This window comes from Pseudoduganella sp. jia 9, assembly GCF_055502615.1.
This window is the reverse complement of record NZ_JBUPWE010000012.1, coordinates 228,075-285,745: the sequence shown is the minus strand read 5'-3', so window position 1 is coordinate 285,745 and position 57,671 is coordinate 228,075. Positions and strand designations below refer to the sequence as shown.

Here is a 57,671-nt window from a genome sequence, read left to right as displayed (position 1 = left end):
GTACCTGGCGCACCCGCCGCAGAAACGGCACGTTCTCCGGGCGGCACTTGTCGTACACGTGCGCCTGCATGCCGTACGGGTTCACGTCCGTCACGGTGGCGGTATCGCGCACGGTGGCGGGCGGGTTGCTGCGCAGTTCCCGGTCGTGGAAGTGGAAGGTGACGGCATCGAGCCGCACGCCGTCGACGCCGCGCTGCAGCCAGAAGCGCAGGCTGTCCAGCATCGCCTGCTGCACTTCCGGGTTGTGGAAGTTCAGGTCAGGCTGGCTGGTGAGGAAGTTGTGCATGTAGTACTGCTTGCGGCGCGAATCCCATTGCCACGCCGAGCCGCCGAATACCGACAGCCAGTTGTTCGGCGGATTCCCGTCCGGCAGCGGATCGGCCCACACGAACCAGTCGGCCTTCGGGTTGTCGCGGCTGCTGCGGCTTTCCACGAACCACGGGTGCTGTTCCGAGCAGTGGCTCATCACCTGGTCGATCATGATCTTCACGCCCACCGAATGGGCCTTCGCGATCAGCCGGTCGAAATCGGCCAGCGTGCCGAACAGCGGGTCGACGTCGCAGTAGTCGGCGATGTCGTAGCCAAAATCCTTCATCGGCGACTTGAAGAACGGCGAGATCCAGACGATGTCCACGCCCAGTTCCGCGATGTAGTCGAGGCGATCGGTAATGCCGTCCAGGTCGCCCACGCCGTCGCCGTTCGTGTCGAGGTAGCTGCGTGGATACACCTGATAGATGATGGCTTCCTGCCACCAGGTCGGAGACGTCGATTTGGTCATGGGGTTCCGATGAAGTTGATGGGTATTGTAGAGAATATACATCAACGGTATGAATGTTTCAACGGATCGCCGTCGTAACGTAGTCAGGCACCATCCATATAAAACAATGACTTAACAACATAACCGCAAAAAAATTACTGGCAGCACCGTAGTCAAACTACATCAGCCTACCCACCAAACGGCCAAAAGACGCCGATCCCGGCCATTGCCAGCACAGCCGTATTCGGCATAGCATCGCGTCCATCCACAATTCGAGAGGGCTATCGATGGCAAACGCCACCCACGAAGCAGGCTACGGCCCGCTGCCGCGCCAGATACCGTACATCATCGCCAACGAAGGGGCCGAACGCTTTTCCTTCTATGGCATGCGTAACATCCTGACGCCGTTCCTGATCAGTACCCTGCTGCTGTTCATCCCCCTGGAAGACCGCGCCGGCGAAGCGAAACACGTATTCCATACCTTCGTCATCGGCGTCTATTTCTTCCCGCTGCTGGGCGGCTTCCTGGCCGACCGCTTCTTCGGCAAGTACAACACCATCTTCTGGCTCAGCCTCGTCTATGTGATAGGCCATGCCTGCCTGGCGATCTTCGAGGACAATCTCACGGGCTTCTATGCCGGCCTGTTCCTGATCGCACTGGGCGCGGGCGGCATCAAGCCGCTGGTGGCGGCCTTCGTCGGCGACCAGTTCGACCACACCAACAAGAAGCGGGCGAAGCTCGTCTATGACGCGTTCTACTGGATCATCAACTTCGGCTCGTTCTTCGCGTCGCTGCTGATGCCGCTGTTCCTGAAGAATTACGGCCCGTCCGTCGCGTTCGGCATTCCCGGCCTGCTGATGGCGCTGGCGCTCCTCATATTCTGGATGGGGAACCGGAAATACGTGCATGTGCCGCCGGCACCGCCCAGCCCCGATTCGCTGACGCGCGTTTCGCGCACCGCCCTGCTGGCGAAAAAGCCCGGCCAGGGCCGGCCCGGACTCGTCGTGGCGGCGCTCGGCGCGGCAGGCGCCGTGGCCTCGCTGCTGATGTCGTTCTCGTGGGGCTTCGTGATCGCCGCCTGCACGGCACTGGTGCTGCTGCTGGCCGGCTGGGGCATCGGCACCGCCATGCAGCTGGAGCGGGCGCGCGGCCATCATCCGGACGAAGCGGTGGAAGGCGTGCGCGCCGTGCTGCGTATCCTCATCGTCTTCGCGCTCGTTACCCCGTTCTGGTCGCTGTTCGACCAGAAGGCATCGACCTGGATCGTGCAGGCCAATGCGATGACCAGCCCGGTCCTGAGCCTGTTCGGCTGGGAATTCCAGCTGCTGCCGGCGCAGATGCAGGCCGTCAACCCGGCGCTGGTGATGCTGCTCATCCCGTTCAACAACCTGGTCATCTTCCCGCTGCTGAGCAAGCTGGGCCTGGAGCCGACCGCGCTGCGCCGGATGACGGCCGGCATCGCCTTCTCGGCCTTCTCGTGGCTGGTGATCGGCTGGATCCAGGTATCGATGGATGCGGGCACGCCGATGTCGATCCTGTGGCAGCTGGCGCCCTATGCGCTGCTGACGATGGGCGAGGTACTGGTTTCCGCCACCGGCCTGGAATTCGCTTACAGCCAGGCACCGGCATCGATGAAAGGCTCGATCATGAGCTTCTGGACCCTGGCCGTCACCGTCGGCAACCTGTGGGTGCTGATCGTCAACGCCAGCGTGAAGAATGACGCCGTGCTGGGCCACATCGGCGATACGGGGCTGTCGGTGATCGCGTTCCAGATGTTCTTCTTTGCCGGCTTCGCCATGCTGACGGCGCTGCTGTTCGGGCTTTACGCGCGGCGCTACAAGATGGTCGACAACTACCGGGCGCAAACCGCCGTGGCCTGATGGTCACCCAACCCGGCCGACGTGTCATTCACGCAATGACATGCCGGCCGCGGTGATGAAATATGCGCTTTCCTGCGGCGCATATACAACAAATCGGCACACTCCGGACCGGATATCCATATAATTGCCGTACGGCACCATACTGCGTGCCAACGAGCCTGCGCCCAACCCTCGCGCTACCGGACATAGACCGCCCTCCTCTGCGCGGTCGCCGATACCCAACGGATAACCATGAACCTGAAGAATATGAAAGTCGGCACGCGGCTGGCCCTTGGCTATGCAATCGTGCTGGTCCTGCTGCTGATCATCGTCGGCGCGGGCGTCTTGAAAATGCGCGACATGCAGCAGCGCATCCAGAACATCACCGAATTCAACAATACGCAGATCCGGCAGCTCAACACGGCGCAGGACAGCGTCGCGGACAGCATGATCGCCCTGCGTAATCTTGCGCTGCTGACCGACGACAACGCCATGCGGCCGGAAGTGGAGCGCCTGCGCAAGCAGGAGGCGATCTACGCGGCGGAGATGGCAAAGATCAGCAAGAGCCTGGAAGACCCCAGCACGGAAGCAAAGGAAAAATCGCTGGTAGCGACGATCGTGGAGCAGGAACGGATCGCCAAGCCACTGATGGCGGAAACGGAAAAGCTGGGCCTGGCGAACCAGGCCGCGGAAACCACCAGCATGCTGCTGGACAAGGTGCGCCCGGTCCAGCAAGTCTGGATGAATGCGATCGATGAGCTGATCACGCTGGAAGAAGCATTGAACGAGAAAGAGGCGAACGACGCCAGGGACGCCTACAACACGGCCGTCCGGCTGATGGTGATCCTGGCCGTGGTTGCCATGGCGGTCGGCATCGCTGCCGCGGTGACGGTCACGCGCACGCTGCTCAAGCAGCTTGGCGGCGAGCCGGACGAAGCGGCGGCGTTCCTCGCCCGCATCGCCGACGGCGACCTGACCGTGGATGTGCCCGTCAAGGCCGGCGATACCGCCAGCATGATGTTCGCGATGCGCACCATGCGCGAGAAGCTGGCCGCCATCGTCGCCGAGGTACGCAGCGGCACCGATACAATCGCCACCGCCGCGGCCGAAGTCTCGGCCGGCAACCAGGATCTGTCGTCGCGCACCGAAGAGCAGGCCAGCTCGCTGGAGGAAACCGCGTCGTCGATGGAAGAACTGACGTCGACCGTGCGCCAGAATGCCGAGAATGCCCAGCAGGCCAGCGCCATGGCGGCCTCGGCTTCCAGCGTGGCGGCGCAGGGCGGCACCGTCGTCGCCCAGGTGGTCGATACGATGGGTGCGATCGATGCGTCGGCGAAGAAGATCGTCGACATCATCTCCGTCATCGACAGCATTGCCTTCCAGACCAATATCCTGGCGCTGAACGCCGCCGTCGAGGCGGCCCGTGCCGGCGAGCAGGGGCGCGGCTTTGCCGTGGTGGCCAGCGAGGTGCGCAACCTGGCACACCGTTCGGCCACCGCCGCCAAGGAAATCAAGGCGCTGATCGACGACTCGGTGGAAAAAGTCGGCGTCGGCACCCAGCTGGTGGGCCAGGCGGGCGCCACCATGACCGAGGTGGTGGGCAGCGTGCAGCGCGTGACCGACATCATGGCGGAAATCTCTTCCGCCAGCCGCGAACAGAGCAGCGGCATCGACCAGGTCAACGTGGCCATCACGCAGATGGATGAAGTGACGCAGCAGAACGCCGCGCTGGTCGAAGAAGCCAGCGCCGCTTCCGAAGCCATGCAGGAACAGGCCCGCAGGCTGGCCGAACTGGTGGGCACGTTCACGCTGGCGCAGGGTGCCGCGCCGGTGGCCGGCACCGCTTCCGCCAGGACCGTCGCAAGCCCGGCCGCGAAGCCGATGGCGAAGCCTGCCGTCCGCGCTGCGCTGCCGGCAGCGCCGGCCCGGCCCGCCGCGACCAGGGCGGCACCGGTGAGCCGCAAGGCGCCCGCCAGCGCCGGTTCCGAGTCGGACTGGGAAGAGTTCTAAACCCCGTATCTCAACCCGCTTCTGATCCCCGTGCGACTACAGCATGGCTGTAGTCGCAAGCTTCCTTTACCATACGTCCCCATTGAAACAGGGGGACGCATGGACCATCCACACCGCAGCCGCGCGCTGCGTCTCGCCGTCGCCGCGGCACTTGCCGCGCTGGCTGCATCGGCGGGCACCGCGCACGCCGCTTCTTCTTCCGCCGCCCTGTGCGATGGCGACGGCTTCCAGGCCATCCTTTCCCCCGCCGCGGCCGCATTCGACGCGCGCGCCGCATGGATCGACCGGCGTACCCTGGCCTGGCCGGGTGCCCGTGCCGATGCCCGCACGCGCCTGTATCACGCGAAGAACGCGGCGCTGACAGCGCCCGCCGGCGGCAAGGTCGGCGGCGCGGACGGCTTCCTGCCGCTCGACGTCACGACTGCCACGGTGCCGGACCACCTGCGCTACCTTGGCGAAGGCCCCGTGTTCGCGCTGCGCGAGGCCGACGTGGCACGCATCGCCGGCCTGCACCGCGGCGCGCTTCTGCTGGTCAGCGAGGCCGCGGACGGCACCGTGATCGATGCCACCCGCGTGCAGGTGGCCGGCGCACTGGACGACCTGTATGCGGCCGCCGAAGCGGTGCCGGACCTGGGCGCGACTCTGCGCGCCGGCGCCACCACATTCAAGCTGTGGGCGCCGACCGCGCGGAAGGTTGCCGTCTGCACGTACGACAAGGGCACCGGCCCTTCGCGCGCCGCCACGCCGCTGCGCTTCGATCCGCAGACCGGCATCTGGTCGGCCACGCTGGCCGGCAACCTGGACGGCAAGTACTACCGCTATGCCGTCGACGTGCATGTACCGGGCGCCGGCATCGTGCGCAACCTCGTCACCGATCCTTACTCGGTCAGCCTCACCACCGATTCGCGGCGCAGCTACATCGCCGACCTGGCGTCGCCGCGCCTGAAGCCGGCCGGCTGGGACAGCGACGCGCCACCCGCCAAGGTGACCGCGCAGCCGGACATGTCGATCTACGAACTGCACGTGCGCGATTTCTCGATCGGCGACGCGACCGTGAGCGCGGCGAACCGCGGCAAGTACACGGCCTTCCTGGAATCGGGCTCGGACGGCATGCGCCACCTGCGCGCGCTGTCGCAGGCCGGGCTGACCGACGTGCACCTGCTGCCCGTCTACGACATCGGCAGCATTCCCGAAAAAGGCTGCGTGACGCCGGCGCCGGCCGGCGCGGCGGACAGCGACGCCCAGCAAAAACTGATCGGCGCCAGCAAGCTGGCGGACTGCTACAACTGGGGCTACGACCCGTATCACTACAGCGCGCCGGAAGGCAGCTACAGCACCGATCCGGCGGACGGCGGCAAGCGCGTGCTCGAGTTCCGGCAGATGGTGCAGGCGCTGCACCGCGCCGGCCTGCGCGTCGGCATGGACGTCGTCTACAACCACACGTACACCGCCGGCCAGGACGAAAAGTCGGTGCTGGACCGGGTGGTGCCCGGCTACTACCATCGCCTCGATACCAAGGGTGCGATCGAGCGTTCGACCTGCTGCGAGAACACGGCCACCGAGCACCGGATGATGGGCAAGCTGATGGTCGACTCGAGCGTGCTGTGGACGCAGGCCTACCATATCGATTCGTTCCGCTTCGACCTGATGGGCCACCAGCCGCGCAGCGTGATGGAAACGCTGCAGCGGCGCGTGAACGCGGCGGCTGGCCGGCACGTCAACCTGATCGGCGAAGGCTGGAACTTCGGCGAAGTGGCGGATGGGAAGCGCTTCGTGCAGGCATCGCAGCTGGCGCTGAACGGCAGCGGCATCGGCACCTTCAGCGACCGCGGCCGCGATGCGGTGCGCGGCGGCGGTGCCGGCGACGCGGGGCGCGACATGATGACGCGCCAGGGCTATGTCAATGGACTCGTCTACGACCCGAACGGCAGCATGACGCATCCGTCCGCCGACCTGCTGAAAGCCGCCGACCTGGTCAAGGTGGGCCTGGCGGGCACGCTGCGCAGCTATCCGCTGCAGGTGCATACGGGCGAAGTGCGCGAGCTGCAGCGCATCGACTACGGCGGCCAGCCGGCCGGCTACGCGAGCGAACCGGGCGAAGTGGTGAACTACGTGGAAAACCACGACAACCAGACGCTGTACGACCTGAACGTGCTGCGCCTGCCGGCGTCGACCTCCACCGCCGACCGCGCCCGCGTGCAGGTGCTGGCCGCCGCCATCAATGCCTTCAGCCAGGGCGTGGCCTACTTCCATGCCGGCTTCGACATCCTGCGCTCCAAGTCGCTGGACCGCAACAGCTTCGAATCGGGCGACTGGTTCAACCGGCTGGACTGGACCTACCGCGACAACTACTTCGGCACCGGCCTGCCGCCGGCGGCCGACAACGGCAAGGACTACGCGCTGTTCCGGCCGCTGCTGGCCAACCCGGCATTCAGGCCCGCCCCTGCCGACATCGCCTTCGCGCGCGACGCCTTCCGCGACCTGCTGGCGATCCGCGCCAGCAGCACGCTGTTCCGGCTGCGCACCGCGAATGACGTGACACAGCGGCTGCGCTTCTACAATACTGGCCCCGCGCAGGTGCCGACCGTGATCGCCGGCCGGCTCGACGGCACCGGTTACGACGGCGCCGGCTTGAAGGCAGTGCTGTACCTGCTCAACGTCGACAAGGCCGCCCGATCGATCGTCGTGCCGCAGGAGACCGGGCGCACCTGGAAGCTGCACCCCGTCCACGCCTCGCCAGCCGCCGCCGACCGGCGCGCCAGCGAAGCCCGCTACGACCCATCCACCGGCCGCTTCACCATCCCGCCCCGCACCGCCGTCGTCTTCGTGGAATAAAAGCCACAAAAGCTGTTGCCAAAAATTCGGGGACAGTCCCCCTGGGAGGGACAGTCCCCAGATTTTTTACAACAAAAGTGTGGCGCTCCTGCCAGTAATTGCTCGAAAAATGGGGACGTACCCCATTTTTCGAGCAACTTTCAGCGGACGGCTTCGAGCAGCACGGTGTTGAACTTGCCGCCGGTGCGCACGGCGCCGTTGGCAACGGTGTAGGTGGTGCCGGCGTAGGCGTCGCGCACCTTGGTGCCGTTGGCGAAGATGCCGCCGACCTTGATCGCGACCGGCTTGCCGACCGGGACGTCCAGCGCCACCACGACCTTGTCGTTCAGGCCATTGCCGGCATAGGAACGGGAGAACGTGTACGGCGCATCGGCCACTTTGGCATGCACGCCGGCGCCGATCGATACGTGGGCGCGCCGGAACTGCCCCAGCTTCGCCCAGTGGGCACGCACGTCGGCGACACGGTAGCCGTCGCGCTGCGCGTTGTTTGCCAGCTCGTCCCAGTTCATCAGGGAACGCAGCTTGGCGTCGCCGACCGCTTCGGCGATGTCGACCCGCCGCGCGGTCTCGTCGCCGTAATAGACCTGCGCGGCACCCGGTGCCAGCAGCAGCTTGTTGGCCGATTCGAACGGCTTTGCCCGCGCGGCATCGAACGGATTGCCGTCGTCGTGCGAGTCGACGTAATTGAGCACCGACTTGCCCTGCAGCGGGCCATGCAGCTGTGCCGAATACCTGGCAAAGATGCTCTCGTAGCCGCCCTTGGCGTCGGCGGGCAGGCTGAAGTTGATCAGGCTGTCGAAGCCATTGGCGAAGAAGTCGGTCGTGACGCCGCCGCCCATGTCGAAGGCACGGCCGTTGCCGATCGCATAGCCATACACTTCGGCCACCGTGAAGAATTTGCCGTCGCCCAGCACCTTGCCGGGATTGGCCTTTTTCCATTCATCGTGCGCGGCTTCGGTGACCGTGCGCAGTTCTTTCCACACGCCCGCCTCGGTATGCTTGACGGTGTCGGCCCGGTAGCCGTCGATGCCGTACTTGCGGATCCAGTCCGCATGCCACTTCATCAGGTAGAAGCGCGGCGCGCGCGGGTAGCCGGTGCGGGCGAAGAAATCGTCCAGCTCCTTTACCTCGCGCTCGTAGCGCCCTTCCTTCTTCCATTTCTCGGCGAGTGCCGGCGGCAGGGCCACCGGCGCATCGCTTTCGGTGCGCACGTCCGGCAGGTTCGCCACCAGCGTGCACGAGATCGTCGTCGGCGCGTCCTTGTGCGCGCAGGTGGGCGACGTGCGCACCCAGTCGGCCGGCCATACGGGGTCCGCTTCCGTCACCGGGCCGGTGTGGTTCATCACCACGTCCAGCAGCACGCGGATGCCGCGCGCATGGGCCGCGTCGACGAAGTCGCGGAAGTCCTGTTCGGTGCCCAGGTTGGCATCGATGGCCGTGAAGTCGCGCGCCCAGTAGCCGTGGAAGCCATACGACATGCCGGTGCCTTCGTCGGTACCGGCATGGATCTGCTCAACGGGTGGCGTCAGCCAGATCGCATTCACGCCCAGGCTGTCGAAATAGCCTTCCTTCACCTTAGCCGTGAGCCCCTTCAGGTCACCGCCCAGGAAGCCGCGCAGCGGCGCGGCATCCGCCTTGCGGCCGTATTGCAGGTCGTTCGCCTTGTCGCCATTGGCGAAGCGGTCGGTGAGCAGGAAATAAACGGTCGCGTTCTCCCACATGAACGGCATCGGTTTTGGCGGCGCCGCCAGCGCGGAAGTGCCGGTTACCGCCAATAAAGTGGACAATGCAATGGATGTGAGCTTCATGCGACCTTTCCAAGGGTGGGTTAAGTGATCACGGTGGGATTGCTGCGCCCCGTGTTGTAGGCGATGTTGGCCACGCTGTCGGCAATGGCGATCAGCGCCGCCAGCGCCTGCTGGGTGGGAATGTGGTGCTGCTCGGGATCGGCCTCGTAGCGTTCCAGGTAGACGCGCAGCGTGGCTCCTTCGGTGCCCGTGCCGGACAGCCGGTAGACGATGCGCGAACCGTCCGTCATCACGATGCGCACGCCCTGCTGCGACGCCCGCGAGCCGTCGACCGGATCGGTATATTCGAAATCGTCGGCGAAATCGACCGTATAGTGGTTCATCTCCACGCCCTGCAGGGCGGCCAGCTTGACGCGCAGGTCGTCCATCAGCACCTTGGCGGCGTGGGCATCGATGCCTTCATAGTCGTGGCGCGAATAGTAGTTGCGGCCGAAGCGCTGCCAGTGTTCTTCCACGATCTGCTGCACGGACCGGCCCTTCACGGCCAGCAGGTTCAGCCAGAACAGCACGGCCCACACGCCATCCTTCTCGCGCACATGGTTCGAGCCGGTGCCATAGCTTTCCTCGCCGCACAGCGTGGCCAGCCCGGCATCGAGCAGCGTGCCGAAATACTTCCAGCCGGTCGGCGTTTCGTAGCAGGGAATGCCGAGCGCCTCGGCCACGCGGTCCGCCGCGCGCGACGTCGGCATCGAACGGGCGATGCCGGCAATGCCGCCGCGATAGCCCGGCGCCACCTGCGCATTGGCGGCCAGGATCGCCAGCGAATCGGATGGCGTGACGTCGAACTTGCGGCCGACGATCATGTTGCGGTCCGCGTCGCCGTCCGAAGCGGCGCCGAAATCGGGCGCATCGTCGCGCGCCATCAGCTCGATCAGTTCGGCCGCGTTGACGGGATTCGGATCAGGATGGCCGCCGCCGAAATCCTCGCGCGGGACGCAGTTGATCACGGTGCCTTCCGGCGCGCCCAGCCGGCCTTCGATGATCGCCTTCGCATACGGGCCGCCCACCGCGTGCATCGCGTCGAAGCGCATCGTGAAGCCGCTGGCGAACAGCTTGCGGATCGCCTCGAAGTCGAACAGCTGTTCCATCAGCTGCGCGTAGTCGTCCACCGGATCGATCACTTCGACCTGCATCTGCTCCACATAGGAACGGCCGCCATGGTCGATGTCGAGGTCCGGCGCATCGCTGATACGGTAGGAGGTGATGGTCGTGGTGCGCTGGTAGATTGCTTCGGTTACCGCTTCCGGTGCCGGGCCGCCGTTGCCGATGTTGTACTTGATGCCGAAGTCGCCGTCCGGCCCGCCGGGGTTATGGCTGGCCGACAGGATGATGCCGCCCATCGCCTCGTGCTTGCGGATCACGCACGACACGGCCGGCGTGGACAGGATGCCGCCCCGTCCCACCAGCACGCGCGCCACCCCGTTGGCCGCGGCCATCTTGAGGATCGTGCGGATCGCGGCACGGTTGTGGAAGCGGCCATCGCCGCCGAGCACCAGCGTCTTGCCGGACAGGTCGCCGAGCGTATCGAACACGCTCTGCACGAAATTCTCGAGGTAATGCGCTTGCTGGAAAACGCCGACCTTCTTGCGCAGGCCGGAAGTTCCCGGCCGCTGGCCGGCGATGGGCGTGGTTTGAATCGTCTGAATTGCCATGTTTGCTCCGCTGTGGTGTTACCTGAAGATTAACATCCCAGCCTACCGCGATCCAGTGGGCGATGGCGCGCGGATCATGGAGAAATCGACCCAGCCAGGAGCACGCTCCTCGCGATGTTCCCGGCTTCTTGCCGGCTTCTTGCCGGCTCATTGCCGACCCGTTTCCCGCCATTCGCTCTCATTGCCGGCACATCATCGGCTGTCTTCCAGGCTCACCAGCGTTATTCGGCGCGCCGCGCGGTGTCCTTCACGAACAGCGTCAACGCGGCGGCAACCAGCATCGAGGCACCACCCAGCGCCAGCGTGCTGGCGGTATGGCCGCCGAAGAAATGGGTGGTGACGAAGCCCAGCAGCAGGCCGGAGACGATCTGCGGGATCACGACGAAGAAATTGAACACGCCCATGTAGTAGCCCATCCGTTTGGCGGGCAATGCGCCGGCCAGGATCGCGTACGGCATCGTCAGGATGCTGGCCCAGGCAATGCCCACGCCGATCATCGGCAGCATCAGCGCCTGCTTGTCATGGATCTGGAAAACGCTGGCCAGCGACAGGCCGCCGATGGCGAGGCAGACCATGTGCACCGTCTTGCGGCTGGTGGCGCGGGCAAACACCGGCAGGATGAACGCGGCCAGCGCCGACACGCCCGAGTACACGGCGAACATGATGCCGGCATAATTGCCGGCATCCTGGTAGGCGGCCGATGTTGCATCGACCGTACCGAACACGTTCTCGGCCACGGCGGACGTGGTGTAGATCCACATCGCGAACAGGCCGACCCAGGTGAAGAACTGCACGAAGGCCAGTTGCACCATCGTCTTCGGCATGCGGCCGAAGCCGCCGAAGATCTCGGCCAGCGCATGGCCCAGGCCCTTGCCCGCACTGCGCTCGCGATGGAATTCTTCCAGGTTCTCGGGTGGCAGTTCGTCGGCCGTGAACACGGTCCACAGCACCGACAGCAGGTACACCGCACCGCCCGCGTAGAACGCATAGCGCACCGAGTCCGGAATCGCACCGGCCACCGCCACGTTGCTCACGCCGAGGTAGTCGGAGAAGATGGTCGGCAGCAGCGACGCGATGACCGCGCCGCAGCCGATGAAGAAGGTCTGCATCGCGAAGCCGGCCGTCTGCTGCGAAGGATCGAGCTTGTCGCCGACGAAGGCGCGGAACGGTTCCATCGACACGTTGATCGCCGCATCCATCATCCACAGCACGGCGGCCGCCATCCACAGCGCCTGCGAGTTCGGCATCAGGAACAGGGCCAGCGACGCGAACACGGCGCCGAAGAAGAAGAACGGCCGGCGGCGGCCCCATTTCGGGTGCCAGGTATTGTCGGACAGGTAGCCGATGATGGGCTGCACCAGCAGGCCGGTGACCGGCGCGGCAAGCCACAGCAGCGGCAGCTCATCGGGATTGGCCCCCAGCGTGGAAAAGATGCGGCTCGTGTTGGCATTCTGCAGCGCGAAGCCGAACTGGATGCCGAAAAAGCCGAAGCTCATGTTCCACAGCTGCCAGAACGACAGCCGGGGCTTGGTGGAAGAAGAATGCATCCGCGGTCTCCGATGTGTGCGCTATTCTATTTGTAACAAAATAACATGCACTGGAAAGCCAGTCAATGCGGAATCCGCCTTCAAAACGCCGAATTCCGGCGGCTTTGTAGTCAAACAACAGAAAAATAGGGACGGACCCTGTTTTTAAGGAAATTTCTCAGAAAACAGGGTCCGTCCCCATTTTTTAGAGCTGCACGGAGACCTTTGCCGCCAGCGTCGCGCGGGCCGGCAGCACGGCCTTCGCCACGCGCGTTTTCGCATCCCACGTGAATGCCAGCGCACGCCCGTCGAGCAGTACGCGCTTCGGTTTCGCGATGCCGTGCACGTGCAGCGTGTAAGCGCGCACTACCGGCACGGCGGCGCTGCCCGCTTCGGTGGCGATGCCGATGTCGAGCGTGCCGGGCTGCGCGGCGGCGGTGAAGCGGGCGATCTCGTACTTGCCTTTGCGGTAGGCATCGGCGGTCGCGCCGTCGTCGTCGTACAGCATGCCCGACGATGCCGTCACGCCGGCGTCGTGCCAGTAATGCAGGTCGATGCTGCGGCCCGTGTAGTCCCGGGTCGACTGCACCACCGGCGCCATCGGCACGAACGCGCCGGCACGCACGTAGACGGGAATGCGTTCGGCCGTCACGTCCACCGTTTCCAGGATGCCGCCGCCATGGCGCTCGCCCGTATGGAAATCGAACCATGCACTGCCCTTGGTCGGGAAGTACACCTCCTTGCGCTTCGCTCCCGGTTCGGTCACCGGCGCGACCAGGAAGCTGCCGCCCCACAGGTAGGTCGACGCGAGCGCACCCGCGTCGTTCTGGGTATCCTCGAACAGCACGGGGCGCATCAGCGGCATGCCGGTGGTGCTGTTCTCGAACGCCATCGTGTAGTGGTAAGGCAGCAGCGCATAGCGCAGCCGGATCGCTTCGGCCGCCAGCTGCTTCGCACGTGGCGCGCGGTACACCGGTTCGGCCGGCACCTCTTCCTGCGCGTGCGGCCGGAACACCGGCTGGAACACGCCATACTGCAGCCAGCGCACGTACAGCTCGTCGTCCAGCACCGGGCCGGCAAAGCCGCCCAGGTCGGAGTGCATGTATCCCAGGCCCTGCATGCCCATCTGCAGCGCGATTTCCATCTGCGACTGCAATCCGCCCCAGCTGCGCGATACGTCGCCCGACCACGGGATCATGCCGAAGCGCTGCGAACCCGAGTAGCCGGCCCGCATCAGGATGAACGGGCGCTCGTCCGGAAAGTCCTTTGCATAGCCTTCGGCGATCAGCCGCGCCCAGTCGTGGCCATAGATGTTGTGCACCTGGTCCGCCGATCCGCTGGCATGCTGCAGGGCCGCCGGGTGCAGTTCCGGCTCGCCCAGGTCGCCCCACCAGCCGGCCACGCCCTGTTCCTTCAGGCGCTTGTAGATGCTCCAGAACCAGTTCCTGCCCTGCGGGCTGAAGATATCGACCAGGCCAGTGTTCCCGAAGAAGAAGTCATAGGTATAAGGCTGGCCTTCCTTCGTGGTGGCCAGCGCCTTCGCGTCCACCGCCTCCTGCCAGCGGCTCGACGTCGTCAGCACGAACGGCTCGGTGATCACCACCGTGTTCACGCCCCTGCGTTGAAGGTCGCGCAGCATGCGCTGCGGGTTCGGGAACTTGTCCTTGTCCCACGCCAGGTTGCCCATCGTCCCCTTGACCTCCTTGCCGAACCAGTACAGGTCCAGCACCACCGCATCGAGGGGAATCTTTTCGTCGATGAAGCGGTCGACGACGGCGCGCACTTCCTTCTCGTCGTGGTAGCCGAAGCGGCTGGCGAAATTGCCGAACGCCCAGCGCGGCGGCAGCGGCTGCCGGCCCGTCAGGCTCGTGTAGCCCGCCATCACGTCGCTCCAGGCATCGCCGGCGACCACCTGGTAGGTCTTGCGGCCGCCGATCGTCTCATAGGACAGCGTGCCATCCTTGCGGCTGTCGAAATCGAGCCAGCCGGCCTGCGGATTGTCGAAGTGCAGTGCGTACTTCTTCGACGACAGCGCAACGGGAATCGTGAAGTTCAGCAGTTCCGAGCGGTTGCCGTAGCCGTAGTGCGCCTTGTTGTACAGCTGGAAGCGGTGGCCGCGGCGGTTCATGCCCACGGCGCGCGCGCCGGCACCGTACAGCGCCTCGTCGGCATCGAGGGCGAACTCCAGTGCTTCCATGCCGTTCTTCTTCGTGTAGCCCAGCTTTTCCGCCACCAGCGGCTGGCCCTTGTACGTGTAGGCGATGCGCAGGGGACGGCGCTCGATCGTTACCGCGATGCCCGGCGTGGCGAACTCGATGCGGCCGTCCGTCTCCTTCACAACGGGCTGCGTACCGGCCGGCGCCAGCACCACGGCGTGGGAACGCGCATCGAAGCGTTCGCCGTTCGGGATGAACGTGGTCTCGACGATCGACGCCGAATACGCCCTGATCTGGTAGCGCCCGTCATTGGTGACGATATGGAGCACGCCATCTTTCTCGCTCCATTCCTGCACATGGCGCGCGGCGTTCTGCGCAACGGCGAGTGGACTGGCAATGGTGAGCGCGAAGGTGAGAGCGAACGCGGCGGTCGTGATGATTTTCATGGATGCCGATGGGAGTTGGAGAAATGCCGAGAGCATGACAAAACAGCGACATGAAAACAAGTCCGCTTGCGCTATATTGGGCGCTTCATTCACGCGATCGGAGGAACGATGGACACGAAGCCGCTGGTGCTGGCGCTGATGCCGATGGTCATGCTGCTCGCGCCTGGCGCCGGCATGGCGTACGCGCAGCCGGACAGGAAAGCGCAATCGAGGCCTGACGCCAAGGCTAAGCCTGCGGCCAAGTCTGCGGCCAAGTCTGCGGCGAAGGCGAAGGCCGCGGCAAAGGCGCCTGCCGGCCCTGCGCTGGCCGAAGCCAAGCGCTTCCTGGCGCAGACCGAGGCGCGGCTCGACAAGCTCAATGCCGAACAGGCCCGCGCCGACTGGGTGGGCGCGAATTTCATCACCGACGATACCGAAGCCATCGCCGCGTACTTCGGCGAACTGCAGCTCGATGCCGCTGGCCAGGCAGCGCTGGCGGCACGCCGCTACAACAAACTGAACCTGAGCAATACCGACGCACGCAAGCTGAAACTGCTGCAGCTGACACTGATGCTGTCCGATCCGCAGGAACGCGCTGCCTACGCGGCCGCGCGGGCCGCGCTGACCGGCGCCTACGGCAAGGCGAAATACTGCCCCACCGACGGCCGCCCCTGCATGCCGCTGGGCGAACTGGAAAAGATTCTGGCCACCAGCCGCGATCCCGCGAAGCTGCTCGATGCCTGGTCCGGCTGGCATGCGCAGGCGCCCGCATACAGGGGCCGCTATGCCGACTTCGTGCAGCTGTCGAACAAGGGCGCCCGCGAGATGGGCTACGCCGACACCGGCGCGCTGTGGCGCTCCGGCTACGACATGCCGCCCGACGAATTCGCGTTCGAGATGGAACGCCTGTGGCTGCAGGTGAAGCCGCTTTACGACGCGCTGCACGAATACACCCGCTACAAGCTGCGCACCGCCTACGGGCCGGACGTGGTGCCGCTGACCGGCCCGGTCCCCGCCCATCTGTTCGGCAATATGTGGAGCCAGACCTGGGACAACATCTACCCGCTGCTCCAGCCGAAGCCGGGCGCCGCCGGCGTCGACCTGACGAAGGTGCTGGAACAGCGCAAGACCACGCCGAAGCAGATGACCGAATATGCCGAGCGCTTCTACACGTCGCTGGGCATGCCGAAGCTGCCGGCCACGTTCTGGGAACGCTCTTTGCTGGCGAAGCCGCGCGACCGCGACGTGGTATGCCACGCCTCGGCATGGACCATCGACGGGCAGGATGACGTGCGCATCAAGATGTGCATCAATCCCACGGCCGAGGACTTCGCGGTGATCCACCATGAACTGGGCCACGTCTACTACTTCCTCGCCTACCGGGACCAGCCGGTACTGTTCCGCAACGGCGCCAACGACGGCTTCCACGAGGCGATCGGCGACACCGTCGCGCTGTCGATCACGCCGGCCTACCTGAAGCGGATCGGGCTCGCGAACGAAGACCCGGACCCGCAGGCGGAAATGAACGATCTGCTGCGCCGCGCGCTGTCGAAGGTGGCCGTGCTGCCATGGGCCTACATGGTGGACCGCTGGCGCTGGGACGTCTACGCCGGCAAGACGCAGCCGGCCGACTACGATCGCAGCTGGTGGCGGCTGCGCGAGGAATACATGGGGATCCGGCGCCCCGTGCCCGCGCTGCCGGGCGGCTTCGACGCCGGCGCCAAGTACCATGTACCGGCCGACGTGCCGTACGCGCGCTACTTCCTGGCCCACCTGCTGCAGTTCCAGTTCCACCGCGCGCTGTGCCGCGAAGCCGGCCACGAAGGCCCGCTGCACGCCTGCTCGATCTACGGCAACGAGAAGGCCGGCAGGAAGCTGCAGGCAATGCTGGAACTGGGCACCAGCAAACCGTGGCCGGAAGCACTGAAGGCCATCAGCGGCGAAGACAGCATCGACGGCAGCGCCCTGCTCGAATACTTCGCGCCGCTGAAGGCCTGGCTCGACGAACAGAACCGGCTGCTGGCGGCGCAGCAGAAGGGGTGATCCCGGTGCGCGGGAGGATGGCTGGTTCTTCGACGCCGTACGGATGGAGCCCTGACCAGATGCCACGATGCGAAGACAGGCCCGGCTCGCCGGGCCTTGTCGTTCTGACACGTACCAGTTATACTTGACTGTTCCACTCAACAATTAAAGCAGCCAGCCGCCGCCAGCCCGCTACCTCAGCCACCATCAGGAAGGGTTTCATGGCGCAGTTCTCCCAGCCGGCACGGGCCGGCCTTCTCACCAGTTTCAGAGCTCATCCGCTGACATTCGCGCTGCTGTGCGCCTGGGCACCCGCCCACGCAGCCGCGCCGGCCGACGCCCCGGCCGAAGCCGATGCCGCCCCGGTCGCCGTCGTGAAGATCGAAGGCAGCAAGACCGAAGACGAGTTCGTGGCCCGGCGCAGCGGCTCGGCAACGAAGACCGATACGCCGCTGATCGAGACGCCGCAATCGGTTTCCGTGATCCCGGCCGAACGGCTGCAGCTGCAGGGTGCGCAAACGCTGCGCCAGACGCTGAACTACACGGCCGGCCTGGTCTCGGCATCGTTCGACAGCCGCGGCGACAGCATCACCTCGCGCGGCGGTTCGCCCACCTCGCTGGTGGATGGCTTGCAGTACAACTTCGGCTTCTATAACACCACCCGCCCGGACCCCTTCATGCTGGAACGCGTGGAAGTGCTGCGCGGCCCGTCGTCGGTGCTGTACGGCCAGGGCAGCGTCGGTGGCGTGGTCAACTACGTGACCAAGAAGCCGCTGGCCGAACGCCGCCGCGAGGTGCAGGTGCAGATCGGCAGCCATGACCGCAAGCAGGCCAGCGTGGACCTGAACGAAGTGCTGGACGATGCCGGCCACTGGCGCCTGCGCGTGGTGGCGATCGGCCGCGACAGCGGGTCCCAGGTCAACCACGTGGCTGACGACCGCAAGGTCCTGATGCCGTCGCTGACCTGGGCGCCGAATGCCGACACCTCGCTGACGCTGCACGCCCTCCGCCAGCAGGACGAAAGCGGCTCGCTGATCGGCTTCTTCCCGTGGCAGGGCACGCTGCTGCCGTCGCAATACGGCCAGATCCCGACCGACACCTTCACCGGCGAACCGGGCTGGGATGCCTACAAGACGGACCAGACGTCGTTCGGCTGGCAGTTCAACCACCATTTCAGCGACACCGTGGTGCTGCGCCAGAACGCCCGCAAGAGCAATTCCGAGGTCGACTACCGCAGTGCCTACACCAGCTTCACGGCCATCCCGTCGCGCAACCGCCCGGGCCGCCCCGTGTTCAACGCCGACAACCGCACCATCGAGCGCGACCTGATCCAGCAGGCCAACGCCCTCGACACGCTGCTGTTCGACACGCAGCTGGAGGCGAAATTCGCCACCGGCCGCTGGCAGCACACCTTCCTGGCCGGCTTCGACGTGCAGCGCGCCGAGACGCGCCAGGCCACCGGGCGCGGCACCGCCGCCGCGCTCGACGTCTACAACCCCGTGTACGGCAACTTCACGGCGCCCGCGTCGCTGGCGCACCAGCCCACCGCGGTGCTGCACCAGAAAGGGTTCTACGTGCAGGAGCAGGCCAAGTTCGACGAACGCTGGGTCGGCGTGCTGGGCTGGCGCCGCGACCATGCCGAGAACGACATCGAAGGCCGCCCCGCGTCCCGCACCGACGACAAGGCCAACACGAAACGCGTCGGCCTGCTGTACCTGGCCGATGGCGGCCTTTCTCCCTACATCAGCTATGCCGAGTCGTTCCTGCCGCTGGGCGGCGTCGATGCATACAGCAACCCGTTCAAGCCGCAGCGCGGCAAGCAGTGGGAAGCGGGCGTGAAATGGCAGCCCGCCGCCGCGGTCACGGCATCGCTGGCGCTGTACCAGTTGCGCGACCAGAACCGCAAGACCACCGATCCGGCCAATCCGCAGAACAGCCTGCAGCTGGGTGAAGTGAAGGTGCGCGGCGCCGAGCTGGAAACGGCCGGCGGCGTGCGCGGCTGGGACTGGACCGCGGCATACACGTACACCGACGCGCGCATCTCGCGCAGCAATGGCGCCGACCTGGGCAAGCGCGTGTCCGGCATCCCGAAGCACAACGTGTCGGCCTGGCTGTCGCGCGGCTTCTCGGTCGGCGGCGTGGACGGCTTCACGGCCGGCGCCGGCGTGCGCTATCTCGGCACGTCATGGGATGGCACGGACGCGCTGGAAACGCCGTCCGCCACGCTGGTCGACGCCCTGCTCGCGTACCAGACCGGCCCATGGCGCTTCGCGCTGAACGCCGTCAACCTGGCCGACAAGGTACAGATCACCACCTGCATCGCCCGCGGCGACTGCTTCTACGGCCAGCGGCGCACGGTGATGCTGACGGCGCGCTATCTCTGGTAGAGGGATTCGCTGGCGGATGCGCCGCCTGGTGTCGGACACCATGAGCAAAAAAAGCCCCGCCGCTTGCGCGACGGGGCTTTCTGCATGCAGAAAGGCGGATCAGAACTTGTAGTTCACGCCCAGCAGCACGGTGCGGCCGTACTTCTGGTATTCCAGCTGCTGGTTCTTCGAACCGTTGTAGGTTTCGTAGGCGGCGTTGCGCAGGTTGTTCGCCTGCAGCACGATGCCCATGTCCTTCAGCGGGCCGTTCTGGAACGTGTAGCCGATCTGGAAGTCGAGGATGCTCTCGCCCACCACGTAGCGCAGCGAACGTTCGGCGGCGAAGTTGCCGATCTCGCCGACGAAGTCGGAACGCTTGCGCTGGCTCAGGCGGGTTTCGAAGCCGTTCTTCTCGTAGTACACGGTCAGGTTCGTCACGCGCTTGGACAGGCCCGGCAGCGGGATGTTCTGGCCGATCGAGCCATCCGGTTCCTGGATCGCGATATTGCTGTCGGTGTAGGTGCCGGAAGCCACGATGCCGAAGCCGTCCAGTACCGGCGTCAGCATGTTCAGCGGCAGGGAGCCGGACAGTTCGATGCCGCGCATCGTGCCGCCGTTGCCGTTGTACGGTGCCTTGTAGTCGCCGAATACCGTATTTGCCTTGGTGCCTGGTACGAACGCCGAGAAGTCGTAGGTCTTCGTCTGCGTGAAGATGTACGTGTCGAGCTTCTTGAAGAAGAAGGCCGCGGCCACGTAAGCCTTCTTGCCGAAGTATTTTTCATACGACAGGTCGAACGCCTTGGCGCGCCATGGATCGAGCTGCGCATTGCCGCCCGAAGCACCCGGCTTGAAGGTGGTGTCCGACACGCCGAAGTCCAGCGCGGCGCGCAGCTGGTCCACGCGCGGGCGGGCGATCTGCTTGGCCATTGCCACGCGCACGGTCTGGTCGTTCGGCAGGCCGAAGTTCAGGTTCATGCTCGGCAGCCAGTCGTTGTACGACTTGCCGTCGTGGATAGGCTGTACCTGCTGGTCGCTGGCCAGCGCGCCGTTGAAGTACTTCGAGTCGGAGAACTGCTTGGTGTGCTGGACCTGCACGCCGACGTTACCGCGCAGCGAGATGTCGCCGAATTCGTGCTCGATGTTTGCCTTGGCGTAGGCGGTCGAGATCTTCTCGCGCACCGACCAGTTCTTGATCAGGATGGCGCCGCTGCCCGCGGTCGGATTGAACGTCATGTAGCGCGCGACGACGGCCGGCACGTTCCACGCCGGTACGTTGCCGACACCGGCGAAGCCCAGGTCGACGGAACCGTACAGCAGCGACGGATCGATCGTGGTCGGGTTGCCGGCCAGGTTGATGTTGCCTTCCGGCTGGTCCTTGTCCTTCGAGCGGTCGCTGTGGTTGACGCCGATGTCGAAGCCGGAGAACCAGTTCTCCAGCGTTTCCGGCGCACGGAAGTTGGCCGCCAGCTTCACGCTCTTCAGCTCATCTTCCACATAAGGCACCTTGCCGTAGCCGGAGCCGTAGATCGTGTTCTTCACATACAGGTTCGAGGCGTCGCTGTAGTCGGCGCGGCCTGGTGCCATGGTCGGGAACGTGCCGCCGTTGAAGGCCAGGTTCACGGTATCGAGATACTGCGCGTTGTTGACCGCGCCCAGCTGCAGGTTGTTTTCCAGGCCCAGTTCATCGCGCTTGGCTTTCGACCAGGAGAGGTCGGCCACCAGCTTCACGCCGTCGAGGCGCCATTCGTTGTTCCAGCCCAGCGCGCGGATGTCGTCGCGGCGGTTGGTGTACATGCCGCGCACCAGCGGGTAGACATTGTTGGCGATGGCGGTGCTGATGGCATTGCCGTTCTTCGTCAGGTTCGAGTAGAACGGCGAAGGCTGCAGGTCGCCGTTCCAGCCGGACAGGTTGACTTCGAACTGGTTGGCCGTGTCCTCGTGCTTGAACACCGACGCGTAGAAGTCCAGCGTCGAGGTGAACTGCTTGCTCGGGCGGTACTCGACCACGCCCATCAGGCCGTCGCGGCGGTTGTAGCCGGTGCGCGACAGCGCCTTGATGCCGTCGGTCGCGGTGGTGCCTGCCGGCAGGCCGGCGCGCGCATCGGTCTTCCACGGTTCATAGATGCCGGTCTCATTGGCCAGCACCGGCGATTCCAGGTGCGCGAAGCCGATCGCCACGCCCAGCTTGCGGTTCAGGAACTGGTCGATGTAGCTGATGGAGAAGCGGTTGCCCAGCGACTTGGTATTGGCCATGCTGCCCAGCGAGTTATGCTCGGCGCGGGCGTTCATTGCCACGGTGCGCTTGCCGAAGTTCAGCGGTCGCACGGTCTGCAGGTCGATCGTGCCGGACAGGCCCTGGCCGATCAGGCCCGCGTCCGGGGTCTTGTAGATCGTCACGCCGGACAGCAGCTCGGACGGGTACTGGTCGAATTCGACGGAGCGGTTGTCGCCCGTGGAAACCTGTTCGCGGCCGTTCAGCAGCGTGGTGGAAAAGTCCGGCGACAGGCCGCGCACCGAGATCACCTGGGCGCGGCCGGCCACGCGCTGGGCGGCCAGGCCCGGCAGGCGGGCAATCGATTCGGCGATGGACACGTCCGGCAGCTTGCCGATGTCTTCCGCGGAGATGGCTTCGACGATCGACGACGACTCCTTCTTCACGGAGATGGCATCCTCGATGCCGCGGCGGATGCCGGTCACGGTCACGGTGGCGATCGGCGCCTCGGCAGCCGGTGTGGTCTGTTCCTGCGCGACCGCCGGTGCGGCCAGCGCGGCGATGAAGATTGCGCAGCCGGTAGCTACCGGGCTCAGTTGCAGGGCCGTGCGCGTGCTGCGCTGAGGCGCGAAGAATTTCATGGAAGTCCCCTCACTAAATTACGATTTTTTCCCACGATCAATAACTAGCTCGACTACATGGGAATCCAAGGATTGCGGCCGCTCTATCAGACGTCCTGTAGGAATTTTGTATTAAAACTAGATCGAGTGTCAATTGGAGTTCAGCCCGATTACGGCCAATTTGGCCGTTTCAAGCCGTGTGCATGGCCGTTTTCGTGTTTTCGTTGTATCGCGGCTACAGAAGTCTCGGCAGCGTGCTGTAGTGGAACTACACAAAATGAAGGAAAGTTAGCGTTTCCACTGTAAAGATGTAACAAAACCGCCATTTCGGTCAGCCGCGTGTATTAAAACTAGGGATGCACAGCATGCCGAGCGTTGTGCCTGCCCGGCGATCATAGTATTCTGCTCACGTTTCATTGCCAACCAGACCGCCCAAGAGTCTGTAGTCCCACTACTTCAACAGGGAAGTTCCTGTGCCGAGGAGACCCATGCGCCATACCCTGCTGCTGGCGGCCTGCGCCGTGCCGCTGCTGTTCGCCGCCGCGTCGCAGTCCTGTGCCGCGCCGCCGCCCACGGTGGCCGGCGGCCCCACCGCTTACCGCATCGATCACCTGGAACCCGCATCCTGGTGGGCCGGCATGCGGCACCGCACGCTGCAGCTGATGGTGCATGGCGAACGTATCGCCGAACTGCAGCCGGCTGTCGACTATCCGGGCGTCAGCGTTGCCACGACGACCCGCGTGGCCAATCCGAACTACCTGTTCATCGACCTGGCGCTCGCCGCCGACGTGCGGCCGGGCAGTTTCGACATCGCCTTTCATCCGGCCGGCGCGGCGCGGCCGGAACCGAAGCGGCCCGTTTTGACGTACCGCTACCGCCTGCTGCCCCGCGCGCCGGGCTCGCGCGAGCGCGAGGGATTCGGCGGCCGCGATGCCATCTACCAGGTGATGCCGGACCGCTTCGCCAACGGCGATCCGGCAAACGACAGCGTTGCGGCGCTGGCCGACAAGGCCGACCGCGCGGCCGGCGGCGGCCGCCACGGCGGCGACCTGGCCGGCATGGCCAGGCATCTCGGCTACGTGGCGGGCATGGGCTTCACGCAGGTCTGGCCCACGCCGCTGCTCGAGAACGACATGCCGGCGTATTCGTACCATGGCTATGCGGCCACCGACTTCTACCGCATCGACCGGCGCTACGGCAGCAACGAGGACTATCGCGCCTTTGTCGCCAGCGCGCGCGAACGCGGCATCGGCGTGATCCAGGACGTGGTGCTGAATCATATCGGCGCCAACCACTGGTGGATGAAGGATCTGCCGATGGCGGACTGGATCGGCTACGGGGGCAAGCCGGTGCCGACGCAGCATCACCGCGTGGCCAGCGGCGATCCGTACGGCAGCCGCGCCGATGCCCGCAACTTCACCGAAGGCTGGTTCTCGCGCGGCATGCCGGACCTGAACCAGGCCAATCCTTTCCTGGCGAACTACCTGATCCAGAACACCGTCTGGTGGATCGAATACGCCGGCCTCTCGGGGCTGCGGGTCGACACGTACGGCTATTCGAACAATGCCTTTCTCACCGAATGGTCGCGCCGCGTGCTGGACGAGTACCCGAACCTGAACCTGGTCGGCGAGGAATGGAGCACGCGCGTGCCGGTCGTCGCGCGCTGGCAGCAGGGCAAGCGGAACCATGATGGCTATGTGTCGCACATGCCGTCGCTGATGGATTTCCCGCTCAACGATGCGCTGCGCCGCGGACTCGCCAGCGGGGCTGCCGACAGCCACCATGGCACCTTCAGCCTGAACGACCTGTATGAAACGCTGGCCCAGGACCACCTGTACCCGGCGCCGCACCGCCTGGTGCTGTTCGAGGGGAACCACGACCTGCCCCGCACGTGGAGCGTGCTGAACGAGGACATGGGCCTGTGGAAGATGGCGATGGCCTACGTGCTGACGGCGCCGCGCATCCCGCAGTTCTACTACGGCACCGAGATCCTGATGGGCAGCACCACGCAGGGCCGCGACGATGCATCGTACCGCCACGATTTTCCCGGCGGCTGGCCGGGCGACAAGGTCGATGCCTTCACCGGCACGGGACTTACCGCGCAGCAGCGCGAGGCGCAGGCCTTCCTGAAAAAGCTGCTGAACTGGCGCAAGGGCGCCAGCGTCGTCCACCACGGCCGCACCATGCACTTCGGGCCCGAGCAGGATACCTACGTGTTCTTCCGCTACCGGGGCAATGAAAAAGTGATGGTCGCGCTGAACAAGAACGCACGGCCCGTCACGCTCGACACGGCCCGCTTCGGCGAAATGCTCGACGGCACCGCCGCCGGCACCGACGTCATCACCGGACACATCTTCAACCTCGAACGCAGTGTCACGCTGCCGGCCCGCACGGCCATCATCCTGGAGCTCAAATGAAGCGCACCCTCATCGCCACCGCCGCCACACTGACCATGCTGGCCGCCGGCTCCCTGCACGCCACCGAGCTGGCCATCCCCTTCGGCTCCTGGGGCAAGCAGGAAACCGCCCGCTTCGGCACGCCGGATGCCGATGCCTCGCTGCGCACCTACACGCACGGCACCACGATGAAGCTGCGCGACGGCGATCCGGCGCAGGTCACGTATGCCGAAAGCGCCGACCTGCCGCGCGTACGCAGCGGCAACCTGGCGTTCGATGCGCTGTTCGCGATGGCGATGGCCGAGATGCGCCAGGATGCCGTATCCCACATCCGCGACGACAGCTACAACGTGGACGACAAGCGCGCCGGCCAGCCGATCCCCTGCGAATGCTTTGAAACCGGCGAGAAATGGCACTACGTGTGGACGCGCGACCTGTCCTACGCGGCCGGCCTGGGCCTGGGGATGCTGGATCCGCAACGGGTACGCAACTCGCTGCAGTTCAAGCTGTCGGGCTACCGCGACGGCTTCGCCAAGCCGGCCGACGTACCGGGCAGCGCCGACGGCCTGCAGATCGTGCAGGATACCGGCAGCGGCGGCAGCTGGCCCGTCAGCACCGACCGCGTGACCTGGGCCTTCGGCGCCGACGAGGCGCTGAAGGCGCTGCCGCCCGCCGAGCGCGCGGCGTTCGTGCCCGTCGCCCTGAAGGCACTCGCCAACACGATCGAGATCGACCGGGTGGCCGTGTTCGATCCGGCCGCCGGCCTGTACAACGGCGAGGAATCGTTCCTCGACTGGCGCGAGCAGACCTATGCGAGCTGGATCCCCGGCCAGCTGGCGCACATGGCGACCGCCAAGGCGCTGTCGACCAACGTGGCCCACTACAAGGCGCTGACCCTGGCCGCGCAACTGGCGCAGGAACAGGGCGATGCCGCCGCCGCGCAGCGCTACGGCGGCTGGGCGGTGCAGCTGAAGGACGCCATCAACGACCGGCTGTGGCTGAAGGATGCGGGCATGTACAGCAGCCTGACCGCCGGCCACTTCGACGGTGTGCCCCAGTACAAGTTCGACTGGCTGGGCCAGGCGCTGGCCATCGTTGCCGGCGTGGCCGATGCGGAACAGGCGGGCAGCATCGTCGCACGCTATCCGCACGGGCCGATGGGCGCCCCGGTGATCTGGCCGCAGCAGCCGGACCGCGCGGTGTACCACAACCGCGCGATCTGGCCGTTCGTCACCGCCTATGGCCTGAAGGCGGCGATCCAGGTGCGCAACGTCGAAGCGGCCGATGCCGGCTACGACACGCTGCTGCGCGCGGCGGCCGTCAACGCCTCCAATATGGAAAACTTCGAATGGCTGACGGGGCTGCCGATGTTCGATCCGAGCGGCGGCGGCAAGCCCGACCTGGCCGGCCCGGTGGTCAATTCGCGCCGCCAGCTGTGGTCCGTCGGCGGCTTCGCCGGCGCGATGGTGGGCGGCGTGTTCGGCGTGTCGACCACGAACGACGGCATCGAGGTGAAGCCGTTCATCACGTCGAAACTGCGCAACGAGGCATTCCAGGCCGCCGGCAGCGCCACGCTCGCCGGCCTGAAGCTGCGCGGGCATGCGATCGACGTGCAGGTGGTGCTGCCGCAGCAGCAGCAGCAGCAGCAGCAGGCCAGCGGCTACTTCCCGGTGCAGCAGGTGCTGTTGAACGGCAAGCCGGTCGATTCCCGCATCAGGTGGGCCGACCTGGCCGAACGCAACACGATCGTGGTGCAGCTTGGCCCCCTGCAGCCGGGGCGGCAGGCGCTGACGCGCGTGGCCGCCGATCCGCTGGCCGTCGATCCCGCGGTGTTCTCGCCGCCCGAACCGGCGATCGTCTCGGCCGCGAAAGGCAGGCTGGCGTTCGCCGCGAAGCCGGCGTCAGGCGCTGTCTACAACGTGTACCGCGATGGCCGGCTGGTGGCGGCCGGCATCGAGGCCGCGGCGTGGACCGATCCGAAGCCCGGCGCGGCGTCCTGCTATGCGGTGGAAGCGGTGTTCCCTGTGTCGGGCAACCGCAGCCACCACAGCGCGCCCGCCTGCATCGGCACGGCGCTCGACATTCCCGCCGGCGATGCGCGCATCGTCTCCAGCGTTCCCGCTGAAAACGGCGTGATCCGCAACTGGGGCGCGCCGGCCGATACGTTCGCCGCCACCCTCGCCGTCCGGCAGGCCGGCACGTACGCCGTGCAGGTCCGCTACCGCAACAACGCGCACCAGGTCAACCTGGGCATCACCGGCGGCGTCAAGTGGATGAAGGTGCGCGACGCCGGCGGCGCCGTCATTGCGCAAGGCGTCGTGCAATTGCCGCACTCCCCTGCCGGCGAGACGGTGTATTCGACACCGCTGGCCGCGCAGCTGAAGGCCGGCAGCCACACCGTCGAACTGGCCGACTTCCTCAACATGAGCAGCCTGCAGTCGAATGCCACGTATGCCGATGCCGGCGGCAAGGCGGGCGCGATGAACCGGGCCGACATCCATGGCATCCGGCTGCTGGCCACCAGCGCCCCGGCACTTCCGCCGGTGGCAAGGGGGCGCCTCGACATCGTGGAAAAATTCGCCTCGCCGCAACTGGGCAACGAGCGCAAGCTGCGCATCTGGCTGCCGGCCGGCTATGACAGCAATCCAGGCCGGCGCTACCCGGTGCTGTACATGCACGACGGCCAGAACCTGTTCGACCAGAAAACGGCCTACAGCACCGAATGGCACATCGACGAAGTCGCCGACCGCCTGGCCGCGCAGGGCGGCATGCGGGAAATCATCGTGGTCGGCGTCGACAACACGCCGGACCGGAACGCCGAGTACACGCCGTGCTGCGATGCGCGCGTCGGCGGCGGCAAGGTGGCGGCGTATGGCCGCTTCCTCGCCGATACCGTCAAGCCCTGGATCGACAGCCATTACCGCACGCTGCCCGGCCGGGCCGATACCGCCGTCATGGGTTCGTCGTTCGGCGGCCTGGCGTCGCTGCACATGGCGCAGCACGACGCCGACGTGTTCGGCCACGCCGGCATCGTGTCCGGCTCGTTCTGGTGGAACGGCGGCGCGCTGGTCGGCACCGCGCCGCGTGCCGCGACGACGCCGGTACGGCTGTACGTGGATGGCGGCACCGGCATGGATGGCATCGAAGGCACACGCGCCTTCCGCAAGGCGCTGCTGGACAATGGCTGGCGCGAAGGCGGCAACCTGCTGTACGTGGAAGACGAAGGCGGCATCCACAACGAGCAGGATTGGGCCGGCCGCGTGCACCGCGCCCTGGCGTGGTTCTTCCCGGCCGCCCAGCCGCGCGGAAGCAGGCGGTAAGGCCCCGCCGGGCTCCTCAGCGCAGCTGGCGGAAGTCGGCGCTGGACGGGCGGCCCGGCAGGTCGAGCCGGGCCACGGCGCGCGGCGATTCGGCGACCACGCGGCCGCGTCGCATCACCAGCCGGCGCGCGGCGCGCAGCCGGATCGCCTCGACCGGATCGGCCGCATCGAGCAGCACCAGGTCGGCGTGGCAGCCGGGTTCCAGGCCGTAGCCTTGCAGGCCCAGGATCTTCGCCGGGTTTTCGGTCACCGCGGCGAAGCAGGCGCGCATCGCCTGCTGGCTCGTCATCTGCGCCACGTGCAGGCCCATGTGGGCAACCTCCAGCATGTCGCCGGAACCCATGCCGTACCACGGGTCCATCACGCAATCGTGGCCGAATGCCACGGTGACGCCGGCCGCCATCAGTTCCGGCACGCGCGTCATGCCGCGCCGCTTCGGATAGGTGTCGTGGCGGCCCTGCAGCGTGATATTGATCAGCGGGTTGGCGATCGCCGCCACGCCGCTTTCCGCGATCAGCGGCAGCAGCTTGCTCACATAGTAATTGTCCATCGAATGCATCGACGTCAGGTGCGAGCCGGCCACGCGGCCATGCAGGCCGAGGCGGTGCGTCTCGAAGGCCAGCGTCTCGATGTGGCGCGACAGCGGATCGTCCGATTCGTCGCAGTGCATGTCCACCATCAGTCCCTGCGCCGCGGCGAATTCGCACAGCACGCGCACCGACTCGGCGCCGTCGGCCATGGTGCGCTCGAAGTGCGGAATGCCGCCGACGACATCGACGCCCATGCCGATCGCCCGCTTCAGGTTGGCCAGCGCGGTGGGGCTGCGCAGCAGGCCGTCCTGCGGGAAGGCCACCAGTTGCATGTCGAGGTAAGGCGCGACGCGGCGCTTCACTTCCAGCAGCGCCTCCACTGCCAGCAGCCGGTCGTCGCACACGTCGACATGGGTGCGGATCGCCAGCAGGCCGCGCGCCACTGCCCAGTCGCAATAGCGCATGGCGCGTTCGACCAGCGCTTCCTGGGTCAGTTGCGGCTTCAGTTCGCCCCACAGCGCGATACCCTCCAGCAGCGTGCCGCTGGCATTCACGCGCGGCAGGCCATACGACAGCGTGGCATCCATGTGGAAGTGCGCATCGACGAACGGCGGCGCGACCAGGTCGCCTTCGGCATCGATCTCGCGCGCGGCCGTCACGGCCAGGCGCGGCGCGACCGCGGCAATGCGCCCTTCCTGCACGGCGATGTCGATGCCGGTGCGGCCGTCGGGCAGCGTGGCGTTGCGAATGACGAATTCCATGCATGAACTCCGGAAAGATGACGATGGCCGATTGTAGGGACAACGGTCGGCAATGCGCAACGCTTACATCGGAAATGGATGTTGCAGTGCATTAACCAACGAATAAAGAAAGCACAAAGCGCTTTCCAATGCCTTGTTTCATCGCTAGAATGCCTTTATTGCAACGCACCATTCCTTGTTCTTAGGAGAGCTCATGTCTTCGATTACCGAACAAATATCCGCAACGGGCAAGTCGCAGCTGGAAAGCCAGCTCAACTTCCTGAACAGCGTCCTGAAGAACACCGTCGACGGCGCCGGACAGATCGTGGCACTCAACCTCAGCACGGCACGCAATGCCGCCGAACGCGGCACCGCCGCGGCACGCCAGCTGATCGAATCAAGGGATTCGCGCGCGGTACTCGACCTGGCCAAACCCGCTTCCGCCATCGAAAGCCTGGTGGCGTACCAGCGCGAGCTGTTTTCCATTGCAAGCCAGACCCAGCAGGCCTTCCTGCAAACGGCGACCGACCGCCTGCGCGCCGTGCCGGCCAAGGCGCTGACGCTCGCCGCGCCGGTCGTGGCGCAGGTGTCCGAGTCCGCGGTCAACGCGGCGACGGCCGCCACCAATGCCGCCGCCGAGGCCGCGCAATCGGCCGCCAGCGGCGCCACCGAAACAGCTTCCCATGCAGCACACGCGGCAAGCGATGCGGCGCAGGCCGCCACCAGCAGCACGGTGCAAGCCGCCCGGACGGCGACCGCTCAAGGCGAGCAGGCCGCCGCGACCGTGCAGGATGCCGCCCAGGATACTGCCACGGCAGCCGCGAAGGCCACGCAGGATGCTACCGAAGCGGCCACCAAGGCTGGCGGCGACGCGGTGGAAGCCGCCAGCGACAACATCGCCAGGGCAGCCGAAGCAGCGCCGTCGTCCACCGACGTGGTCAGCGAAGCAGTGGAACGCGTGACCGACGCGGCCGCGCAAGCACCCGTGGCGGCACCCGTGGCGGCACCGATCGCCGCTGCCGCCGAAGCTGCCGAAACGACGGCGCCGCTGTTCGACGCCGAGCCGTCCGGATCGAAAAATTCGCGCAAGCCTGCCGCGAAACCCGTTGCCGAAGCGCTGGCCGCGCTGGCCGACAACAAGCCGGCCCGCTCGGCGCCGGGCAAGTCGCGCAAGTAGCAACGCAAGTAGCAACGCAAGTAACGCCAACGCCCCTCCCCGGGCCGCCGGGTCCGCACGGACCCGGCAACGCGCTCTGCCAGCCTGATGTATCCTTGCGGGCTTCACCGAAGGATATGTCATGAGTTTATCGAGGCTAATTACCGGCTTCGTGCGCGAGCATTGGCGCGCGTATGCGGGTGCCGGCGTGATGCTGGCCCTCGTTGCCGTCATCGGCGTCTGGATTCCCCGCAAGAGCGGCCAGCTGGTCGACGCACTGGCCGCGCAGCGCCTGCCGCACACCGAACTGCTCGAAGGCGTGGGCCTGCTGCTGCTGGTCGGCGTGGCCAACTATGGCCTGCGCGTGGCATGGCGCATCCGCCTGTACTCGACCGCGTACCGGCTCGGCGTGCAGTTGCGCACCCGCTTCTACCGCCGCCTGACGATGCAGGGGCCGGCGTTCTACCAGAAGCAGCGCACCGGCGACCTGATGGCGCTGGCCACCAACGACATCGACTCGATCGAACAGGCGGCCGGCGAAGCCATGCTGGCCGGTTTCGACGGCGCCCTGACGCTGGTGCTGGTGATCGGCATCATGACGCTGGGCGTCGACTGGCGCCTGGCGCTGGTCGCCCTGCTGCCCTTCCCGCTGATGGCCTATGCATTCTGGCGCATCTCGACGCAGATCCACCTGGCGGCGGCGGACTCGCTGAAGCGCTTTTCGGCGCTGAACGACCATGTGCAGGAAACCCTGACCGGCGTGCGCACGCTGCGCACGCTGGGCCTGGAAGGGCGCAGCGCCGCCACGTTTTCCGAACTGGCCGGCAAGGCTGCCGACGCGGCGCTCACCGCGCAGCGCTGGGAAGCGGCCTACGAACCGGCGGTCGGCCTGACCCTGACGGCGGCCACCGGCCTGACGCTGGGCCTGGGCGGCTACCTGGTGTGGACGGACCAGTTGACGATCGGCGGGCTGACCAGCTTCACGATGTACCTCGGGCAGCTGATCTGGCCGATGTTCGCGGCCGGCTGGGTGCTGTCGCTGCTGGAGCGGGGCCGCGCCGGATGGCAGCGGCTGCAGCCGATGCTCGACGCGCCGCTGACGATCGCCGACCACGGCACGGTGGCCGAACTGCAGCCCGGCGAACTGGCGGTCGAGCACCTGACGGCATGCTATCCCGGCCAGGCCGAGCCGGCGCTGGCGGACGTGTCGCTGCGGCTGCGCCCCGGCCAGACACTGGGTCTGGTAGGCCCGACCGGCTCCGGCAAGACCACGCTGCTGCGCGTGCTGCTGCGGCAGATGGCGCCGCAGTCGGGCAGCGTCCGCTGGAACGGCCACGCACTGGAAGAATACAGGCTCGATGCGTTGCGCGGCGCGATCAGCTGGGTGCCGCAGGAATCGTTCCTGTTCTCGGCATCGATCGCCGAGAACATCGCATTGGCCAGGCCCGGCGCCACGCGCGCCGAGGTGGAACATGCCGCCGACCTGGCCGCGATCCACGACGACATCCTGCTGTTCCCGCACCGGTATGAAACGGAAGTGGGCGAGCGCGGCATCACGCTGTCCGGCGGGCAGCGCCAGCGCGTGGCGATCGCCCGCGCGCTGCTGTCCGACAACGACCTGCTGCTGCTCGACGATGCGCTGTCCGCGGTGGATACCGGCACGGAAACGCGCATCCTCGAACACCTGGAAGAACTGCGCCGCGAGCGGCCGGTACGCAGCGCCATCATCGCCAGCCACCGGCTGTCGGCGGTGGTGAACGCCGACTGGATCGTCGTGCTGCACCATGGCCGCATCGTCGAACAGGGCACGCACGACGAACTGCTGGCGCAAGACGGCTGGTATGCCAGCCAGTGGCGCTACCAACAACTGGAGGCCAGCCTCGATGCAAGCTGAAGACAAGGAAGACACGGCACGGATCGCCACGGAAAAAGGCGCGGAAAGCAGCCCTGCCGAATCGATGCGGCGCGCCTTCGGCCTGCTGAAGGAGGCCGCCGCGCCGGATCGCCACCACCTGTGGTGGGCCGTGCTGTGGCTGGCCATCGCCGCCGGCCTGGAAGTGGTGGGGCCGCTGCTGGGCAAGCGGCTGATCGACGAACACCTGCTGCCGCGCGTGCTGGACTGGCCGGCGATGGCGCTGCTGCTGGGCGCGGTGGTTGCGACAGGCTGTGCCTCGTCCTGGCTGCGCTACCTGCAGCTGGTGCGCCTTTCCGGGCTGGCGATGCGCTCGGTGCAGCGCCTGCGCGAGCGCGTGTATGGCCACGTGCTGCGGCTGCCGATGGCATTCTTCGACCGCGCCATCACCGGCCAGCTGGTGTCGCGCGTGACGAACGACACCGAAGCGGTCAAGGGCCTGTACATCCAGGTCCTGTTCGTGATCCTCGACAGCACCATCGTGCTGACCGGTACCATCCTGGCAATGGCATGGCTGGACTGGCGGCTGATGTCGCTGGTGGTGGCGCTGATGCCCTGCGTGCTGCTGATCGTGTGGCTGTACCAGCGGCTCTCCGCGCCGGCGGTGGCGAAGGCGCGCCAGCTGCGCAGCGACATCAACGCCCAGGTGGCGGAGTCGATCGGCGGCATGAGCGTGCTGCAGGCGAACAACGCCCAGGCCCGCTTCGCCGAGCGCTTCTCCCGCACCAACGAAGACCAGTACACGCAGCGGGTGGCCGAGATCCGCGCCAACGCATGGCTGCTGCGCCCGGCGCTGGACATGCTGAACGTGGTGCTGCTGGCGTCGGTCATCTGGCTGTTCGGCCAGCGCGCCGACGGCACCGTGCTCGGCGTGGCCGAGGTGGGCGTGCTGTACGCGTTCATCAGCTATATCGCGCGCGTGATCGAGCCGCTGATCCAGATCACCATGCAGTTTTCCCAGTTGCAGCAATCGGTGGTGGCCACCGCGCGCGTGGCCACGCTGCTGGACGAAGCGGGGGCGCCGGAACACGGCAAGGATGGGCCGGAAGCCGCCAACGAAAACGCCGCCCCCGGCACGCCGGCGATCGACATCCGCCACCTGGACTTTGCCTACGTCGGCAACCAGAAAGTGCTGCACGACCTGTCCCTGCAGATCCCGCAGGGCGCGTTCTACGGCATCGTCGGCCATACCGGCAGCGGCAAGTCGACCCTGCTGTCGCTGCTGCTGCGCTACTACCCGGCGCCGCGCGGCAGCATCCTGATGAACGGCATGCCGCTGGACGATATCGGCCACGATGCGTTCCGCGCCCGCGTCGGGCTGGTGCCGCAGGATCCGTTCCTGCTGGCCGCCTCGGCGCGCGAGAACATCGACATGGGCCGCAACCTGCCGCCCGAGCGTATCGAGCGGGCCGCCCGCGCCGCGCATGCGCACGACTTCATCATGGCGCTGGAAGACGGCTACGAAACGCTGCTGGGCGAAGGCGGTTCGCGCCTGTCGTCCGGCCAGAAGCAGCTGATCGCGATCGCCCGCGCGCTGGCCGGCGAGCCGCGCGTGCTGATGCTGGACGAAGCCACGTCGCGCATCGACAGCGCGACCGAGCAGATCGTGCAGCAGGCGCTGGACGAATTGCGCGGGCAGGTGACCATCATCGCGATCGCCCACCGCCTGTCGACGATCCGCGACGCCGATCGCATCGTGGTGCTGAACCACGGCCGCATCGAGGAATCCGGTTCGCACGATGCGCTGATGCGCATCGAGGGCGGCCTGTACCAGCGCCTGTATTTATTGCAACAGCTGGCCGCCTGATGCGGCGGGCCGGTTGTTGCGTAAAAGCCAGTCTGGAACCGCAACGGGGCGAAAAACCCCATCGAATTCAGCGCCGCTGATTATTCCTTATGGCAACAGGCCTATAATGGGTTCATCGCCGCACCCAACCCGAGTGCGGCGCAAGGACCTTACGTGGCCACCCGACCGCTTTCATCCCTTCATCCTGTTCGCAGACTCTGCCGCCAGCTTGTGGCGGCCATGGCACTGGCGCCCCTGCTGGCGTTCGGGCAGGGGAACATCGACGCGGAGCTCGCGGCCACGCGCGAAACGGTGCGGTTCGTCCCCGACGACGCGCTGCGCAAGCTGCGCGGCATGGAGGCGGCGGCCCGTGCGGCGCCCAACGCGACGCGCGCCGAATTCCTGTTCCTGTACAGCAGCGCCATGCGGCGGGCCGGCGACGCGCGGCAGGCCCTGGTCCTGGCCAACGAGCTCGTGGCCGAAGGCCGCGCACAGCGAAACGATGCCACACTGGCAAGGGGCGAGCTGGCGCGCAGCTATGCACTGACTTCCCTGAACGACCTGCCGGGTGCGCACGTGGCGGCGTTCGAAGCCGAACGCCGCTCCCTGGCCATCCCCGATATCCCGCTGCGGGTGCAGGCGATCATCACGGCCGGCCAGGCATTCCAGGAGCAGGGCAACTTTCCGGCCGCGCTGCCGAAGTTCCAGGCGGCGCTGGACCTTGCCCGCACCGTCCCTGCTGACAAGGTGCCGCTGTCGATGGCGCTGAACGGCCTCGCGCTGCTGTACACCGACATGAAGGAGTACGACAAAGGCTGGGAAGTGCAGGCCGAGTCGCTGGCAGTGGCGAAACGGATGCGCTCGCGCGGCAGGCTGGCGATCGCGTTGTCCACCGAGTATGGGCTGGCAATCGATTCGCAGCAGTACGGCCGGGCGCGCGCCGCGATGCTGGAGACGCTGAAGGTAGCCCGCCAGCTGGGCGCGCGGCCAATGGAAGCGGCCACGCTGGTCAACCTGGCCGACAGTTACCTGAAGGACCAGGACTTTCCCCGCGCGGCCGAGTACGCGCAGCAGGCCGTCGCGGCGGCCACCGCCATCAATGACCCCGCCAACGTCGCCATCGCGCGCATCAACCTGGCGCAGGCTTACCTCGGCATGGGCCGCATGGCCGAGGGGCGGCAGCAGTTCGAGGCTGGCCTGGCGGTGCATGAGAAAAGCGGCAACCTGCCAACCCTGCAGGCGGTTCTGGCCGAGTACGGTGTCGCGCTGGAGCGCGCCGGCGATTTCAAGGGTGCCATCGCCGCGTATCACCGCGAGCGCCGCATCTCGACCGAGCTGTTTACCATGCAGCGCCAGAAAGCCGTGCTGGAACTGCAGCAGAAGTACGACACCGAAGAAAAGCAGCGGCAGATCGAACTGCTGCGGCAGGAAAACCGCGTGAAGGGCGCGGAACTGGACAACCGGCGGCTGCAGCAGCGCGTCTGGTGGCTGCTGGCGCTCGTGTTCGCGCTGGCCGCCGCGATCGTGGGCCTGCTGTACCGCAAGGTGCGCCAGGCCAATGCCCAGCTCGAAGTGAAGAACCTGGAGCTGAAGCAGCAAAGTTCGCTCGACCCGCTGACCGCGCTGTACAACCGCCGGCATTTCCAGGACTTCATGCGCACCGATCCGCAGGTGGAGCGCCGCCAGCAGGGCGGCCCCCCCGGCGACGGCCTGGTGGGCGCGCTGTTCCTGCTCGACGTGGACCACTTCAAGCACATCAACGACAACCATGGCCACGCCGCCGGCGACGCGGTACTGAAGACGATCGCACACTGCCTGCGCGACACGCTGCGCGAAACCGACATGATCGTGCGTTGGGGCGGCGAGGAATTCCTGGCATTCCTGCCGGCGGTGCCGCGCGACGGCCTCGACGACGTGGCGCGCCGCATCCTGGGCGGCATCTCGTCGCAGGCGATCGCCCACGGCGGCAGCACACTGCGGGTGAACGTGTCGGTGGGCTTCGCGCCGTTCCCGCTGGCGCCGGGCGGCACGCCGCTGTCGTGGGAGCGCGCCGTCAACCTCGTCGACATGGCGCTGTACATGGCCAAGTCGCATGGCCGCAACCGCGCCTACGGCGTGCTGGGCTTCAACGGCCTGGAGCGGACCACGCTGGAAGCGGTGGAGCGCGATCTGGAAGGCGCCTGGCGCAACGGTTTCGTCGACCTTTCCGTCGTGCAGGGCGAGGCGGCCGAGGTGGCGAATTGCACGAATCTCACGCCCCCGGCCGAGCGGCCGGGCATGGCGGCCTGACCGGGCGCCGTTACTTCGCCTTCTCCTTTTCTTCCTGGTCCTGCCGCGCCGCCTCGGCGCTGGCCTGCACCTTCTCGCCGGCCCGCTCGAGCTTCTCGCCCACCACTTCGGCGGCCCTGTTCAGCTGTTCGCCGGCCTTTTCCGCTGCCTGGTCCAGCCCGCGGCCGGTTTCCCTGGCCGCATCCTGGAAGTCCTCGCGTGCCTTGTCCAGGTGCACGGCCGCCTTGTCGGTCGCCTCATCGAGCTCGCGGCCGGTTTCCTTCGCCGCGTCCTGCAAGTCCTCGCGCGCCCGCTCGAGGTGCCCGGCGGCCTTTTCGGTGGCCGAGTCGATCTCCTGGCCCGCGCGCTCGGCGGCATCCTCGACCCGGCGGTCGTCTTCCTTGTGGCAGCCAGCCATTGCCAGCAGCAGCGCCAGCGCGCCGGTGGCGGCGATGTATCGTGATATGGGTTGCATGATGTCCTCCTTCGCGGCAGCTTAACAAAATTCGCCTACTCGCAGCGCTGGCCTACCCATTCGCGGCCGGACTGCATGCACAGGTGCAGTTCGCGCTCGAGGCGGATGGCCCTGTCGCGCAGCCCGGCGCAATCGCTGCCGCCGGCCGCTGCGCACTGCCCGGCAAGGCCGATCGCGCTGCGGTAGTTGCCCTGGGCGAGTTCGCGTTCGGCTTCGCCCTGCAGGCGCCGGGCTTCGGCACCGTTGGGCACTGCCAAGGCGGCGGTCGCCACACGCGGCGGCGTGGTCGACAGCGGCGGCGGATACGCGGGCAGGCCGCCCTGCCCGGCTCCTTCCAGCAGCGTCGCTTCCAGCATCTTCGACAGCGCTTCGCGCAGGGCTTCGATGCGCGGCCGCGATTCCGGCCGGCGCAGTTTCTCGGCCGCGTCCAGCTTTGCCTCCACGCAGGCACGGTCCTTTTTCGCCAGGCAGGCATTGGCGTCGTCCAGCAGCTTCTCGGCGCGGCGCGCGTCGATGCGGCCGCGCATCTCGAGCGTCTGCTCGTCGTCGTTCCAGCGCTTGACGAAGGCCGACAGCCGCGCCGACGCCTTGTCGAGCGCATTGGCGGACAGCGCCGCTTCCAGCGCGGCCCGGGCATCGGACCACGCCTTGGCGCGCTGGCTCTTCTTCTCGCACGCCGGTGCCGTGGCGGAGATCGCTTTCTGCAGGCGCCCCAGCGCGGCGGGATCGGCCTTCTCCTTGCGCAGCTCCGCCAGCGCCGCGCGCGCATCGCCGATCTGGCAGCTTTCCGTCAGCGCGATGGCATCGTCGATCTTCCTGTCCAGCTGCCTGGCCGGATCGTCCGGCTTGACCAGGAACCAGATCGCCAGCAACAGCAGCGCCACGAGGACCCAGGTACCCTTGCCGACCGGCTTGCGCACCGGCGGCAGCGACGGCCCGCCCGGCACGCCGCCAGGCGGCCGGGGCACGCCCGCCGCCGGCTGCGGCTGCTGGTAGCGGGGCGCGGCCGCGGGTGCGACCGGTGGTGCCGGCGCGACGGGCGGCCGGGCCGGCTGCGGCGCGACCGGCGGCACGGCGGGCGGCGGTGCCACCGGCCGTGGCGGAGCGACCGGCGGCGCTGCGGGAGGCGGCGGCGCCGGCTGTGGGGCAGGAGCGGCCGCGCCGCGCGGCGCACCCGCCGACTGCCCGGTGCCGCAGTACGGGCAAAACCGCACGGACCGCGGGAACGTCCGGCCGCAGCCTTCGTTGATACAGCGATAATCGGCCACCGTTTACTCCGGATCGGGAATGTCGTCCACCGGATCGGGGATCGCCTGGGCGAACAGCGGCGCCAGTTCCGCCACCGCGCCGGCCGGCTGCCATTGATCCACGTGCGGCACCCAGCGCATGTTCCAGGCCTTGGTGGCGGCGCTCACCTCCCCGCGCGCGATCCGCTCGGCCAGCTCGGCCACGGTGTACGGCCCTTGCTGCATGCGGTTGACGAACACCTTGAACAGGGCTGCCGAGGCAGAGGAAGAAGCGCTGGAAGAAGCGGCGGACGGCCCATTGAACGCGGCGGCGCCGGCCGGCGCATCGGCCGCCTTGGCGATCGACACGCCGCCGCCCAGCAGCGCCTTCGCGGACGCTTCGCCGGCCAGGTACTCGGCGCGCGGCACGCGCTTGTCGACGCTGTGCTGCACCTCCCACTGATAGGCATCGGACGCCGATCCCGCCACCGGCTCGCTCCACTGCGGCAGCAGGTCCAGCGCCCGGTCGAACGATTGCGCGAGCGACGGCTCGGCCGCCACCGCGCGCCGCAGCCAGCCGTCGTGCAGCCGCTTCGCCGTGATGTTCGGCAGCGACGGCGACGGCAGCTCGGCCCCGGTCTCGTCCACTTCCAGGCGCGGCTGGTAGACGCGGTGCTGGTAATACCGCATCAGCGCGGCCAGCAGCAGGAACTGGTGCGGTCCCATGCGCGCCAGGCGCTGCTGCACGGTGGCCACGATCTGTTCGCGGTAGTACGACGGCAGGCCGTTCGAGCGGATCGCATACTCGTTGCCCACCTGTAGCCATTCGCCCGAGCCCTGCTCCACCTCGAACAGGTACTGGCCGCGCGGCTGGAAGGATGCCTCGCGGTCGGCGAGATCGGCCTTGCGCTTCAATACACCGGTCGCCACGGCCTGCAGGAACCATTCGTAGTCGTCGGCCAGCCGGTTCAGTTCGTCCATGCCGGGCGCGATCGGATGCCGGAAGCGCGTCGCATCGAAATGCAGGTGCGTGGGAATCTTCGGGTTTTCGATCTGGTACGAGGTGCGCCAGGTGGGCAGGCCGCGCAGCACCGTCATCGGGTAGCCGGACAGTTCGATGTAGCACACCGCCCGGCCCTTGACGCCGGTGTTGACGATGTTGACCAGCTCGCCGTGGAAATACCCGGTGGGCGCGGCGGCGCGGATCTCGCCTTCCAGCCGCTTCCACGCATTGACGTCGCCGACGCCGACAAAGCACTTGAACTGGTCGGCGCCCGGCGTGAACTCGGCCGAGAAGCGCGCGTTCACCCACGGCATCGCGCTTTTCAGCCACTCGGCGAACACGCGCTGGCGCTCCTGCACGGACATCGCCAGCAGCCGCTCGAGCAGCGGATCGACCGGCTCGCCAGCCTCCTCGGTAGACAACTGCGTCTGCGCGCGGCGGAACAGTTTCAGCAGCAGCGACGAGCGCAGTTTCTCGTCGCCCAGCTGCGGGAACAGCCGCGCCGAGCCGCCGAATTCGAGCAGCACTTCCTCGCTCCACGCCGACACATCGCCGGTCAGCTTCACCGGCGGCGCCGGCTCGTCGCTGGCCAGCTTCATGTAGGTGGCATGCTCGTGCTGCGCATCGGCGCGCAGCTGCGCCACGCGCTGGTCGACGGCGCCCAGCATCGCTTCGACGCAGCGGCGCCCTTCCTGGAACTCGCCGGCGATGCCGGACCACACGGCCTGGCCCTTCTCGTCGACCGACTGCGGCTCGCCCAGCCAGCCCGAGACCTGCCGCAGCACCTCGGCCGACTGCCCGGCGGTGACCGCCAGCAGGTGGAAGCGCAGATAGTCGGCAATGTCGCGCTTCAGGTGGACGATCACCTCGCGCGCCTGCGCGCCGGCGTTGATCCACTTGTTGGCGGCCTGCGCCAGGTTGTTCAGCGATTCCTCGACCTGGCGGGTGCGCAGCGCATCGCGCATGTCGCGGTAGCGGCGCTCGTTGTGCTCCATGCGCGGGATGTCGCGCTGCGCCACGCGGGCCTTGATCTGCTCCAGCAGCGACAGCACGAATTCCAGGCCGCCCTGGCGGCGGTCGTCCAGCAGCGCATACAGCCGCTCGCGCACGCGGCCCTTCAGCCGCGCCACCAGTTCCTGGGTGTGGCGCTTCAGGCGGTCCTCGCTGGTCTCGGCGATGGCGCCGGCCTCGCGGATCGCGTCGCGCTCCAGGTGCGGCAACAGTTCGGCAAGCTTGGCGCGCCATTCCTTCAGGTCATAGCCGTTGGTGATGCGGTCGATCTCGGCCTGCACCTTCGCTTCCACCCGCTCCAGCAGCGAGCGCTGGTCCTTGTCCATCAGCAGCTGGTCGGTCAGCGCGTATTCCTGGAACGGCGTCACCTCCACCGTGCCCTTCTTGAAATCGGGGAACTCGTCGAACGGGCGCTCGGCCAGCCACATGTGCTCGCGCATGAACACGTCGCGCTCGCCGTCGCCGGCGCGGCGGGCCGGCGCGCCATCCTTGCCGATGATGCCGAAGAAGGCCTTCACCATCAGCGCCGCCAGTTCGTAGGCGCGGATATCCTCGCGCAGGCCCTGCTGCGTGTCGAGCACGGCCTGGCCGAACGCCGAATACACCTTCGAGTACGACAGGCGCATGTCGCCGAAGCGCGCCTCCGGCACCTTCGGGTTGAACGGCCCCAGCTTGTGCTGCTGCTGGTTGACGGCGACCGAGCGCTTCCTGTTGGCGAAATCGGCCGAGGCGAAATCCTCGAACAGCGAATCGGCCACCATCTGGTACACGTCCTTGACGTCCTGCGTGGCCTTGTTCGCCAGGTTGGCGGTATCGACGAAATACACATCGTCATACGGTGCGCCGCGGCCCACCAGGCTGTCCGGGTCGGCCCAGCGCACCTGCGCGTTCATGTCGCGCATCGCCGTTTCCATTTCCATCAGCGTGGCATAGGCATTGGCCTCCGTGCGCTCCTTGTTGGCGCGCGCATACCCGGTGGGCATGAACATCACCAGGTCGACCTGGCTGTCCGACACTTCCTGGCGGGCGATCGCCTTGGCCAGCCAGCCGAGATCGAGCGCCGTGCCGGCGCCGGTGCCGCCGGCGTTCGAGGCGATGACGACGATGCGGAACTTCGACGTGTCGACCTGCAGGCCGAGGCGCTGGTAATTGTCCTTGCGCTCGATGCCGGCATTCGATGCCAGGAAGTTCAGCGCGCCCTTGATGCGGCCGCGCAGCTTCGGGTACTTGTCGAACAGGTACAGCCGCGCCACCGCGCGGATCTGGCCCGCGCCCAGCGACGGGTCGATGCCCAGCGAACGCAGCTTCTTCGGCCGCAGCGGCATCCAGCTTTCGATCAGCGGGAAGCGCGCCAGGCTGTCGTCCGATTCGTGGTACTGCTGCAGGTCGATCGGCTCGACCAGGCGTTCCTCGTCGCCCAGCTTGACCAGTTCGTACCACGGGTCGGTGCGCTGCGACTTGCCCTCGTCGATGACGGCGCCGCTATCGAGGTCGATGTGCAGGAAGCGCGCGACGGGGAACTCGCCGATCGATTCGACGCGCGCCGGGTGATGCCGGTTCCACACCGCCGACAGGATGCGCCGCCGGATGCGCATCATCACTTCCATGCCGGTGCCGCCCGCGCCGATGAACAGCGTGGGCCGCAGGTCGACTTTCAGTTCGGTCTTTTTCCCGATCGGGTCCACGGCTACCTCCGCCCGGTGAAGAGAGCGCCGGCAATCGCGGCGATGCCGAATACCAGCAGCGTGCCGGTGATGGCCACGCTGAGGAACTTGGTGGAATTGACGAAGCCCAGCACCACCGCGGCGGACAGGAAGGCCAGCCCGAAGAACAGCAGCCAGCCGGCGGTATCGGCCGACGACGGCGCCACGCGGCGGCGCACCAGGTGGTTGGCGAACGCATTGCGGGCAAAGAAGAAGATCACCAGCAGGAACAGGAATACGGCGCCGCCGATGGCGATGTCGCGCGTGGACGTGTCGGTGGCCGGTACCTGCCCTTCGGGCGCGACCTCGATGCCGGTGCCGGTGCCGGTGCCGGTGCCGGCGCCGGCGCCGGTGCCACTACTCGTTGCCGTATCGGCAGGCGGCGTGGTCGACAGCGTGCCGTCGCCCGCCGGCGCCTGGGCGGGTTTGTCTTCGGGGATCCGGAAACCGGGATCGCGCTGGGGTTCGTTGGCTTGCATGGTTTTCCTCTGGTTTTCTTACTTGCCAAGCCTGACGCTGGCGCCTTCGCGCACGTTCGCCAGCCGGTGGCCGAAGAGTGTCGTGTGCAGCTCGGCGACCTGGTCGCCGGCCGTGTTGTAGAGCGGGGTTTTCGCGCCGGCCCTGGTGCGCACCGTGCGCTGTTCGCCGTCGACGGTGACGACGACCTTGCGGCCGCGCGTGGCCGCCACCGCCAGCGCGCCGGCCGCCGCCAGCACCGCGAACAGGCCGCCGATGGCCGCCAGCAGCGGGCCGGAACCATATTGCAGCCGCACCTCCACGGGCAGCACCGCGCGCGAACCCTGGATCCGCGCCGGTGGCGTGAAAATGTCCGGCAACGGGTCACCGGGGAACAGCTCGGCCATGCGCTGCCGGAATGCCTGCGACAGTTCCAGCCGCTGGTTGGCGAGGCGCACTTCGATGCGGCCCGGAATCACCTGCGCGGACCCCGCGGTGGACAGCGCCGCCAGCGACCACTTGCCGGGCAGGTTCGCCACCGGCAGGCTGAGCGACGACGCGAGCGGCTGCGGCTTGCCCGGCGCCAGGTTGCGCACCGCGTCCGCCCCCAGTGCCACCGGCCTGACTTCGCCGGCCAGCGCGGCTTGCGCGCTGATGTCGGCCGCCGTGATGGTGTACGGGTACATGGTGTTTTCGATGCGCCAGGTGATGCGGGCGTCGCCCGATGCCGGCTTGCCCGCATCCAGTTCGGCGCGCAGCCGGCCATCCGGCAGCACCGCATAGCGCACGCCCGGCGTGTTTTCCACGCGGGCCGGCACCAGGCGCACGGTGTCCTGGTCCAGCGGTTTCAGGCGCGCCGGCATTTCGGTGATCACCTGCTTCAGCCGGCCGCTGGCCAGCAGCGCATCGAGCTCGCGCGCACCCTGCTCCTGCACGGCGAATACGTAGACCATCAGGCCGCCCGCGCTGTACTGCGCGCCCCGCACCGGCATCTTCAACGGGAACGCCAGCGCCTTGCGGATGGCCTGGCCCTCGTGGATCAGCTGGTAGAACTCGCGGTTGCGGCGCGCCGTGGCCTGGTCGTTGTTCGGACTGTTGCGGTTGTTCGTGAACAGCCATACGAGACCGGGCTTGCCGCCCAGCGCACCGTCGATCGCGCTGCCGACCGCTTCGCCCAGGTCGGTATCGGCCATCGCCTTGCCGCCCGGCTTGCGGCCGACTTCCAGCGGGTCCAGCACGCCGCGCAGCCTGGCCCGGTCAGGCCTGCCCTGCTGCGCCAGCAATGCGCGCGGCGATGGCGCCCCCGGCAGGCCCTGGTTGAATGCCGCCAGCACCAGCGCATCGCCGGGCGCCATGGCGGCCTGCACCACTTCCGTCACCAGCGCCTTGTAGGGCGATGGCGGGTCGGTATAGAACGGCTCCATCCAGCCGGAGTTCTGCACCAGGAACACGTGCGATGCCGCCTGCGCACTGACCGTGGCGCATGAGGCAACGGCGGACGCCAGGAAGGACACCAGCAGGCGCTGCAACCGCGTCACGCAAGGTCCTCCAGCTTCCAGCCGCGGATCTCGTTCCACGACGGGTGGTGCAGCCACAGGCTGCCGTGCCAGACGAACGGCACGCAATCGCCGGGATGCTTCAGGCGGGCGATCTCGTCGAGGATCACATTGTGGCGGCCGATCCATTCGACGAAGGTACGCGGCAGCAGCTCGCCGGCCAGCGCCGCCTCGGCACGGCCGGTAAAGCCGGGCACGCGCAGCACGAGGCCGGACGGCTGGCCGCGCGTGGCCGATACCGCTTCCAGCAGCGGCAGCACGAGCGCATCGCCGCGCGCCTGGTCTTCCACATCCTCGACCGACCACGGATCGTCCTTCACCTGGTGGCCGCGGCGGAACAGCAGCGTGCCGAAGCCCAGCCGCGCGCCGTCGATCGGCTCGACCTGCGGCGTGCCCAGGCCCGCGCCGTCGTCCAGCGCGCGGAACGAATAGTTGGCGCCATCGTTCCCGATCAGCCACAGGCGGCCGTCGCGGCTGCGCGCGGGGCCGCCGAACTGCAGGCGCGGCGTCCATGGGAACGGCCATGGCAGCCAGCGCGGTGCATGGCCGGGGCGCCACAGCAACTGGCCGTCCTCGTGCAGCCAGTACAGCCGGCCGTCATAGCTGAACGGACGCGACCAGCCGGCCTGCGGCACCGGCACGGCGGGGTCCATCGATTCGATGTCCAGCACTTCGGGGTCAGCCCCGTCGCCGGCCGCGCTCCACAGGCGTACGCCATCGGGCGTGACGAACGGGCAGGCGATGCGCCGGCCCACGCCGCCCGGACTGGCGGCCAGCGGCGCCTGGAACACGGCCTCGGTGTGCCAGCTTTCGGCCAGCGGATTGATCGTCAGACGGAACAGGCCCCGCGCGGTCGGCACGATGCCGAACTCGCCGCGCCTGCCGTCCTGTGCATCCGGCGGCAGCCACGCATAGGCCGAGGCGGTGAAGTGCAGGTCCGCCGCGCCTTCGTCGGCGGTGAACACGTGCCAGCGGGCAGCGGGTGGATCCCAGTACTGCACCACGTTGCGGGTATGGGCCAGTGCGACCAGGCGCTGGGCGGAGAAACCGAAATCGGCGGCGGCGAAGACGCAGACCGCGTTGGGCGGCACCGGCATGCGCCAGTCCGGCCGGCCGACGAACGGTTCCGGCTCGCGCGCCTCGATCGCATCGCCGAGCGCCAGCGCCGTTTGCGGCAAGCCGTGGGGTACGTGGCGCGGCAGGGCCGCCGTGCCGGGCGGCGTCACGGTCGAAGCGCCCCACCATGCCGGATGCCGGGCCGGCGCGGCGCGATGCAGCGCTGCGCCGCATTCGGGGCAGAAAGCAAATTCCGGGGGATAGATCGCCGCATGCGCGCAGGTGGTGGGCAGTGCCGCGCCGACCAGCAGCGCCACGTCCGTCAGCCGGCCGCGCGCCAGTTCCCAGTCGATGCGTGGCACACCCTGCACCGCTTCGAGCACGAAGCGCGTGGACGTGGCGGCATCCTCGCGCCAAACGCTGTCCCCGGCCCGCCACCAGTCATCCATCGATCCCCCATCCATGATTGCAATCTGTTGCGTCAATCATAACGCATTTGACTGTCACTTCATGAACTGGAGAAGACCTGAAACAAACGCCCCGCACAGTGGCGGGGCGTTGATTTGAATGGGTTTCCTGCGGTATCGCGGCGGATAGCGGATTTTTGTTACCGCTCGGTGTCGATGGACGATTTTTTCGGTGGCGGCGGCAGCGCCCAGGTCACGCTTTCGCTGGCGGGTGCCGTCTCCATCGCGTCGGAAAATTCCAGCCAGCGCTTCAGGCTGTCCATGCGGCGGATGTTGATGCCCTTGCCGCTGATGTAGCCGACCTGCTCGAAATATTCCAGCTTGGTCGTCATCTTCGAGGTCGTCGGCAGGTCGTCGACCAGCCGGGCATAGGCCTTGCGGGCCTTCAGTTCCCACTTGGCCAGGGTCGGTTCGTTGAAGCGGTTGCTTTCAAAATAAATCGTCACGCTGCGGTCGTGGTTGCCGAAGCCCACTACGGCAGCCCCCTTGCGCACCAGTTGCAGTACATCGTCCTTGATGTCCGCCTTCGGCACGAACACTGCAGCGCGGCCGTCCGCATCGGGCCGCTCCAGCGGCAGATCCTGGCCAAACGTTATGCTCATCTTTGCTCCGTGTTTGCGTCGGCCATATAGATGTTGCCGAGAGGATATATATCCGGCGATTCTACTTGGGGTTCGGGGCGGCTACAAGAAAGAAGCGGCGACACGCGACTTATAATGTGCTCGCCGCAACACTTTTGCGGATTTCTTTCCGCCCCTGCAAACATGACGACTTATTCACCTTCCGTCCGCGACGCTGCCGCACGCAACGTGGCCGACCTGCTGGCCCACGCGCTGGAACACGGGCCGGCGCACCGCGCGCTGGTCGTCTTCGATGGCCGTAGCGAGCTGAACGCCGTGTTGACGGAAGCCTACCGGCGCGCACTGCCCGATGGCGTGTTCATCGACTTCGACGCGGTCAGCGCCGACGAGGTCCTGGCCGCCTTCGCCGCCCTCGCCCCGCGCGACCTGGTGGTGCTGATCCAGACCACCAGCTTCCGCCTGAACGAATACCGCATCCGGATGGAACTGTTCCAGCGCGGCCTGAAGGTGATCGAGCACCTGCACCTGTCGCGCATGCCGGGCGAACAGGGGCTGGTCTACATCGACGCGCTGGCCTATGACCCGGCCTACTTCCGCGGCACCGGCCACGCGCTGAAGGCGCGGCTGGACCGGGCCCGCGGCGGCGTGGTCGACAGCGGCGCCGCCTGCCAGCTGACTTATGCCGGGCCGTTCGAGGAAGCCAAGCTGAACATCGGCGACTACTCGGCGATGAAGAATGTGGGCGGCCTGTTCCCCATCGGCGAAGTGTTCACGGAGGCGCGCGACCTGGAAGCGGTCAATGGCCGCGTGCGCGTGTTCGTGTTCGGCGACACCTCGTTCCGCGTCAACCGCCCCGTCGAACCGATCACGATGATCGTCGAGCGGGGCCGCGTCACCGGCGCGGAAAACAGCACGCCCGCGTTCGACGAAATGCTCGCCATCATCCGCGCCCACGAAGGCGAGGTCTGGGTGCGCGAACTGGGCTTCGGCATGAACCGCGCGTTTTCCTTTACCCGCACGGTGGACGATATCGGCACCTACGAACGAATGTGCGGCGTGCACCTGTCTCTGGGCGCCAAGCACGGGCAGTACCAGAAGCCGCAGCTGAAGCGCAAGGATGCGCGCTTCCACGTCGACGTGTTTGCCGTCACCGAAGGCGTGTACCTGGATGGCGAGCGGATCTATGCCGACGGGGCCTGGACGGTTTAAGCCGGCCGGCCGAATACCAGGCTGGCGTTGACGCCGCCAAAGCCGAAGCCGTTCGAGATCGCGTAGTCCGTCGCGATCTTTCGCGCCGAACCGCCGACGATGTCGACGCCCTGCGCGGCCGGATCGGGCCGCGACAGGTTCAGCGTGGGCGGCGCCACCTGGTCGCGCAGGGCCAGCACGGTGAAGATCGCCTCCACGCCGCCGGCCGCGCCGAGCAGGTGGCCCGTCGAGGACTTGGTGGCGGAGACGGCGGGGCCGCGGCCCGTGCCGAAGACCGCCTTGATGGCCGCCAGTTCGCTGACGTCGCCCACCGGCGTGGACGTTGCATGGGCGTTCAGGTGGCCGATCTGTCCGGGAACCAGGTTCGCCTGCCGGATTGCCAGTTCCATGGCGCGCCGCCCGCCGGCACCGTCCTCGGGCGGGGATGTCATGTGATAGGCATCGGCACTGGTGCCATAGCCCAGCAGTTCCGCGATCGGCGTGGCGCCGCGGCGCAATGCGTGCTCCAGTTCCTCGATGACCAGCATGCCGGCGCCCTCGCCCATGACAAAACCGTCCCGTTCCATATCGAAGGGCCGCGATGCCTGGGCCGGATGCTCGGTGAAGCTGGTGGACATCGTGCGCGCGGCGGCGAACGCGCCGAAGCTGACGCGGTCGATGCAGGCCTCGGCGCCGCCGCACACGGCAATATCGGCCTCGCCGGCACGGATCAGCCGCATGGCATCGCCAATGGCCTGCGCGCTGGCGGCGCAGGCGGTGACGGGTGCGCCGAGCGGGCCACGAAAACCATGGCGAATGGAGATGTGGCCCGCTGCCATATTGGCCAGGAAACCCGGCACGGTGAATGGCGACAGCCGCCTTGGACCGCGGCCATCGGTGGTCCGCACGGCATCGACGATGGCGCCGAATCCGCCCACGCCGGAGCCGACGATGGTTGCCGTCCGTTCGCGCGCGCTGTCGGTATCGGGGTGCCAGCCGGCCTGGTCCAGGGCTTCCTGCGCCGCGGCCAGCGCGAAGACGCTGAAGCGGTCCATCTTTTTCTGGTCTTTCGGTTCCACGGCGGCAGCGGCATCGAATCCCCATGGCCGTTCGGGCGCCAGGTCCGGCACGCTGCCGGCCACCTTGGCGGCGATCGCTTCCGTGATCTCGCCGGGCAGCACGGCCAATCCGGAATGCCCCTCCAGCAAGCGGCGCCATACGGCCTCGACTCCACAGCCCAGCGGCGACACGATCCCCATGCCGGTCACGACGATTCTTCTGGTATTCAATTCTTGCTCCTCTCGGCCAATGTACAGGATTGGCAAAATACGCCATGCGGCGGCTGACCAGTATAGGGACAGGATCGACGCATGGTCGGCACATCGCGCCAATGGATATGCAGGATGCGCCAAAAATATGCGCGATAATTCGAGGATCATGGATATGTCCTGGCAAAGCTCCCTCACCGTTTCGGCGCACTTCCTGCACGGGATGCTGGAGTTCGTACGCACGCATCGCGGCGAAACGGCGGCGGCACAGGTGCTCGCGGCTGCCGCCATCCCGCCGTCCCTGCTCGACCAGCCCGATGCCCGGCTGACGCGCCGGCAATATGTCGCGCTGTACCGCACGGTTGCGGCAACGCTCGATGACGAGATGCTGGGGCTGTGGTCGCGGCCGATCCGCACCGGCACGCTGAAATACCTGATGCTCAGCCTGCTGGATACGCCGACCGTGCTGGTCGCGCTGAACCGCTTCGTGCGATTCTGGAACCTGCTGCTGGACGATTACCGGCTGCAGCTTTCAACCAGGAACGACCTGGTGCGGCTGGCGCTGGTGGCCAGGACCCCAGGCGCAATCACCCGTCCGCTGGGGCACGAGCTGATGATCAAGCTGGCGCACGGCATCGCTTCCTGGCTGCTCGGCCGGGAGATCGCCCTGCACCGGGTCGAATTCGCCTTCGCCAGGCCCAGGCATGTGGACGACTATGCCTTCCTGTTCCCCGGCGATGTGCGCGATGTGCGTTTCGATGCCGCCGTGACGGGCCTTTACTTCGCGTACGGGGATTGCGCGGAACTGTTCAAGCGCGAGAAGCACGAACTGTGGGCATTCCTGAAACGCGCGCCGGAAGACTGGACCTTCACCGCGCTGCACCGCGCCTCCATCGCGGCCAGGACGCGCGCGTATCTCGAACAGCACCTCGGCGAGCCGGTGACGATCCGCGATCTCGCGCAGGCACTGCACGTCTCCGTGCGCACGCTGAACCGCCGGTTCGCCGAGGAGGGCACGCATTTCCAGGCGGTCAAGGATGGCTTGCGGCGCGATATCGCCGTCCACCGGCTGGCGAATTCGAATACGGCCGTGGCAGCGCTGGCTTTCGATCTCGGCTTTGCCGATGCTACCGGATTCTGCCGCGCATTCAGGCACTGGACCGGGAGCAGTCCTTCCGATTATCGCAAGGGTACGCGCCAGGGTGAGTAAAGAATTTTATTTTGCAAGCTTGCTCGACTGACGCTTCTACTTCATGGCAGTGAATGTCTTGCGCCAGTCCCTGGGGCTGACCTGGAACCGCTTCTTGAAGTGCTGGCGGAACGAGGTTGGCGTCTGGAACCCCGCCATGCCGGCAATCCTGTCGATCGACAGCGATGTGTTTTCCAGCAGTTCGCGCGTCCGGTGAAGTCGTTCATTGACCAGCCAGTCGACCAGCGTCATGCCGGTCGCCTTGCTGAAGTGGCGGGTAAAGGTACGGCGGCTCATGGCGATGCGCTCGGCCAGTTCGTCGATGCTGTGTGTCCGGTCGAGGTTATTGCGAAGATAGTCGAGCAGGATGTTGAGCTGCGCGTCCTGGGTGGACGCGGCGACCGGCTGCTCGATGAACTGGGCCTGGCCGCCCTCGCGGTGAGGCGGTATGACCATGGTGCGCGCCACCTTGTTGGCCACGCGGGCACCGTAGAATTCGCGCACCAGGTACAGGCAGCAATCGAGTCCGGCGCCGGTGCCCGCCGAGGTGATCAGCTTGTCCTCCTCGACATACAGCGCATTCATGTCGAGCTTGACACGCGGGAAGCGCCGGCAGAAATCCTGCTCCGCCATCCAGTGCGTGGATGCCCGCTTGCCGTCGAGCAGGCCGGCATACGCCAGCGGATAGGCGCCATAGCATAGGCCCACCACATGCGCTCCCCTGGCGTGGGCACGCGTCAATGCCGCCACCAGATCGTCATCGGGGCGGGCGTCCAGGTCGTGCCACCCGGGCATCACCAGGATATCGGCAGTTTCCGCCAGTTCCAGCCCGCCATCCGGATGCACCGTCAGCGCACGCTCGGCGCTGAGTGAGCCCGCGCCCGACGAGACGATGCGCAAATCGAACAGCGGCTCCTCCGGCTGCCCGGCGCTGAATACCAGGTAAGGCACCGAAAAGTGGAACGGGCTGAAGCTGGCATAGAGGATCAGGGCAACGACCGGAGGCTTTTTTTGCATGATGGTCGATGATAGCCCGTTTTGGCCCAAAAGTTTCGATAGTTGGCATTCGGGTCGATTTTTTGTTCGCGCCGGCCCCGCCACAATGCTGCCTGTCGATACTTAATTACGGGAGCAACAAAATGAAAACCCTCAAGACACTCGTCATCGCCATGGTACTGGCTGCCGGCAACGCGGCGGGCATCGCCCACGCCGACACTGGCGTTGCCACTGCCAGTGCAGCGGTTCAGGTCCAGCAGATCCGCAACGCCACGGCCAAGATCGATTACGCCGGCAAGACCTTCCTGGTCGATCCGTTCCTGGCAAGGAAGGGAACCTACCCCGGCTTTCCAGGCACGTTCCACAGCGAGCTGCGCAACCCGACCGTAGAGCTGCCGCTGCCGGTGAAGGACATCATGCGCGGCGTGGACGCGGTGATCGTCACCCATACCCACCTCGACCATTGGGACGGCGGCGACCACGCATTCATCCCCAAAGCGACGCCGCTGTTTGTCCAGCATGAAGCCGACGCCAAGGTGATCCGCGGCCAGGGGTATACCGATGTGCGCATCCTGGCCGACAGCACCGAGTTCGAAGGCGTGCGCCTGACCAGGACTGGCGGCCGGCACGGTACCGAACAGATGTACAGCAAGAAGCCGCTGGCCGACGCGCTGGGCGAGGCAATGGGTGTCGTGTTCCAGGCCCCGGGCGCCAAGACCGTCTATATCGTGGGGGACACGATCTGGAACGCCACCGTCGACGGCACGCTGGCCAGGTTCAAGCCCGACGTGGTCATCCTCAACACGGGCGACGCCCGCATGAAGGGTTACACCGGCGCCATCATCATGGGCAAGGACGACGTGCTGCACGCCTGGCAGGCCATGCCCAACGCAACCATCATCGCCACCCACATGGATGCCATCAATCACATGACGCTGAGCCGCAAGGAACTGCGCGACCACGTGAAAGAGCACAAGATCGGCGACCGCGTGCGCATCCCCGCCGATGGCGAAGTGCTGAAGTTCTGAACATTTTGCTTCATGCCGGAAAGCGTGAAATCCTGCCAGCAGCAGCCAAACTTTCAAATGGAGAATGCCATGACCACACCACGCCGGGCCCTCATCGTCATCGACGTCCAGCAGGAATATTTCGAGGGACTGCTGCCCATCCAGTATCCTCCCCGTGAGCAGTCCGTCGCGCGCATTCGCGAGGCGGTCGACGCCGCCGCGCAGGCGGGCGCCCCGATCGTGCTGGTCCAGCACGAACTGCCGGCCGGTGCCCCGGTCTTCGGCGCGGGATCGGCCACCTTCCGGCACCATCCCGACATTGCCGCATACGAGGGCAAGGCCGCCAGGCGTATTGGTAAACAGTTCGGCAGCGTCTTCGCCGGTACCAACCTCGACGACTGGCTGCGTGGCCAGGGCATCGATACGGTCACCCTGGTCGGCTACATGACCAACAACTGCGTACTCTCCTCCGCGGTCGACGCCGAACCTCGCGGCTTCAACGTCGAGGTCCTGTCGGACGCGACCGGGGCAGTCGACCTGGCCAATGAGGCAGGTCGTGCGTCCGCCAGGCAGGTCCATGAAACGCTCATGGTCCTGCTCAATTCGAACTGGGCCGCCGTTGCCGGCACCAGCGCCTGGATCGCTGCACTGCAGGCCGGCGAGCCGCTGGAGAAGAGCAACCTGGTTACGTCAGCCGCACAGGGCCGTAACGTACCCTGACCAGCCCCGGCCCGTCGCTCGCACCGGCGGCGTGATCGATCATGTGGAACGCCAGCACGCCGCAATCGGAGAAAAGCGCCTGTTCGCCGGACTGGTGCGCCACCTCCCCAGCCCGGCGAATACCGGCAGCGGCGCCCAGGATTTCCAGCCCAGACAATCCTGTTCGCTTTTTTCGACGCAGCCCGCATCCACGGGGCCACAATAGACCGTTGCATGTCGCCTGCGTCAAGCGCCAGCCCCGTGCACTGTTCTCAGTTGCGGCAGAGTCCGACATCCACGGCATGTCGATCCGGTGTCGGTCGTGCTGCGTCCAGGGAGTCGCAGTCTATTTCGCTCTAAAACGAACCCATATAGTCCAATAATATCTAGAATCAGCCAAACGCCGGATGGATTGGAGCGAAATCGCCTTCACTACGGGAACTCTGGACTGTTTTAGACCGCCCGGCACTCCTTTTTTGGACCGTTTTATACAATTCCGTTCTCGCGTTGGACTGTTTTCGCGGCATATTGCTGGAGCGGTCCCTGCAGTTATCAGCACGGAACCAGGCTTCCTCGCCGGGAATGCGCAGCCAGACGAAGCGCCATGCATTCCGTCCGGCCGTGTGCCGGTTGGCAAACAGCGATGGCGTCAATGCCGCGCCATCGTCCGCGATAATGTGGTCGCCGCATACCTTGGCAAACTCGACGGAACTGTCGCGACCGGTCCGCAGTATCGTGCCGTCCGGCAGGAACAGTGTTTTCCATTGAAAGCCGCGCAACGCCAACCCACCACTCCGCACTGCCAGCCTCTCGGTATCCCTGGACATCCAGCGCTTTACAAGTTCCACTATGAATTCCTCCGACGCCGGGGCGGGTATCCATCAGGTAGAGTTCCAGTTCCAGGTATTCCAGCACGGGAAAACCCACCGCCTTCTTCGCTTCATATTCCATGACTTGGTCCTTTCCAAAAGGGTCTGAAGATTGGACCGTTAGCTGGATATTTAGTTTGTTTTAGACCTTCGTTACCAGGACTTGGATCACATTAGACTTCGAGCGATCTGTTTTAGACGAGATTCGGGCCGGCATCGCCGAAACAAGATCAAAATAGACCGTTATCGCCCATATTAGACCGGATTAGACCATGTGAGAAAACGGGAACTGCGTTATGCCTCTTCCGGCTAACGACATGTCAGCTGCGGGCGCCCCAAAGCGCGGGTATTGCGCGCAGCATTAATTTCCCAAACCGGGTCTGTCCCGATTCGAGAAACTGTTGTCGAGGGGATCTCTAAATGGGCATGACCGGCGATTGCGGGCCGTCGTTGTCCTTGTTCATCAGATCGCACACGGCACTGCGCAGCCCTTTTGCGGCGCGCGTGCCGCTGCCGTCGATCCACAGGTAGGCGGCTTGCTTGCCTGCTTGCGGCCAGTGCGGCAGGCCGGGGCCGTTGGCGTCGCCCTTGCGGATGAAGTTGGCCCAGTAGCGCTGCACGGCCGGCCAGTCCTTCGGCGTGGCCTCGGCCGGTGGCGCCTTGAAGATGTAATCGTTCTCCGATGTGTGCTCGGGCGGCTCGTTGGAACCCGGCGAGTCCAGCGTCTGCTGTTCGTACCAGAAACTGGGATCGACACCCTTGGAGGTCGGGATATTCCTGGCCGCCGCGATGACGCTCGCCGCGGGCAGGGTGTGTAGCTGCTCGAGTCCCTTGGCGCCGCGCGGCAATTTGAGGCGGTCGAGCACGGTGTTGCCGATTGCTTCATTGTCCAGCGCGGTGCGGGTCTTGCCCGGCGTGGATACTGACGTACACCGGCAGGCGTGCCGTGCCGCTCGTATCCGGCGTACGCACCGACAGGGTCAGGCAGTCTTCGCTGGCGTTGTCCAGGGAGCTCTTGTTCCAGCCCGTGTCTTCCTGCACGCAGGCCGGTACCAGCCTGGTGGCGTCGCGCACGCCTTGCCAAGGCTCGCGTGCCACTGGCGGCTTCCAGCGCAGCGCGCCAGTCGGGGCGGCCGCATAAGGAATACCGTAAAAGATGGCGCTGCCGTCGGCCATGGCCAGGCCGGCCAGCCTGCCGCCGCTGACAGCGACTTCGTGCGCGTATGCCGCGGGTAAGGCCAGTGCACAGGCTACTCAAGACATTTTGCGATGACCGCGCAAGGCACCCGGCATCAATCCAGCCACGGATGCGCCGCCAGCCAGCGCCCCAGCTCGTTGTCATTGGCGCACTGCAGCTTGCTGAAGATATTGGCGCGATGGGTTTCCACCGACCGCGGCCCGCATGGCGGCACGAGGATGCGGGCGATCTCCTTGTTTTGCTGGCCGACGCCGACCAGACGGGCGACCTCGCGTTCGCGCGGCGTCAGCTGGGCCCACTGCCACAGCGCCTGGGCACGCGAGCGCGCCAGCGCCACGGCGTGCGGCAGCTTGTCGAGCAGTTGCTGGGTGTCCGGCTTTTCCACCCAGTCGTAGGCGCCGCGGCGCACCGCCTCGAGGGCGGTGGGAATATCGCCGTGGGCCGACAGGAACAAGGTCACCAGCGGGCTGTGCTCGGCGAGCAGGCGTTCGAAGACGGACAGGCCGCTCATGCCGCCCATCCGCAGGTCGAGGATCACGCAGCCCGGCTGGCGCATGTCGACGGCGTCGAGGAATGCCTCGCCCGAGTCGAAGGCCTGCACCGCGAGCCCTTGCGAGAACAGCAGCAGGAGCAGCGAACGGCGCAGCGCCTCGTCGTCATCGACGACGTACAGGGTCAGTGGAATGTCTTTCATGGCACGGTTGGCAAGGTAAAAGTAAAGATGGCACCGCCGCCGGCGCGGTTGTCGACGGTGATGGCGCCGCCGTGCGCCTCGACGATGGTACGGCAGATGCTGAGCCCGAGCCCCAGGCCGTCGGGCTTGCTGGTGTAGAACGGCGCGAAGACCTGGTCCAGCCGCTCGGCCGGGATGCCCGGGCCGTGATCGGCAACGGTGATGCGCACGCCCTGCCCGGCCCGGACACTGGCCAGCTCGATGCAGCGCCGCTGCGCCGGCAGGTCCTGCACCGCGTGCATGGCGTTGTGGATCAGGTTGACGAGTACCTGCTCCAGCAGCACCCGGTCGCAACGCACCGTCGCGCCGGCATCGTCCGGCGACACGCGCAGGCGCACGCCATCGCGCTGCAATTCGGGCCTCACCAGCGCTTCCGCATGGGCGATCACGCTGGCGACGGTCACGCTTTCGTACAGGCCGCGCTGCGGGTTGATCAGGGAACGCACGCGCTTGACGATTTCACTGGCGCGTTTCGACTGCCCCACGATCTCGTCGAGCGCCCCGGCCAGCATGTCGGACGACCCGCGCGCGGCAAGCGCCTGTGCGGCGACGGCGAAGTTCGACAGGGCCATCAGCGGCTGGTTGAGTTCATGCGCGAGCGTGGATGCCATCTCGCCGACGCTGGCCAGCCGGGCGCTGCGCTGGAGCCGCAGTTCCTGCTCGCGCTGCCGGGCTTCAGCCTGCTTTTGCGCGGTGATGTCGACCACGGAACTCATCCAGCCGCGGTGCAGCCCCTGCGCATCGACCAGCGGCGCGGTGTAGACCATCGTGATCACGTCGTGGCCATCCTTGTGCCGGATACGCGACTCGAAGCCGTGCGGCGCCGCGCGGCCCTGCAGCGCGGCGTCGCTGTCGCGTGCCAGCTTCTCCAGGTCGTCGGGATGCCAGTACGGGTATGGCGGCAGGCAGCCGAGCAATTCTTCCGCGCTGTAGCCGACCATCGCGCACAGCGAAGGATTGACGTAGATGATCCGGCCATCCGGATCGCGCGCCCGCATGCCGACGAGCAGGGAATCTTCCATCGCCTTCTGGAACGCGTGGGCCTCCTGCAAATCGCGCGTGCGCTCTTCGACACGGCGCTCGAGCTCCAGGCGCGCCGACTGCTGTTCCGCATAACGCTTTTCACGCAGGCGCCAGTACAGGGCGCCGACGAACAGCAGCGCGACGGCAAGCGCCGTCAGCGCCAACGCGGCCCGGCGTGCCTGGACCACTTCCTTCATGTCGGAGGTGACCGTCAGCGTCCAGCCCAGCTCCGGCAAGGGCGTGTCCAGCGCAAGCAGGTTCGCGTGTTGCCCGTTCAGCGAAGTGCGCAGCACGAAACTGTCCACGCCTTGCGGCGACTCGACGCGCCATGGCAGGACATCGAAGCGTTGCCGGTTGCCGTACTGGGCGTGCTCGGCGATCCAGCGCGCGTCGGCGGCGGACACCGGCCGGATGGCGCGAAACAGCCAGGCGGGCACGCTGCTGAGGAAGACGATGCCGCGGCTGTCGCGCAGCACCACCGGCTCGCTGCCGCGCATCCAGGTGGCCTGGAGCGGCTCCAGGCTGATCTTGACGACCAGTACGCCGAGGATCTCGCCGGCCGCACGCACCGGCTCGGCGATGAACAGGCCCGACTGGCCGGTGGTCAGGCCCAGGCCATAGAAGATGCCCCGCTTGCCCTGTATCGCATCCTCGAAGTACGGGCGCTGGTGGTAGGACTGTCCCATGAAACTCGACGGCAGGTTCCAGTTGCTGGCGGCCAGCGTGCGCCCTGCGCGATCGACCAGGAACAGGGCGGCGGCGCCGGTGGTCGCCTGCAGGTCGGCGAAATAGTCGTTGACCCGCGACTCCAGTGTTGCATCGCCGGGCGCGCGCAGCAAGGCCTTCACATCGGGATGGCGCGCGGCGGCATGCGGCAGGAAATCATGCTTCTCGACCAGCCCGCGCAGGCCCAGCGCTTGCGCCGCGGCGGCCTGCCGCAGCGCGTCGGTCTTGGCTTCCAGCTCGAACCGGGCGGCCCAGTCCCCCGCGGCGACGACCAGCGCGATCGCTGCCGCAGCCGCGGCCAGGCGGAACATTCGACGTCGGGTGAACCAGGTTGCCATGGCGATGCGGGAGAGTCCGGGCAGCAGACGATAACAGTTGCACAGCCGGCAGGGAACCGCCTCCGTAGTTTTACGGAGGCGGCGGCGCTGGAGTTGCGGATGTCCGGCACCGCGCCGGTGGCCACAATGGAACTCTTCACAATGAGGAGACAACCCATGAATACAGTGACCGGCACGGCCGTCGGCGGCGCCCGCCCGCACACCGCCGAACGCATTTCCGGGGCGCGGCTGCGCGCCATCTTCGTCGGATCGGCAGGCAACCTGGTCGAATGGTTCGACTTCTACTGCTACGCGGCCTTCGCGCTGTACTTCGCCAGCTCGTTCTTCCCTGCCCAGGACCCCACCGCCCAGATGATGTCGACGGCCGGCATCTTCGCGCTGGGCTTCTTCGTGCGCCCCCTCGGCGGCATCCTGTTCGGCCATCTCGGCGACCGGCACGGCCGCAAGGTGGCGCTGATGGCTTCCGTGCTGCTGATGTGCGTCGGCTCCCTGCTGATCGCCTGCGCGCCCACGTATGCCACGGCCGGCATCCTGTCACCGTGCATCC

Annotated in this window: 37 protein-coding genes (2 of these 37 cut by a window edge); 16 read left to right on the top strand and 21 right to left on the bottom strand. The window is 66.7% G+C overall.

Translation table 11 applies throughout. The features are described 5' to 3' along the window. Positions 1–778 carry the 5' end (the start) of an alpha-glucosidase family protein gene (locus ACY34H_RS17880; RefSeq protein WP_464978817.1) on the bottom strand. 842 nt of this gene lie to the left of the window's left edge, so 778 of the gene's 1,620 nt are visible here — the first part of the coding sequence; the start codon lies at positions 776–778; its stop codon lies off the left edge, out of view. 266 nt (positions 779–1,044) lie between these two features. On the opposite strand from ACY34H_RS17880, the gene ACY34H_RS17875 reads away from it, so the two are divergent. The 3 genes from ACY34H_RS17875 (at position 1,045) to ACY34H_RS17865 (ending at position 7,461) form a co-directional block, all read left to right on the top strand. Beyond that, on the top strand, positions 1,045–2,637 hold the full coding sequence (locus ACY34H_RS17875; RefSeq protein ID WP_464978816.1) for a POT-type proton-dependent oligopeptide transporter: 1,593 nt from the start codon (positions 1,045–1,047) through the stop codon (positions 2,635–2,637). Positions 2,638–2,868: 231 nt separating this feature from the next. Next, positions 2,869–4,626, top strand: coding sequence for a methyl-accepting chemotaxis protein (locus ACY34H_RS17870; protein WP_464978815.1), 1,758 nt, complete (start codon positions 2,869–2,871; stop codon positions 4,624–4,626). A gap of 99 nt (positions 4,627–4,725) precedes the next feature. Then, the gene (locus tag ACY34H_RS17865; RefSeq protein WP_464978814.1) at positions 4,726–7,461 is read left to right on the top strand and encodes an alpha-1,6-glucosidase domain-containing protein; all 2,736 of its coding nucleotides are present in this window, start codon (positions 4,726–4,728) and stop codon (positions 7,459–7,461) included. Positions 7,462–7,601: 140 nt separating this feature from the next. Here the strand turns inward: ACY34H_RS17865 and ACY34H_RS17860 are convergent, their stop codons facing one another. The 4 genes from ACY34H_RS17860 to ACY34H_RS17845 form a co-directional block, all read right to left on the bottom strand. Further along, the gene (locus tag ACY34H_RS17860; protein WP_464978813.1) at positions 7,602–9,269 is read right to left on the bottom strand and encodes an alpha-amylase family glycosyl hydrolase; all 1,668 of its coding nucleotides are present in this window, start codon (positions 9,267–9,269) and stop codon (positions 7,602–7,604) included. A gap of 20 nt (positions 9,270–9,289) precedes the next feature. Beyond that, entirely contained in the window at positions 9,290–10,921 is a 1,632-nt protein-coding gene (locus ACY34H_RS17855) for an alpha-D-glucose phosphate-specific phosphoglucomutase (protein WP_464978812.1), read from the bottom strand. 221 nt (positions 10,922–11,142) lie between these two features. Beyond that, the gene (locus tag ACY34H_RS17850) at positions 11,143–12,468 is read right to left on the bottom strand and encodes an MFS transporter (protein WP_464978811.1); all 1,326 of its coding nucleotides are present in this window, start codon (positions 12,466–12,468) and stop codon (positions 11,143–11,145) included. Positions 12,469–12,652: 184 nt separating this feature from the next. Beyond that, the gene (locus ACY34H_RS17845; protein WP_464978810.1) at positions 12,653–15,049 is read right to left on the bottom strand and encodes a TIM-barrel domain-containing protein; all 2,397 of its coding nucleotides are present in this window, start codon (positions 15,047–15,049) and stop codon (positions 12,653–12,655) included. A gap of 108 nt (positions 15,050–15,157) precedes the next feature. Between ACY34H_RS17845 and ACY34H_RS17840 the strand changes: the two genes are divergently transcribed. Together ACY34H_RS17840 and ACY34H_RS17835 are read left to right on the top strand one after the other, a co-directional pair. After that, on the top strand, positions 15,158–17,071 hold the full coding sequence (locus tag ACY34H_RS17840; RefSeq protein WP_464978809.1) for a M2 family metallopeptidase: 1,914 nt from the start codon (positions 15,158–15,160) through the stop codon (positions 17,069–17,071). A 200-nt stretch (positions 17,072–17,271) separates the two neighbouring features. Beyond that, positions 17,272–19,437 (top strand): TonB-dependent siderophore receptor, encoded by a 2,166-nt coding sequence (locus tag ACY34H_RS17835; protein ID WP_464978808.1) that lies wholly within the window; start codon positions 17,272–17,274, stop codon positions 19,435–19,437. Between the two features lie 99 nt (positions 19,438–19,536). On the opposite strand, the gene ACY34H_RS17830 is transcribed toward ACY34H_RS17835, so the two are convergent. Continuing rightward, positions 19,537–22,269, bottom strand: coding sequence for a TonB-dependent receptor (locus tag ACY34H_RS17830; RefSeq protein ID WP_464978807.1), 2,733 nt, complete (start codon positions 22,267–22,269; stop codon positions 19,537–19,539). Positions 22,270–22,736: 467 nt separating this feature from the next. On the opposite strand from ACY34H_RS17830, the gene ACY34H_RS17825 reads away from it, so the two are divergent. Beyond that, the gene (locus tag ACY34H_RS17825) at positions 22,737–24,665 is read left to right on the top strand and encodes a glycoside hydrolase family 13 protein (protein ID WP_464978806.1); all 1,929 of its coding nucleotides are present in this window, start codon (positions 22,737–22,739) and stop codon (positions 24,663–24,665) included. After that, entirely contained in the window at positions 24,662–27,964 is a 3,303-nt protein-coding gene (locus ACY34H_RS17820; protein WP_464978805.1) for an alpha/beta hydrolase-fold protein, read from the top strand. Before ACY34H_RS17825 ends, ACY34H_RS17820 begins: the two co-directional genes overlap by 4 nt. A 16-nt stretch (positions 27,965–27,980) precedes the next feature. On the opposite strand, the gene ACY34H_RS17815 is transcribed toward ACY34H_RS17820, so the two are convergent. Then, the gene (locus ACY34H_RS17815; RefSeq protein ID WP_464978804.1) at positions 27,981–29,255 is read right to left on the bottom strand and encodes an amidohydrolase family protein; all 1,275 of its coding nucleotides are present in this window, start codon (positions 29,253–29,255) and stop codon (positions 27,981–27,983) included. Positions 29,256–29,448: 193 nt separating this feature from the next. On the opposite strand from ACY34H_RS17815, the gene ACY34H_RS17810 reads away from it, so the two are divergent. From ACY34H_RS17810 to ACY34H_RS17795, 4 genes are all read left to right on the top strand, one after another. Further along, positions 29,449–30,411, top strand: a complete 963-nt coding sequence (locus ACY34H_RS17810) for a phasin family protein (RefSeq protein WP_464978803.1) — start codon at positions 29,449–29,451, stop codon at positions 30,409–30,411. 121 nt (positions 30,412–30,532) lie between these two features. Beyond that, a complete protein-coding gene (locus ACY34H_RS17805; RefSeq protein ID WP_464978802.1) occupies positions 30,533–32,284 on the top strand; it encodes an ABC transporter ATP-binding protein in 1,752 nt (583 codons plus the stop codon). Between the two features lie 64 nt (positions 32,285–32,348). Further along, a complete protein-coding gene (locus ACY34H_RS17800) occupies positions 32,349–34,109 on the top strand; it encodes an ABC transporter ATP-binding protein (protein ID WP_464978825.1) in 1,761 nt (586 codons plus the stop codon). Positions 34,110–34,328: 219 nt separating this feature from the next. Continuing rightward, positions 34,329–36,377 carry a tetratricopeptide repeat-containing diguanylate cyclase gene (locus tag ACY34H_RS17795; RefSeq protein ID WP_464978801.1) on the top strand — a complete coding sequence of 683 codons (2,049 nt, stop codon included), beginning with the start codon at positions 34,329–34,331 and terminating at the stop codon, positions 36,375–36,377. Between the two features lie 10 nt (positions 36,378–36,387). On the opposite strand, the gene ACY34H_RS17790 is transcribed toward ACY34H_RS17795, so the two are convergent. From ACY34H_RS17790 to ACY34H_RS17760, 7 genes are all read right to left on the bottom strand, one after another. After that, entirely contained in the window at positions 36,388–36,831 is a 444-nt protein-coding gene (locus ACY34H_RS17790; protein ID WP_464978800.1) for a hypothetical protein, read from the bottom strand. Between the two features lie 35 nt (positions 36,832–36,866). Then, a complete protein-coding gene (locus ACY34H_RS17785) occupies positions 36,867–37,922 on the bottom strand; it encodes a hypothetical protein (RefSeq protein ID WP_464978799.1) in 1,056 nt (351 codons plus the stop codon). 180 nt (positions 37,923–38,102) lie between these two features. After that, positions 38,103–41,756 carry a tubulin-like doman-containing protein gene (locus ACY34H_RS17780; protein ID WP_464978798.1) on the bottom strand — a complete coding sequence of 1,218 codons (3,654 nt, stop codon included), beginning with the start codon at positions 41,754–41,756 and terminating at the stop codon, positions 38,103–38,105. A 2-nt stretch (positions 41,757–41,758) separates the two neighbouring features. Further along, positions 41,759–42,253 (bottom strand): hypothetical protein, encoded by a 495-nt coding sequence (locus ACY34H_RS17775; RefSeq protein WP_464978797.1) that lies wholly within the window; start codon positions 42,251–42,253, stop codon positions 41,759–41,761. A gap of 18 nt (positions 42,254–42,271) precedes the next feature. Continuing rightward, positions 42,272–43,768, bottom strand: a complete 1,497-nt coding sequence (locus ACY34H_RS17770; protein WP_464978796.1) for a hypothetical protein — start codon at positions 43,766–43,768, stop codon at positions 42,272–42,274. After that, the gene (locus tag ACY34H_RS17765; protein WP_464978795.1) at positions 43,765–45,291 is read right to left on the bottom strand and encodes a hypothetical protein; all 1,527 of its coding nucleotides are present in this window, start codon (positions 45,289–45,291) and stop codon (positions 43,765–43,767) included. The genes ACY34H_RS17770 and ACY34H_RS17765 overlap by 4 nt, the downstream gene beginning before the upstream one ends. Before the next feature lie 158 nt (positions 45,292–45,449). Continuing rightward, the gene (locus tag ACY34H_RS17760) at positions 45,450–45,911 is read right to left on the bottom strand and encodes a hypothetical protein (RefSeq protein ID WP_464978794.1); all 462 of its coding nucleotides are present in this window, start codon (positions 45,909–45,911) and stop codon (positions 45,450–45,452) included. 162 nt (positions 45,912–46,073) lie between these two features. On the opposite strand from ACY34H_RS17760, the gene ACY34H_RS17755 reads away from it, so the two are divergent. Further along, positions 46,074–47,099, top strand: coding sequence for a M29 family metallopeptidase (locus ACY34H_RS17755; protein WP_464978793.1), 1,026 nt, complete (start codon positions 46,074–46,076; stop codon positions 47,097–47,099). Here ACY34H_RS17755 and fabF read toward each other — a convergent pair. Beyond that, positions 47,096–48,367 carry a beta-ketoacyl-ACP synthase II gene (gene fabF / locus ACY34H_RS17750; RefSeq protein ID WP_464978792.1) on the bottom strand — a complete coding sequence of 424 codons (1,272 nt, stop codon included), beginning with the start codon at positions 48,365–48,367 and terminating at the stop codon, positions 47,096–47,098. The two genes, ACY34H_RS17755 and fabF, sit on opposite strands and share 4 nt — an antisense overlap. Before the next feature lie 154 nt (positions 48,368–48,521). On the opposite strand from fabF, the gene ACY34H_RS17745 reads away from it, so the two are divergent. Continuing rightward, a complete protein-coding gene (locus tag ACY34H_RS17745) occupies positions 48,522–49,556 on the top strand; it encodes an AraC family transcriptional regulator (protein WP_464978791.1) in 1,035 nt (344 codons plus the stop codon). Positions 49,557–49,592: 36 nt separating this feature from the next. On the opposite strand, the gene ACY34H_RS17740 is transcribed toward ACY34H_RS17745, so the two are convergent. After that, positions 49,593–50,552: a GlxA family transcriptional regulator gene (locus ACY34H_RS17740; protein ID WP_464978790.1), complete on the bottom strand. Its 960-nt coding sequence runs from the start codon at positions 50,550–50,552 to the stop codon at positions 49,593–49,595. A gap of 122 nt (positions 50,553–50,674) precedes the next feature. On the opposite strand from ACY34H_RS17740, the gene ACY34H_RS17735 reads away from it, so the two are divergent. Next, positions 50,675–51,559 (top strand): MBL fold metallo-hydrolase, encoded by an 885-nt coding sequence (locus ACY34H_RS17735; RefSeq protein ID WP_464978789.1) that lies wholly within the window; start codon positions 50,675–50,677, stop codon positions 51,557–51,559. A 69-nt stretch (positions 51,560–51,628) separates the two neighbouring features. Beyond that, positions 51,629–52,258 carry an isochorismatase family protein gene (locus ACY34H_RS17730; RefSeq protein WP_464978788.1) on the top strand — a complete coding sequence of 210 codons (630 nt, stop codon included), beginning with the start codon at positions 51,629–51,631 and terminating at the stop codon, positions 52,256–52,258. A gap of 371 nt (positions 52,259–52,629) precedes the next feature. Here ACY34H_RS17730 and ACY34H_RS17725 read toward each other — a convergent pair whose 3' ends face one another. From ACY34H_RS17725 to ACY34H_RS17705, 5 genes are all read right to left on the bottom strand, one after another. Next, positions 52,630–53,085, bottom strand: a complete 456-nt coding sequence (locus ACY34H_RS17725; RefSeq protein ID WP_464978787.1) for a hypothetical protein — start codon at positions 53,083–53,085, stop codon at positions 52,630–52,632. Between the two features lie 437 nt (positions 53,086–53,522). Then, the gene (locus ACY34H_RS17720) at positions 53,523–53,972 is read right to left on the bottom strand and encodes a carboxylesterase family protein (RefSeq protein WP_464978786.1); all 450 of its coding nucleotides are present in this window, start codon (positions 53,970–53,972) and stop codon (positions 53,523–53,525) included. 16 nt (positions 53,973–53,988) lie between these two features. After that, entirely contained in the window at positions 53,989–54,348 is a 360-nt protein-coding gene (locus ACY34H_RS17715) for a carboxylesterase family protein (protein ID WP_464978824.1), read from the bottom strand. Between the two features lie 50 nt (positions 54,349–54,398). Continuing rightward, entirely contained in the window at positions 54,399–54,998 is a 600-nt protein-coding gene (locus tag ACY34H_RS17710) for a response regulator transcription factor (RefSeq protein WP_137314445.1), read from the bottom strand. After that, on the bottom strand, positions 54,995–57,124 hold the full coding sequence (locus ACY34H_RS17705) for a sensor histidine kinase (protein WP_464978785.1): 2,130 nt from the start codon (positions 57,122–57,124) through the stop codon (positions 54,995–54,997). The genes ACY34H_RS17710 and ACY34H_RS17705 overlap by 4 nt, the downstream gene beginning before the upstream one ends. Before the next feature lie 156 nt (positions 57,125–57,280). Here ACY34H_RS17705 and ACY34H_RS17700 point away from each other — a divergent pair, with 156 nt between their 5' ends. Then, positions 57,281–57,671, top strand: the 5' end (the start) of a protein-coding gene (locus ACY34H_RS17700) for an MFS transporter (protein ID WP_464978784.1). The gene runs 950 nt beyond the window's last position; 391 of the gene's 1,341 nt are visible here — the first part of the coding sequence; its start codon is at positions 57,281–57,283; the stop codon falls past the right edge of the window.

Coding starts and splice junctions, on each gene's coding strand:
- ACY34H_RS17845 (WP_464978810.1), bottom strand. CDS start 15,049: ATGAAAATCATCACGACCGCCGCGTTCGCTCTCACCTTCGCGCTCACC.
- ACY34H_RS17855 (WP_464978812.1), bottom strand. CDS start 10,921: ATGGCAATTCAGACGATTCAAACCACGCCCATCGCCGGCCAGCGGCCG.
- ACY34H_RS17790 (WP_464978800.1), bottom strand. CDS start 36,831: ATGCAACCCATATCACGATACATCGCCGCCACCGGCGCGCTGGCGCTG.
- ACY34H_RS17875 (WP_464978816.1), top strand. CDS start 1,045: ATGGCAAACGCCACCCACGAAGCAGGCTACGGCCCGCTGCCGCGCCAG.
- ACY34H_RS17870 (WP_464978815.1), top strand. CDS start 2,869: ATGAACCTGAAGAATATGAAAGTCGGCACGCGGCTGGCCCTTGGCTAT.
- ACY34H_RS17755 (WP_464978793.1), top strand. CDS start 46,074: ATGACGACTTATTCACCTTCCGTCCGCGACGCTGCCGCACGCAACGTG.
- ACY34H_RS17745 (WP_464978791.1), top strand. CDS start 48,522: ATGTCCTGGCAAAGCTCCCTCACCGTTTCGGCGCACTTCCTGCACGGG.
- ACY34H_RS17710 (WP_137314445.1), bottom strand. CDS start 54,998: ATGAAAGACATTCCACTGACCCTGTACGTCGTCGATGACGACGAGGCG.
- ACY34H_RS17775 (WP_464978797.1), bottom strand. CDS start 42,253: ATGCAAGCCAACGAACCCCAGCGCGATCCCGGTTTCCGGATCCCCGAA.
- ACY34H_RS17735 (WP_464978789.1), top strand. CDS start 50,675: ATGAAAACCCTCAAGACACTCGTCATCGCCATGGTACTGGCTGCCGGC.
- ACY34H_RS17765 (WP_464978795.1), bottom strand. CDS start 45,291: ATGGATGACTGGTGGCGGGCCGGGGACAGCGTTTGGCGCGAGGATGCC.
- ACY34H_RS17795 (WP_464978801.1), top strand. CDS start 34,329: ATGGCACTGGCGCCCCTGCTGGCGTTCGGGCAGGGGAACATCGACGCG.
- ACY34H_RS17760 (WP_464978794.1), bottom strand. CDS start 45,911: ATGAGCATAACGTTTGGCCAGGATCTGCCGCTGGAGCGGCCCGATGCG.
- ACY34H_RS17865 (WP_464978814.1), top strand. CDS start 4,726: ATGGACCATCCACACCGCAGCCGCGCGCTGCGTCTCGCCGTCGCCGCG.
- ACY34H_RS17835 (WP_464978808.1), top strand. CDS start 17,272: ATGGCGCAGTTCTCCCAGCCGGCACGGGCCGGCCTTCTCACCAGTTTC.
- ACY34H_RS17825 (WP_464978806.1), top strand. CDS start 22,737: ATGCGCCATACCCTGCTGCTGGCGGCCTGCGCCGTGCCGCTGCTGTTC.
- ACY34H_RS17740 (WP_464978790.1), bottom strand. CDS start 50,552: ATGCAAAAAAAGCCTCCGGTCGTTGCCCTGATCCTCTATGCCAGCTTC.
- ACY34H_RS17810 (WP_464978803.1), top strand. CDS start 29,449: ATGTCTTCGATTACCGAACAAATATCCGCAACGGGCAAGTCGCAGCTG.
- ACY34H_RS17850 (WP_464978811.1), bottom strand. CDS start 12,468: ATGCATTCTTCTTCCACCAAGCCCCGGCTGTCGTTCTGGCAGCTGTGG.
- ACY34H_RS17800 (WP_464978825.1), top strand. CDS start 32,349: ATGCGGCGCGCCTTCGGCCTGCTGAAGGAGGCCGCCGCGCCGGATCGC.
- ACY34H_RS17805 (WP_464978802.1), top strand. CDS start 30,533: ATGAGTTTATCGAGGCTAATTACCGGCTTCGTGCGCGAGCATTGGCGC.
- ACY34H_RS17730 (WP_464978788.1), top strand. CDS start 51,629: ATGACCACACCACGCCGGGCCCTCATCGTCATCGACGTCCAGCAGGAA.
- ACY34H_RS17830 (WP_464978807.1), bottom strand. CDS start 22,269: ATGAAATTCTTCGCGCCTCAGCGCAGCACGCGCACGGCCCTGCAACTG.
- ACY34H_RS17840 (WP_464978809.1), top strand. CDS start 15,158: ATGGACACGAAGCCGCTGGTGCTGGCGCTGATGCCGATGGTCATGCTG.
- ACY34H_RS17820 (WP_464978805.1), top strand. CDS start 24,662: ATGAAGCGCACCCTCATCGCCACCGCCGCCACACTGACCATGCTGGCC.
- ACY34H_RS17815 (WP_464978804.1), bottom strand. CDS start 29,255: ATGGAATTCGTCATTCGCAACGCCACGCTGCCCGACGGCCGCACCGGC.
- ACY34H_RS17860 (WP_464978813.1), bottom strand. CDS start 9,269: ATGAAGCTCACATCCATTGCATTGTCCACTTTATTGGCGGTAACCGGC.
- ACY34H_RS17705 (WP_464978785.1), bottom strand. CDS start 57,124: ATGGCAACCTGGTTCACCCGACGTCGAATGTTCCGCCTGGCCGCGGCT.